The organism is Stenotrophomonas sp. UBA7606 (genome assembly GCF_002477705.1).
Classification (GTDB): Bacteria; Pseudomonadota; Gammaproteobacteria; order Xanthomonadales; family Xanthomonadaceae; genus Stenotrophomonas.
Window position 1 is genome coordinate 11,544 of record NZ_DLJW01000122.1, and the last position, 46,593, is coordinate 58,136.

Sequence of the window (46,593 nt, forward strand, 5' to 3'; positions counted from 1 at the left end):
ACAGGGGCTTTTTGCATTGCTGGTGGAGCACATGACGACAAAGGCGCCGCAAGGCGCCTTTGTTTTGTAGTGCCGAGCCATGCTCGGCAACGGGGCTTTGCCGGTAAGGCCTCTGCCGAGCATGGCTCGGCACTACAGTGCGGTTCAACCCTGCTGGCGGCTCTTCCAACTGGCCAGGAACACCGCGGTTGCCGAAGCCACGTTGAGGCTCTCCACCGCACCGCTGCCCGGGATCGACAGGCGCAGGTCACAGCTTTGTGCGAACCCGCGGTCCATGCCTTCGCTTTCCGCACCCATCACGTAAACCATCCGGTCCGGCAGCGCGGTAGTGAACACGTTGTCACCGCCCTCAACCAGCGTCGCCGCCAATCCGAAGCCGGCATCACGCAGCTGCGCAACGGCCTGCGGCAAGGCCGGCAGGCGCACCAGCGGCACCGACTCGGCGCCGCCTTCGGCAACGCGCGCGGCCGAGCCGGACAGGGCCAGCGTGGACTCCGCCGGCAGCAGGATCGCGCCAACACCGAAATGCGCAGCCGAACGCAGGATCGCACCGAAGTTGTGCGGGTTGCCCACACCGTCCAGCCACAGCGCCAGCACCGGGCCGTCCTGCAGCGAGGCCAGCCAGGTGGCCAGCGGCAACGGTTCCTGCTTCAACACGTCGGCGACCACGCCTTCGTGATGGGTGGTGGCAGCCAGCTTGTTGAGGTCACCATCGCCGACCACGCGGTAACCCACGCGGTTGGCCACGCACCACTTCAGCATCGGCTGCAGGCGCGGGATCATGTCCTCGGCCAGGTACAGCTTGCGCAGCGACTGCGGACGCTTGGCGAACATCGCCTGCACGGCATTGACGCCGTACAGGCGCAGCTCGTCGCCGCCGCGTACCGGGACACCGTCGCCTTCGCGCGTGGCGGCAGGCGCCGCCGGGGTTGCACGCGGCGGTCGCGAGGAGGGACGACGGTTGTTCCAGGGGTTGCTCACAGCGGTTCCTTTGAATTACTTGTTGCCACGCCAGAAGTCGGCGTTCTTGATGCCCAATGCGTCAGGGTCGAAGACCGGGTCCAAACCCAGTTTCTTCTGCCGCTCGTAGTCGCGCAGCGCCAGCATGGCCGGCTTCTGCAGGATCAGGATGGCGATCACGTTCAGCCACGCCATCAGCCCCACGCCGATATCACCCAGCGCCCAGGCCATTTTCGCATTGTGGTAGGCACCAAACACCACCATGCCCATGATGCCCAGGCGCAGCACCAGCATCGCCGCCGGATGGGTGCGGTTGCTGCCGGCCAGGTAGGTCAGGTTGGTTTCGGCCATGTAGTAATAGGCCATGATGGTGGTGAACGCGAAGAAGAACAGCGCCAGTGCCACAAAGCCCGCGCCCCAGCCCGGCAGCACCGACTCCACCGCCGCCTGGGTGAACAGCGCGCCCTCGGACGGCTGTACGCCCGGCACGCCGGTGATGATGGCTTCCAGCTTGGTCACGCCACCTTCGGTGACCGACCGGAACACGTTGTACATGCCGGTGGACAGCAGCAGGAAGGCGGTCGAGGTGCACACCAGCATGGTGTCGAAGTAGATGGCGAAGGCCTGCACATAACCCTGCTTGGCGGGGTGCGAGACCTCGGCGGCGGCCGCGGCGTGCGGGCCAGTGCCCTGGCCGGCCTCGTTGGCGTAGATGCCGCGCTTCACGCCCCAGGCGATGGCCTGGCCGATGATGCCGCCAAACGCGGCATGGGCACCGAAGGCGCTGGAGAAGATGTCGGCGAACATCGTCGGCACCTTGCTGGCATTGAGCATCATCACCACGATCGCCATCAGGATGAAGCCCAGCGCCATGAACGGCACCACGACTTCGGCAAAACTGGCAATGCGCTTGACGCCACCGAAGATGATGATGCCCAGCACCGCAGCCACGCTCAGGCCGATCCACAGTTTCATGCTGGCAGCGCCGCCGACCGATGCGCAGGCATCGGCGCCGGTGCACAGCACGTTGACCGCGCTGTCGGCGATGGCATTGGCCTGCACGCCCGGCAGCAGGAAGCCGGCGGCGATCACGGTGGCGACGGCGAACACCGCCGCATACCACTTCAGGCCCATGGCCTTTTCAATGTAATAGGCCGGGCCACCGCGGTAACGGCCTTCGGCATCCTTGGTCTTGTAGATCTGCGCCAGGGTCGATTCCACATAGGAGGTGGAGGCGCCGAGGAAGCCCATCACCCACATCCAGAAGATCGCACCCGGGCCGCCATAGGCAATGGCCGTAGCCACACCGGCGATGTTGCCGATACCCATGCGGCCGGCCATCGACATGGCCAGGGCCTGGAAGGACGACACGCCGGCTTCGGACTTCTCACCACGTACCGTCAGCCGGCACATCTCGGCAAAACCACGGATCTGCATGAAACGCGTGCGCAGGCTGAACCACAGGCCGGCGCCCAGACACATGAAAATGAGCGCATTGCTCCAGATGATGCCGTTTACGTATTCGACGATGGATTCCACGTAATTCCCCGGAAAGCTGAAAGGTAGCCAAAGCCCGGAATCCCGGGGCTGGCCGATTTTTCCACGATTAGGCCCGGTTGTGCAGGGCCGTCACGCCAAAGGCGGCAAAGTCCTAAGCCGCGCGAAGCAACGCATGTCGTGCAGCTGGCCGTCCTTGAACACCGATTGCCGCTCGGTGCCTTCCTCGCTGAATCCGTTCTTCAACAGCACCCGCGCCGAGCGCGGGTTGCTGGCCATCACCTGCGCGGACAGCCGCGCCAGGCCGAGTTCTTCCATCACCCAGGGGGCATAGGCGGCAACCACCTCGGTCATCAGGCCCTGGCCCCAATGGCGCTGCCCCAGCCAATAGCCCAGCGCCGCCGAATAGCGGCGCTCGTTGCGGCCCTGACTGACGCCGATGCCACCGCAGGCCTGACCGTCGATGACCAGGGCGAACATGCTGCGGTCCAGTTCGATCACTTTGCCGGCCAGGAAGGCCAGCGCATCGGCGCGGGTATAGGGATAGGGAAAGCGCGTGCTCAGCCCCCGCGATACCGCCGCATCGTTGGCGTGGGCCAGCAGCGTGTCCACGTCCCCGGGCTGCCAGGGACGCAACTGGACACGGCCGCCCGCCAGCAACTCACGCATGGCCGCCCACCGACGGAGTTTCCGCCTCAAGCCGGTTCAACTCATTGGCCACGGTTTCCGGTGACTTGGTGTACGGTGCCAACAGCGCATAGAACGCCGGCACCACGAACAGCGACAGGAAGGTGGACACGCTGACGCCGAAGATCACCACGATGCCGATGGTGGCGCGGCTGGCCGAACCGGGACCGCCAGCGACCACCAGCGGGATGGCGCCCACCACGGTGGCGATCGAAGTCATCAGGATCGGCCGCAGGCGCACCATCGACGATTCGACGATGGCCTGGTGCACGCTGCGCCCTTCATCGCGCAGCTGGTTGGCGAACTCGACGATCAGGATGCCGTTCTTCGCCGCCAGGCCCACCAGCATCACGATGCCGATCTGGCTGAACAGGTTGAGCGTGCCACCGCTCAGGTACAGGCCGACAAAGGCGCCGAGCACGCCCAGCGGCACGGTCAGCATGATCACCAGCGGATGGATGAAGCTCTCGAACTGCGCGGCCAGCACCAGATAGACCACCAGCAGCGCCATCGCGAAGGTCAGCAGCACCGCACCACCGGCGCTCTGGTACTCGCGCGACTCGCCTTTCCAGTCGATCTGCGCGTACTCGGGCAGCTCCTCGGCAGCCACCTGCTGCGCCCAGGCGATGGTTTCGCCCAGGGTGTGGCCCGGTGCGACATTGGCGCTGATGGTGATCGAGCGCAGGCGGTTGAAGCGGTTGAGGCTGCCGGCCTCGGCCACTTCACTGAGCGTGACCAGGTTGGACAGCGGCACCAGTTCACCGGAGCGCGCGCGCACCTGGATGGCCGACAGGTCGGCCGGCGAGGCGCGGCCTTCACGGCCGGCCTGCACCAGTACGTCGTACTCCTCGCCGTTGTCGACGAAGGTGGTGACGCGGCGCGAGCCCATCATGGTTTCCAGCGCGCGGCCGATGTCGGTGACCGAGATGCCGAGGTCAGCCGCACGCTGGCGGTCGATGTTGACCCGCATCTGCGGCCGGGTTTCCTTGTAGTCCGAATCAGCGCCCACCAGGCCGGGGTAATCGGCCATGCGTGCCAGCAGGCGGTCACGCCACTGCGCGATCTCGGCGTATTCCGGGCCACCGAGCACGGTCTGGAACGGCTGGCCCATGCTGCGGACCAGGCCGCCACCGACCATGGTGCGCACGCGCACGCCGCTGAGGTCGTTCAACTCCTTCTGCAGCGCGGTGGCCACGTCGCTGGTGGCCTCGCTACGCTCACGCCAGGGCTGCAGGAACACGCTGATGCGGCCGGTATGCATTTCCTCGCTGTTGCCCCAGCCCCCGGGCACACGCGGGTTGGCGCGGACGATCGGCTCCTCCGGGCCAACAAAGGCGGAGACGATCTTCTCCACCTGCTGTAGCTGGCCAACGGTGTAATCGAAACCCGCACCTTCCGGGCCGTCGATCATGATCTGGAACGAGCCGCGGTCCTCGGCCGGTGCCAGTTCCGACGGAATCAGCTTGAACAGGCCCCAGCTCGCGCCCAGCGCGGCCAGCATCACCAGCCCGAACACCCAGCTGCGCTGCACATGCCGGTCCAGCACCCGCCCGTACGCACCCGACAAGTGTTCCAGCTGGCGGTTGATGAAGCCGTGCAGGCGGCTGACCTTCTGCTCGCTGTGCGGCTTGAGCAGCTTGGACGCCATCATTGGCGTCAGCGTCAACGCGACGAAGGCCGACAACGCCACCGCCGCCGCCAGCGCTACCGCAAGCTCGCGGAACAACCGGCCGGTATTGCCTTCCAGGAAACCCACCGGCAGGAACACCGCCACCAGCACCGCGGTGGTCGCAATCACCGCGAACGCCACCTGCGCGGTGCCACGCTTGGCGGCCACCAGCGGCGGCTCGCCCAGATCGATGCGGCGCTGCACGTTCTCGACCACGACGATGGCGTCATCCACCACCAGGCCGATACACAGCACCAGCGCCAGCAGGGTGAACAGGTTGATCGAGAAGCCAAACGCAAACAGCGCGATGAAGGCCGCGACCAGACACACCGGTACCGTCACCGCCGGAATCAGTGCCGCGCGCAGGCTGCCCAGGAACAGCCAGATCACCACCAGCACCAGGATCATCGCTTCGACCAGGGTGGCGTAGACGCGTTCCACCGCCGCCTCGATGAAGGTGGTGTTGTCGAAGGCGACGAAGATCTGCGTGCCCTTGGGCAGGGTCTGGGCAATGCGCTCGGCCTCGGCGCGGGTGTCGCGCGCCACGTCCAGGGCATTGGCGGTGGAGGTCTTGACGATGCCCAGGCCGATGCCCGGCTCGCCGTTGCTGCGGTAATAGGCACGGCGTTCGGACGAGGCCAGTTCCACCTTGGCCACATCGCCCAGGCGCACCACATAACCGTCATTGCCCTTGCCCAGCGGAATGCTGGCAAAGTCGGCCGGGGCCACGTAGCTGCGCTCCACGCGCAGGGTGAAATCACGGTCGGCCGATTCGATGCGGCCGGCCGGCAATTCCACGTTCTCGTTGCGCAGCGCGGTTTCCACCTCGTTGACGGTCAACCCGCGCGCGGCCAGTTGGTCGCGGTCCAGCCATACCCGCATGGCGTAGCGCTGGCGGCCGCCGATGCGTACCTGGGCCACGCCGTCGATGCTGGAAAAACGGTCCACCACATAGCGGTCGGCGTAGTCGCTGAGCTCCAGCGTGTCCATCGACGAGGACGCCATGTTGAACCAGATGATCGGGTCGGCATCGCTCTCGACCTTGGCGATTTCCGGCGGCCGCGCTTCTTCCGGCATGCGGTCGGCAACGCGGCTGACCGCGTCGCGCACGTCATTGGCGGCCGCTTCGATATCGCGGTTGGCGGTGAATTCGATGCTGACCGAGGCGCGGCCGTTGGTGCTGCGCGCATTGATGGTATCGATGCCTTCGATACCGGCCAGGGCGTCTTCCAGCACCTGGGTGACGCGGCTTTCGATCACCGCCGCCGAGGCGCCGGTGTAATCCACCGACACCGAGACGATAGGCGGATCGATGGCCGGCAGCTCGCGCAGGGTCAGGCGGTTGAACGACATGATGCCCAGTACCAGCAGCAACAGGCTCATCACCACGGCCAGTACCGGCCGCTTGATGGAAAGATCGGACAGCTTCATCCGGCGCTCGCCGTCTTGGCCGGGGCCGGCGCTTCCGCTGCCCTCTCGACAGCTGCAGCCTCGGTGGCCTTGGCCGGCTTCTCATCCTGGATGCGGATGCCCGGGCGCAGCTTGCCAGTGCCGTCCACCACGATGCGCTCGCCGGCCTTCAGGCCCTCGACGATCTCCACCACGCCCGCCCGGCGCGTGCCGGTCTTGACGTCGGCGCGCTCCACGCTTTCATCGTCCTTGACCCGGAACACATAGGAGTCGCGGCCCACCTGGACCACGGCGATTTCCGGGATCACCAGCGCATCGCGCTCGGGGCGGTACAGGCGCACGTCCAGCAACATGCCCGGGCGCAGCGCGTGGTCGCCATTGTCGAAATCGGCACGCACGGTGATGGCGCGGCTGCCTGGATCGACGCGAGCATCGATGGTGCTGACCGCACCTTCGAAATTGCGGCCCGGGTAGGCAATGCTGCTGCCGCTGACCTTGTCGCCGATCTGCAGCGAGGACAGCTGCGCTTCCGGCACCTGGAAGTCCACGTGCATGCGCGAGATGTCGTCCAGGGTGGCGATGGCGGTGGTCGGCGTGACCAGCGAGCCGGGGCTGACCTGGCGGATGCCCAGTACGCCAGCGAATGGCGCGCGCACCTGGCGATCGACGATATCGGCGCGCATCTGCTGCACGCGGGCCTCGGCGGCATCGCGGATGGACTGCTGGGTGTCCAGGGTGGAATGGGCCACCAGCTGCTGCGCGGCCAGTTCACGCTGGCGCTTGTAGAGCCGGTCGGCCTCGGAGAAGGTAGCCTGGGCCTGGGCCAGGGCGGCCTGCTGGGCCTGGCCACGCAGGGTCACCAGCGGCGCACCGGCCGCGACCTGCTGGCCGCTTTCGAAATGCACCTTGTCGATGATCTCGCTGACCTTGGCGGTGACGATGATGGATTCGCGGGCCTTGGCGGTGCCATTGGCCTGCAGGGTATCGCTCCACGGCGCGGCTTTGACGACCTGGGTGGTGACCAGCACCGCGCCGGCGGCTTGCCGCGGCGCCTCGGGGTTCTTGCGGTTGCATCCGGCCAACGCCAGCGCCAAGACAGTGCCACCGGCAACGGTGGCGGCAAATCGCCCGAACATACACAGTCCCATCTGATACACGATCAAGCAGTCTAGCGGTGTCAGATGACGGCCGGATGTGCCGTTAGGGGGGGAATGCATCCTTGCGCGACCCACTGTAGTGCCGAGCCATGCTCGGCAAGGGCCTGCACCGGGTTATTCAAGGGCGAAAGCGCCAAAGCGCTTACCCCTCCCAGCCCTCCCCTCCGCCTTCGGCGCAAGGGAGGGGGCGAAAGCTGCAGTTGCGGCCATGTCCGGGGCACTTCTTCGCCCTCCCCTCCGCCTACGGCGCTGCAGTGCCTCCTATCAGCGCAGCGCCTGCAACACCTGCTCCACCATCGCCGGCACGCTGTCGGTGTCCGCGTGCAGGTGCAGCTCCGGTGCCTCAGGGGCCTCATACGGCGAGTCGATACCGGTGAAGTTGGGGATCTGCCCGGCGCGTGCCTTGCGGTACAGGCCCTTCACATCGCGGGCCTCGGCCACTTCCAGTGGCACATCGACGAATACCTCGATGAACTCGCCATCCTCGAAGCGTTCGCGCGCCATCTGCCGCTCGGCGCGGAACGGCGAGATGAAGCTGACCAGCACCACCAGCCCGGCATCGGCCATCAGCCGCGCCACTTCGGCAACGCGGCGGATGTTCTCCACGCGGTCCTCGTCGGTGAAGCCGAGGTCGCGGTTCAGGCCATGGCGGACGTTGTCGCCGTCCAGCAGGAAGGTGTGCACGCCCTGCGCATGCAGACGCTTTTCCACCTGGTTGGCGACGGTGGATTTGCCGGCGCCGGACAGGCCGGTGAACCACAGCACGCGCGGCTGCTGGCCCTTGATCCGCGCCCGTGCGGCCTTGTCTACGTCCAGGTGTTGCCAGTGCACGTTGCCGGCACGGCGCAGGGCGAAGTCCAGGGTACCGGCGGCGACAGTGGCATTGGTCTGCCGGTCGATCAGGATGAAGCCGCCCAATGCGCGGTTCTGCGCATACGGGGCGAAGGCCACCGGCTCGTCCAGCGACAGGTTGCAGTAGCCAACCTCGTTCAACTCCAGCCGCTTGGCAGCCAGCCGCTCCTGGGTGTTCACATCCACCCGGTGCTTGATCTCGCTGATATTGGCAGCCACCGTGCGGCTGCCGATCTGCAGCCAGTACGGACGGCCCGGCAACAACGCCGCATCGTCCATCCACAACACATGGGCGGCGAACTGGTCGGCCACTTCCGGCGGATCACCGGCAGCGGCAATCACGTCGCCGCGGCTGACGTCGATTTCGTCCGCCAGGGTCAGGGTCACCGCCTGCCCGGTCGAGGCGACCGCCAGCGGGCCATCCGGACCCAGCACCTGCTTGACTGTGGAGCGGCGCGCCGACGGCAGCACCACCACCTCGTCGCCCACGCGCACCTGGCCGGCGGCAATGGTGCCGGCAAAGCCACGGAAATCCTGGTTGGGTCGATTGACCCACTGCACCGGCAGGCGCAGGCCGCTGGCGGCGTCGTGCTCGCGCAGCTCGACCGTGTCCAGGTGTTCGATCAGGCTGGGGCCGCTGTACCACGGCGTGGCCGCCGAACGCGTGGACAGGTTCTGCCCTTCCAGCGCCGACAACGGAATGGCCTGCACGTTGGCGATGCCCAGCTGCGCGGCCAGCGCCCGGTACTCGGCCACGATGCGCTCGAACACCGCCTGGTCGTAATCCACCAGATCCATCTTGTTGACCGCCAGCACCACCTGGCCGATGCCCAGCAGGAAGATGATGTAGCTGTGCCGGTGGGTCTGGGTCAGCAGGCCCTTGCGCGCGTCCACCAGCACCACCGCCACGTCGGCAGTGGAAGCGCCGGTGGCCATGTTGCGGGTGTACTGCTCATGGCCAGGGCAGTCGGCGACGATGTACTTGCGGCGGTCGGTATCGAAATAGCGGTAGGCCACGTCGATGGTGATGCCCTGCTCGCGCTCGGCGGCCAGGCCGTCCAGCAGCAGCGCATAGTCGATGCGCTCGCCCTGGGTGCCGTGGCGGCGGCTGTCAGCCTCCAGCGCGGACAGCTGGTCGTCGAACAGGCGCTTGCTTTCGTACAGCAAGCGCCCGATCAGGGTGCTCTTGCCGTCGTCCACGCTGCCGCAGGTGATGAAGCGCAGCAGCGGCTTGTCTTCGTGGGTCTTGAGGTAGGCAGCGATGGAGCAGGGAATCGGGAGTTGGGAATCGGGAATGGCAAGCCCCAGCTCCTCGACCACCACCTGATTGTCTGCTTCCGCCTTTGCAGTACCTATTCCCAATTTTCGACTCCCGATTCCCGGCCCCATCAGAAATACCCCTCCAACTTCTTCTTCTCCATCGATGCGGACTGGTCATGGTCGATCAGCCGCCCCTGCCGCTCGGAGCTGGTGGATACCAGCATCTCGGCGATGATCTTCTCCAGCGTGTCGGCCTCGGATTCGATCGCGCCGGTCAGCGGATAGCAGCCCAGCGTGCGGAAGCGCACCTTGCGCAGTTCTGGCTGCTCGCCCGGCCGCAGCGGCAGACGCTCGTCATCGACCATGATCAGGCTGCCATCGCGCTCCACCACCGGTCGCTCGGCGGCCAGGTACAAGGGCACCACCGGAATCTTCTCGCGGTAGATGTAGAGCCAGATATCCAGCTCGGTCCAGTTGGACAGCGGGAACACGCGCACGCTCTCGCCTTGATGAATGCGCGCGTTGTACAGGTTCCACAACTCGGGCCGCTGGTTCTTGGGGTCCCAGCGGTGGCGGTCGTTGCGGAACGAGAACACGCGCTCCTTGGCCCGCGACTTTTCCTCGTCGCGGCGCGCGCCACCAATGGCCGCATCGAACTTCCACTTGTCCAGCGCCTGCTTCAAGCCCTGGGTCTTCATCACGTCGGTATGCACGCTGGCGCCGTGGCTGACCGGGCCGATATCGCGGGCAATGCCATCGGGGTTGATGTGTACCCGCAGCTCGGTGCCGGTTTCGGCCACGCGGCGGTCACGGAAGGCAATCATCTCGCGGAACTTCCAGCGGGTATCCACGTGCAGCAGCGGGATCGGCGGCACGCCCGGGGCGAATGCCTTCATCAGCAGGTGCAGCAGCACCGAGCTGTCCTTGCCCACCGAGTACAGCAGCACCGGGTTGTCAAAGGCCGCGGCGACTTCACGCAGGATATGGATGCTCTCGGCTTCCAGCCGATCGAGGTGGGACAAAGTGGTTTCAGTCATCAGCACAGTCGCAGAGGCCAGGCCCGATATGGGCCACACAGTACCCGGTAAAGGTCGGGATTGGATGGCAAGTGTGGGCCTGCGCTGGCACAGGGCGAAATAAACCCAAGGCATGAAGCGATAACCGCTTGTCCTTTCCGCTGGCACTGCGCCGTACCTAGGATCAGTCATCCCCAAACCAGACCGGACCGGAAATGACTGCCGCCGCCACCGTGCCCCCCAGCCCCTTGCCTGAAGACCGCAGGGTCCTGCTGACACGTCTGGTGGACGGCCTGGACGGAAACAGCCTGTGGTGGCTTTCCGGTTTCGCCGCCGGGTTGGCGCAGGGAACCCCTCCCCCTTCCCTTGCCGTCATCCCCGGCGGCCAGGCCGGCAACCAGCCGGCCCAGAACCGGCTGACCGTGATCTATGGCAGCCAGACCGGCAACGCCCGCCGCGCCGCCGAACAGCTGGCCGCCGAGGCCGAGGCCGCCGGCCTGCCGGTACGGCTGCTGCGCGCCGACGCCTATGCCACCCGCGAGCTGGCCAATGAGCGCCTGCTCTACATCGTCATCAGCACCCAGGGCGAAGGCGACCCGCCGGACGATGCCATCGGTCTGGTCGAGTTCATTGCCGGCAAGCGTGCGCCCAAGCTGCCGGAGCTGAAGTACGCCGTGCTCGGCCTGGGTGACTCCAGCTATGTGGAGTTCTGCGGCATTGCGCGCAAGCTGGACAGCCGCCTGGCCGAGTTGGGCGCCACCCGCCTACAGACCGTGGGCGAGGCCGACCTGGACATCGACAGCGTGGTCGATCCGTGGCGCGCGCAGGCCCTGCGCGATGCCCGCGCCAACATCAGCGAGACCGCAGCCCCGACCACCAGCAATGTCACCCCGCTGCGACATGGCACCGTCTACAGCGCCCAGCACCCGTTCAACGCCGAGCTGCTGTCGCGGCAGGTGATCAGCGGCCGCGACTTCAAGGGCCCTGCCTACGCGCAGTACGGCACTGCCGCCAAGCATGTGCACCATCTCGAGTTGTCGCTGGAAGGCAGCAACCTGCACTACGAGCCCGGCGATGCGCTGGGCATCGTGCACCGCAATCCGGCCGAGCTGGTCGAGGCGGTACTGGATGTCACCGGCCTGGACGGCAGCCAGTCGGTCGAACATGACGGTCATGGCCGCCCGCTGGGCCAATGGCTGGCCGAGCACCGCGAGCTGACCCGCATCTCGCGTCCGCTGCTGGCCGCCGTGGCCGAGCGCAGCGCGCACCCGGAACTGGCCCGCCTGCTGGACCCGGCACACAAGAGCGAACTGGCGGCAGTATTCGAAGACCACCAGTTGGTCGACGTGCTGCGCCGCTGGCCGGCCGAATGGAGCCCCGAGGCTCTGCTGAGCACCCTGCGCCCGGCCGCGCAGCGCCTGTACTCCATCGCTTCCAGCCGCAAGCGGGTGGGCGAGGAAGTCCACCTCACCGTCGACGAGCTGCGCTACCACGCCCACGGCAGCACCCACCTGGGCGCGGCCAGCGGCTTCCTCGCGGCCCTGGAAGAAGGCGCGCAGCTGCCGGTCTACGTGGAAGCCAACGAGCGCTTCCGCGTGCCGGCCGACAACAGCCGCGACATCATCATGATCGGCCCCGGCACCGGCGTCGCGCCGTTCCGTGGCTTCGTGCAGGAACGTGCCGAGACCGGCGCAGCCGGCCGCAACTGGCTGTTCTTCGGCGCACGCCACTTCAACACCGATTTCCTGTACCAGAGCGAATGGCAGGACGCCCTGCGCCGCAAGGAACTGCAACGCCTGGACCTGGCCTTCTCGCGCGACCAGGCCGACAAGGTCTACGTGCAGCAGCGCCTGCGCACCCGCGGCCGCGATCTGTACGAGTGGCTGCAGAACGGTGCCCACCTGTATGTCTGCGGCGCCATCGCCATGGGCAAGGACGTGCATGCCACGCTGCTGGATGTACTGCGCGAACACGGCGGGCTGGATGAAGACGCTGCCCGCGACTACCTGACTCGACTGCACACGGAGGGGCGCTATGGACGGGATGTGTACTGAGGCTTGAACGCTGGGGCCCTGATCCAGCACCGGCTTGGCGGCACCCGCCGCTCCTTCAACCTCCGACTCCCGATATAGCGAACGCAATGAGCAACCACTCCGTTGAGAACATCAAGGCCGACAGCAACCGCCTGCGTGGCTCCCTGCTGGAAAGCCTGGCCGACCCGGTCACTGGCGCCCTGCGCGAAGACGACCAGACCCTGATCAAGTACCACGGCAGCTACCAGCAGGACGACCGCGACGTGCGCGAGGAGCGCCGCCGACAGAAGCTGGAACCGGCCTACCAGTTCATGATCCGCACCCGCACCCCGGGCGGCGTGATCAGTCCCGAGCAGTGGCTGAAGCTGGACAGCATCGCCACCCGCTACGGCAACCACTCGCTGCGCATCACCACCCGCCAGGCGTTCCAGTTCCATGGCGTGATAAAGCGCGAGCTGAAGGCGACCATGCAGGCGATCAATGCCGCGCTGATCGACACCCTGGCCGCCTGCGGCGACGTCAACCGCAATGTGCTGGTTGCCGCCAACCCGCTGCTGTCCAGCGCGCATGCCACGCTGTACGCCGATGCCGCGCGCACCTCCGAGCACCTGCTGCCCAATACCCGCGCCTACTACGAAATCTGGCTGGACGAGGAGCGCGTGGCCGGCAGCGGTGCCGAGGACGAGCCGATCTACGGCGAGCGTTACCTGCCGCGCAAGTTCAAGATCGGCTTCGCACTGCCGCCGCTCAACGACGTGGACGTGTACGCCAACGACCTGGGCTTCATCGGCGTGCTCGATGCTGCCGGCGAACTGCTGGGCTATGACGTGACCATCGGCGGCGGCATGGGCGCCACCCACGGCGATGCCGAAACCTACCCGCGCATTGCCAACAACGTCGGCTTCATCCCGCGTGACGCGCTGCTGGACGTGGCCACCGCCGTGGTCACCACCCAGCGCGACCTCGGCAACCGCGAGCTGCGCAAGCGCGCCCGCTTCAAGTACACCATCGACGACCATGGCCTGGACACCGTGGTGGCCGAGATCGAACGCCGTGCCGGCATCGGTTTCGCCGCCCCGCGTGCGCAGTCCTTCGCCCACAACGGCGACCGCTACGGCTGGGTGGAAGGCGCCGATGGCCGCTGGCACCTGACCCTGTCCCTGCAGGCCGGCCGCATCGCCGACCTGCCCGGCGCACCGCAGCTGACCGCGCTGCGCGAGATCGCCCGCATCCACCAGGGCGAATTCCGCATGACCGGCAACCAGAACCTGATCATTGCCGGCGTCGCCGCCGACCAGCGCGCGCAGATCGACGCCATCGTCGAAAGCGCCGGGCTGGACCTGGGCAACCGCGCACCGACCGCGCTGGCACGCGCCGCCATGGCCTGCGTGGCGCTGCCAACCTGCGGCTTGGCGATGGCCGAAGCCGAGCGCTACCTGCCCACGTTCAGTGCCAAGCTGCAGCCGCTGCTGGCCCAGCACGGCCTGAGCGACGCCCCCATCCTGCTGCGCATCTCCGGCTGCCCGAATGGCTGCTCGCGGCCCTATCTGGGTGAGATCGCCCTGGTCGGCAAGGCACCGGGCCGTTACAACCTGATGCTGGGTGCCGATCACCGCGGCCAGCGCCTGAACACCCTGTACCGCGAGAACATCGCCGAGCCGGAGATTCTGGCCGCGCTGGAACCCCTGTTTGCCCGCTATGCCGGCGAACGCAACGGCGAAGAAGGCTTCGGTGATTTCCTGCACCGCGCCGGTATCGTCGCCCTGCCGCCCTACCCCACCCACCGCGAAATCCCCGTGGAACTGCACGCATGAGCGCCCTGCCCCAATCCCCCACCACCACGCCGGTTGTCCTGCCGGATGACCTGGGCCCGCTCAATGCCGAACTCGACGCCCTGAATGCGCAGCAGCGCGTGCATTGGGCACTGCAGAACGCGCCCGGCGCGCATGTGCTGTCATCGAGCTTTGGCGCGCAGTCGGCAGTCACCCTGCACCTGCTGAGCAGCCAGCGCCCGGACATTCCGGTGATCCTGGTCGATACCGGCTATCTGTTCCCGGAAACCTACCGCTTTGCCGACGAACTCAGCGAGCGGCTCAAGCTCAACCTCAAGGTCTACCGCCCGCAGGTCAGCCGTGCCTGGATGGAAGCGCGCCACGGCCGCCTGTGGGAACAGGGCGTGGTCGGCATCGAGCAGTACAACAACCTGCGCAAGGTCGAGCCGATGAAGCGCGCCCTGGACGAGCTGCAGGTTGGCACCTGGTTCACCGGCCTGCGCCGCAGCCAGTCGGCCAGCCGCGCCAACACGCCGGTGCTGCAGCGCCGTGGCGAGCGCTACAAGGTCAACCCGATCGCCGATTGGAGCGACCGCGACGTGTGGAAGTACCTGCAGGAACACCAGCTGCCCTACCACCCGCTGTGGGAGCAGGGCTATGTGTCGATCGGTGATTTCCACACCACCCGCCGCTGGGAGCCGGGCATGCGCGAGGAAGACACCCGCTTCTTCGGCCTGAAGCGCGAGTGCGGCCTGCACGAGGAGATCTGAGCCCTCGATTCGCTCTGTAGAGCCGAGCCATGCTCGGCTGGAGCCTGCCTGGGAAAGCCCTTGCCGAGCATGGCTAGGCACTACGCTGTTGCCCCTTCCCTTTCGCGCAGCGAAGGGGAGGGTTGGGGAGGGGTGCTGTCGGCGCGGAACCCTGGCCGCGAGCGATTTTGAACGGACACGTTACGGGTAATGCATCTTGCCGAGCATGGCTCGGCACTACGCTGCTGTCCCCTCCCTTTCGCACAGCGAAGGGGAGGGTTGGGGAGGGATGCTGTCGGCACGGAACCCTGGCCGCGGGCGATCTTGAACGTACACGCTACGGGTAAGGCCTCTGCCGAGCATGGCTCGGCACTACGCTGCTGCCCCCTCCCTTTCGCGCAGCGAAGGGGAGGGTTGGGGAGGGGTGCTGTCGACGCGGATTTCGGGGCGCTGGCCGATCTTGGACGGACACGCTACGGATAAGGCCTCTGCCGAGCATGGCTCGGCACTACGCTGCTGTCCCCTCCCTTTCGCGCAGCGAAGGGGAGGGTTGGGGAGGGGTGCTGTCGACGCGGATTTCGGGGCGCTGGCCGATCTTGGACGGACACGCTACGGGTAAGGCCTCTGCCGAGCATGGCTCGGCACTACGCTGCTGCCCCCTCCCTTTCGCGCAGCGAAGGGGAGGGTTGGGGAGGGGTGCTGTCGACGCGGAATGCTGGCCGCGAGCGATTTTGGACGGACACGCTACGGGTAATGCCCCTACCGAACATGGCTCGGCACTAAGGGTTTTGCTGCGTCCAGAATGCCAGCAGCTCACGCAGTGCCGGTGATGCACCGGACTGGGCAATATCGTCCTGCAGGAACTCGGCCTCACGCTGCCATTGCTGGGTACTCAACTGCTGCAGCACGCTGCCCTCGGTGTGGGTGCAGCCCATATGCCACTGACTGAAGTGCAGGTTATCCACCGGTGCGCTGTACAGTTCGCGCAGATCAACATGCATATGCGAATTGCGGATGCGCTCGTAGGCGCGTGCCACGCCTTCTTCCGGGCCTTCGAAGTACTGGAAGAACTGCTGCCCATCAAACAGCAGCACACCCGTGACGCCTGCCAACTGGTTGTGCGCACGCGCATCAACCAGCAGGTGATCAAGGTCGGTGGTACCCAGGCCGGCCACCGCGGTGCTCACGTAGGCGACTGCGCGCAGACTCATACCGCTCCTTGCTGTTCTATAAAAGGCCCCCAGCATGCCATGCCGCCGCCACCTGTGCGCAGGCAGCGGCAGCAAACGCGACGTCAGTACCGGTAATCCAGCTTCAGCCAGACATTGCGCCCCGGCTCGTTGATCCGTACCGGGTCGGCCGGAAACCCGAAATCGGCACTGCCGGCCAGGTTCAGATGCTCCGCATAGGCGCGGTCGAACACGTTGTCCACACCCACGCTGGCGCGCAGCGCATCATTGACGCGGTAGGCCGCGTTCAGCGACAAGGTGGCGAAGCCTGCGGTGGCTCCCAGGTCACGCGCAACCACATTGCCTTCATCCTCGGCTACCCGGTACTGGTGGGTGGCCGCGCGCAACAGCGCACCCGCCGACCAGCGCTGATGCTCGTAGCTGGCACTGAGGCGGGCTTCCAGCGGCGGAATCTGTGGCAGTGCCCTGCCCTCACTGCGGTTCTCGCCCCAGGCATAGGCCAGGGTGCCACCCAGCTTCCAGGCTGGCGCCAGGCGCCACTCCACCCCCGCCTCGGCACCGGCAATACGCGCATCCACATTGTCGGCCTGGGTGGTGCTGCCCATCATGCCGCCACTGCGATAGCGGAACAGGATGTAGTCCTGCAGCCGCCCCGCGTAGGCCGAGACCCAGACATCCACTTGCTGGCTGCGGAACTGCAGGCCCAGATCCAGCTGCGTGGTCTGCTCCGGCTTCACCGCGGAGAACGCATTGATGCTGCCGGCCGGCCCTGCATTGGCCGAGAACAGCTCCCAGTAATCCGGCATGCGCTCGCTGTGGCCGATACCGGCGTACCAGGTCCAGGCCTGCCCGTGGTCGCGCTCATAACGCAGGAAACCGCTGCCCAGATCCTGCTGCCGGTACTGCCCGGCGGTCGGGTTGGGCATGTTCATCATGCCGGTTGTCGCACGCCGGTCCTTCACCTGCGCACGGTCCAGGCGCAGGCCACTGATCCAGCGCTGTGCGGTTCCTTCGCCCAGGGTCAGCTCAGTGAACACGCCCAGGTTGCTGAAGTCGGCATCGCGCTTCCACGGCGATTGCTGCCAGGTGTTGCGGCCCATGCCATTGCGGCTGCGATGGCGGCTGTCCTGCGCATCCACGCCAGCGACGATGGCCACGTCCTGCCAGCGCCACTCGCTGCTGACGCGGCCGCCGGTGGTACGACGTTCCACGTTCGAGGCCATCGGCATCGGCATGCTGCTGGCCGGGTTGGGCGTGCGCAGCGTGTAGTTGTCCATCAGGTGATCGGCGTTGTTGTAGTACAGATTGGCCTGCAGCTTGTCCCATGCACCGGGCAGGTTGCCGCGTTCAAAACGCAGCCCATAGCTGTCGCGCTTGAAGGCGGCACCGTCCATGCCACGGCCGGCGTAACGGGCGATCGCGTCGCCGGTGCCGGCACTGAGTTCCAGCACGGTATCGGCATCGGGCGTCCAACCAATGGCGGCATCGGCATTCCACTTGCGCCAGCGCGAGGGCACCACATCGCCATTGCCGTCCTTGTAGTCATCGGCTTCCGAGCGGTTGCCGTTGACCCGGACATAGCCGGGCCGGCTGCCGAAGCTGGCGTCCAGCACCTGGTCGTTGCGGTTGTTGGAGCCGGCCAATGCACTGGCGTTGAGCCGCATGCCCGGCGCATCGAAACGCGGGGTGTCGCGCTCGAAACGCACGGTGCCGGCCGAGGCACCCGCGCCCCAGCGCACGCTTTGCGGGCCCTTGATCACCGTCAGGCGATCAAAGGTCTCCGGGGCTATATAGGACAGCGGATTGTCCATCCGCGACGGGCAGGCGCCGATCAGCGTGCCATCGTTGCTGAGGATGTTCAGGCGCGAGCCGCCCATGCCGCGCAGCACCGGGTCGCCATTGGTGCCGCCGTTGCGGATGGCGGCAAAGCCCGGCACGGTCTTGAGGTAGTCGGCGCCATCACTGGCCGGCACCGGTTGCCGGGGCAGCCGCGGGTCGGTCACCCATTGCAGCGGCGATGAAGGCGCAGCTGCGGTCACCACCAGGGTATCCAGGGTTTTGGCATCACCGGATTCGGCGGCAACCGCAAGCGGAGCAAACAGCGCCAGGCAGACGCAGACAGGCAGGCATGCCGGAACACCCGGCATACGGGAAGAGAGGTACATGCAATTCTCCAATACGACACAGCCACGCCCTGCCCTATCGGCAGCGCGCGGCACACAGGAAAGGTGGTGGTTGTGTCAGGAGAGCGGCGGCGGCCCGCGCGCGGGATGGGCAGGCCAGCGCAGGCTGGGCGGCAATGCCGTGCTGCGCGGCACCCACGGCGAAAGCCGGTACAGCAACGGCGGCAGCACCAGCAGCAAGGCCAACCAGGGCAGCAGGCGCGAGGGCATGCTGCAGTAGTCGCAGGCCTCGCCGTGGGCGGCATGCGGATCGGCTGGCGACGTGGGCCTGGCTGCCGGCGCCATCGCTTCGCTGGCAGGATGTTGATGCGCGGCATGCATGCCGTGATGTGCCGCGTGCGGGTCGGCGGGCTGCGTCGCGGCCGGCATCGCCATGCCGACCCTCATCTGCGCATGTCCGGCCTGGTGTGACTGCTGCCAACGGCTGATCACCGGCGCCACCGCCATCAGCACGGCGGCCAACAGTGCAAGCTGCAGCAGGAAGCGGTGGATACGGGTCAGGCGCATGGCCCCGGCATTCTATCGGTGCCGGCCGCATCCATTGTCCGGCGCAGGTGCGACCGTTTGCCGCAGCCTGCAGACGATGAATACGCGCCTCTCAATTCAGCGCGATGTGGTGACGCTGCTTGAGCTGCGCGTAGCACAGCACGCAGACGATGCTCATGTCGTTGAATGCATCAAACACCTCGGTCAAGCCACCTTGCTGCTGGTACATGTCTTCGCACAGATGACACCAGGCCTGCAGGTCGTAGGGGTCGTTGCTGTTCTCGATGACACCCAGGCGCGGCGACGGCAACTGCAGCATATGCCGACAGACCACGGCCGAGACCTGCCGGCCGTGCAGATGGCATTCCACCAGCAGCGGCTCGCTGCCATCGTTGTCCGGGCGTCGCATGCGGGTACGCTCCACAATCACTGCTCGACGAGCATGCACACCCCGGAAGCGCGTGGAAGTAGGGTTTGCACTGCTTTGGCAGTAGCAGAAGCGGATGAGCATCCACTGGCCGTCCCGCCTATGCGTTGCTGCCCTGCAGTTGCGCTGCAAAGGACAAGACTGCCGCTGCCGCCGTCTGCGGACAGGCCTGCAGCAACATATGCGGGCCGGCCAGTTCAACCAGACGGGCATCATCGACCCTGGCCAGGATCTGCCGTGCCGACGCCGCACGGATCAGACGGTCATGCAGGGCGCGTAGATAAAGCACCGGTACAGCGATGCGTGACAGCTGCGACGTCGCATCCACCTGCAGCGTCAGTGCCGCACGATGCCGCAGTACGGCCGGCTCAACCTGCTGCAATGCCGACTTCATCTGCGCAAGCAGAGCGGCGCTGGCCCAGCGGCCAAACAGCAGCCAGCGCAGCAGTGGCATCGGCAGCGTGCTTACCGGCATGCGCTGGCCGATGGCGGCAAACGGTGACAGCAACGGCAACGGTGCCCGTGCGAAGGTGGTGCTCAGTACCAGACCGATCAGGTTCGCAGGGGGATTGGCGGCTATCGATACCGCAATCGGACCGGAGAACGACTCCCCCAAGCAGTACGAAGGGAACATCGGTGGGCAGGGCTGCACGTACCAGTGCCTCCAGCGCCGGGTAATCCAGTTGCTGGTCGTGCGGATAGCGCACTACCGTGATCGCGTGCCAGGCGGTACCAAGCGCCGCGATGAAAGGTGCGTGCAAGCCCGCAGTGCCATCCAGGCCGGGCAGGACAAGCAGAGCCGCCTTCCTGCCCATCGCGGTCAGACGGTGATGGTCTGGGTGAGCGATTCCCAGGTGGGCGGCACCGGCCAGTCGGCGGCCTGGTTGCCGTCCAGCACGCGCCGCAGGTCACGTTTGTCGATCTGCGGTGCCAGCACGTGCACCAGTTCCAGTGCGTAGTCGCGCAGCACCCGGTCGCGCGGCAACACCGCCCAGGCGATGCATTCGGGAATTGATGCCGGTGCCGGCCAGGCACGCAGATCGGTGTCGTAGCTGTTGACTGCCATCTCCGCCAGCAGCCCGACCCCGAGGCCAGTACGTACATAGGTCTTGATCAGGTCCGCGTCCAGTGCGGTCAGTGTCAGGTCCGGCTCCAGATCCAGTGCGGCAAAAGCGCGCCGCAATGACGAACTGGTGCGGGTGGAGGATTCGTAGCTGATCAGCGGCTGGCTTGCCAATGCGGCCATGTCAGGCACATTGCCCGGGCGGTCGAAGGGATGGCCCTTGGGCACCAGCACCAGCCGCCGCCAGCGGTACAACGGCACGGCAATGCCGGTGGTGGGTTCACCGCCCGCGGTACTGATGATGGCGATGTCGGCGTCGCCCTGGCTGAGCAGGTCCAGCGCATCGCTTTCGGCGGCCTGCTGCAGGTGCACACTGACCTGCGGATAGGCCTGCTTGATGCGGGCGACCGCCGGTGGCAGCACGAAGCGCGCCTGCGTGTGGGTGGTGGTCAGCACCAGCTGGCCGTGGCTCTCGCGGCGCTGGTTGGCGGCATAGGTGCGGATGTTGTTGGCCTCGGCCAGTACCGCACGGGCGCGGCTGATCACTTCCTCGCCTGCGGGCGTCACCGACTCCAGGCTGCGTCCCTTGCGCACGAACAACAGAAAGCCCAACTCGTCCTCAAGCTGTTTGAGCTGTTTGGACAACCCCGGCTGGGTGGCATGCACCCGTGTCGCGGCGAGCGTGATGTTCAGCTCGGCATCGGCAATGGCTACGAGGTAACGCAGTTGGGTAAGGGTCATCGCAGTGGGTAAGTGTGAACTTCAGTAAGGGTGTGTGAAGAATGTAGGCCAATTCGTCGTTCGAGCTTATAACCGAAAGTAATTTACCCCGCTGGGCAAGTCATTTCCGACCCCGACGGCCGGGGGTTACGTTCACGGGCCTCCTCATACCGCTGACATTAACGCCTTGGACGCCCCTCTGTTTCCGCTGTTTGCCGACCTCAAGGGACGGGCTGTGCTGGTGGTGGGGGGCGGAGCGGTCGCCGAGCGCAAGACCGAGGCCCTGCTGCACGCCGGTGCCCTGCCCCGCGTAGGCGCACCGCGGCTGAGTGCAGGCCTGCTGGCGCGGCTGGAGGCCGGCCAGCTGCAGTGGCTGCAGGGCGAATTCGATGCGCAATGGCTGGACACCGATATCTGGCTGGTGATCGCCGCCACCGACGACCCTGCCATCAACCGTGACGTGGCCGCCGCCGCCCAGGCCAGGCACCTGTTCGCCAACGTAGTGGACGATGCGCAGCTGTCCGCCTTCCATGTTCCGGCCGTGGTGGAACGCGGGCCGCTGCAGATTGCCATTTCCAGTGGCGGCGGTGCGCCGATGGTGGCCCGCCATGTACGCGGTCGCATTGAATCCCTGTTCGATCAGGCTTGGGGCGACCTGGCTGACCTGGTTACCCGCAAGCGCAGCCTGATCCGCGCGCAGCTGCCTGACCTGGCCGCGCGCCGCCGTTTCTTTGACCGCTTGGTCGAGGGCCCGATGCTGGGCCTGTTGCGTCGCCGCCAGAGCGTGGACGCACAGTGCCAGCTGCTGCAGGACCTGCGCGAGGAAGCCGCCACCCCCATCGGTTCGGTGGTGCTGGTGGGCGCAGGCTCCGGCGACCCCGGCCTGCTGACTCTCAATGCCCTGCGCGCGCTCAACCAGGCCGATGTCATCCTGCACGACCGCCTGGTCAGCGCCGAGGTGCTGCAACTGGCCCGCCGCGATGCCGACTACATCGAGGTCGGCAAGTCCGCGCAGGGCCACAGCACCGCGCAGGACCACATCCATGCGCTGATGCTGGCGCATGCCCGCGCCGGCAAGCGCGTGGTGCGGCTCAAGGGCGGCGATGCCTTCGTGTTTGGTCGCGGCGGCGAGGAACTGCAGTTCCTGCGCACCCACGGCGTGCCCTATGAGGTGGTGCCCGGCATCACCGCCGCGCTGGCTTGCGCCGCCTACGCCGGCATACCGCTGACCCATCGCAACCATGCCCAGCAGCTGCGCCTGGTCACCGCGCACTGCAAGGATTCATTGGACACACTGGATTGGCCGGAACTGGCGCAGCCGCGGCAGACCCTGGTGTTCTACATGGGCGTTGCCGCGCTGGCGCAGATCCGCAAGCGCCTGCTGGGCGCGGGGCTGCCCGCCAACACGCCGTTCGCGCTGATCGAGAACGGCTCACGTGCCAACCAACGTGTGGTCCGAGGGCCGCTGCAGCAATTACCCGATACCGCCGCCCAGCACCAGGTGCAGTCGCCAGCCTTGCTGATCCTGGGCGACGTAGCGGCACTGGCCGACGAACTGCATTGGTTCGGCACGCCGCCGCTGCTCGCAACGCCTCCTGCTTCCTCACTTTCCGCAAAGACGGCTGCGCCCACACTGGCCGACGCCGCCTGACCACCTCCCCGGAGAATTCAATGGCTATCTACAACAGCATCCTGGACACCATCGGCAATACACCGGTGGTCAAGCTCAACCGCCTGGCCCCGGCCGGCGTGGATATCTACGTCAAGGTGGAGTCGTTCAACCCGGCCGGCTCGGTCAAGGACCGCTTGGCCCTGGCCATCATCCTGGACGCGGAGAAGAAGGGCCTGATCAAGCCCGGCGACACCATCGTCGAAGCCACCTCCGGCAATACCGGCGTGGCCCTGGCCATGGTGGCCGCCGCGCGCGGCTACAAGTTCGTCGCCACCATGGTGGAAACCTTCTCGGTGGAGCGTCGCAAGCTGATGCGCGCCTACGGTGCCAAGGTGATCCTGACCCCGGCCGCCGAACGCGGTACCGGCATGGTGCGCAAGGCCAAGGAACTGGCTCAACAGCATGGCTGGTTCCTGGCCAGCCAGTTTGCCAATCCGGCCAACCCGGCCTTCCACCGCCAGACCACCGCCGCCGAAATCCTGCGCGACTTCGCTGGCAAGCGGCTGGATTACTTCGTCAGCGGCTGGGGCACCGGCGGCACCCTCACCGGCGTGGGCGAGGTGCTGAAGCTGGCCCGCCCGGACACCCGCATCATCGCCACCGAACCGGCCGGTGCCGCCCTGCTCGCCGGCAAGGAGTTCAGCCCGCACAAGATCCAGGGCTGGACCCCGGACTTCGTCCCGGAAGTGCTCAACCGCGAGGTCTACGACCAGTTGCTGTCGATCCAGGACGAGCGTGCGATCGAAACCTCGCGCCGGCTGGCCGCCGAGGAAGGCATCTTCGTCGGCATCTCGGCCGGTGCCACCGTCGCCACAGCGCTGGATGTCGCCGCCAAGGCCGAGGCCGGCTCGGTGATCCTGGCGATGCTGCCCGATACCGGCGAGCGCTACTTCTCCACCCCCCTGTTCGCCGACGTCAACGACGGCTCGGACGACGACTGGCTGGCTGGCCTTCCGTAACTGTCGTTACTTAACCCGTCAGCAACGCGAAGGCCGCCCATGCGGCCTTCGTGCTTTTCCGGGTCCGTGAATCGCACCAGATGAGACGTCATGGGCGCAGACTGCCGCTGTGTCCGGCGTGGCGGTAGCCGTCACATCTTTCTCATACATCGCAAGGGAAGATCACGGCCATGAACATTGAAGTCTGGCAGGGCGACATCACCGAACTGGCCGTTGACGTCATCGTCAACGCGGCCAACGAAAGCCTGCTTGGCGGCGGCGGCGTGGACGGCGCAATCCATCGGGCCGCAGGCCCCGGCCTGCTGCGCGAATGCGAGCAGTTGCCCGAACTGCGCACCGGGGTGCGCTGCCCCACCGGCGAGGTGCGCGCCACCGGCGGACACAATTTGCCGGCCAAACATGTATTCCATACCGTTGGCCCGGTGTGGCGCGATGGTCGCCATGATGAAGCAGCGTTGCTGGCCAATTGCTACTGGCAATCGCTGCGCCTGGCTGAGCAGATGGGGTTGGAATCAATTGCATTCCCGGCGATCAGTTGCGGCGTGTATGGCTACCCGCTGCATCAGGCGGCGGTCATAGCCGCCACCGAGACCATGACCTGGCAGAAGAGCCATGCGCGGCCTTCGCGGATCGTGCTGGTGGCTTACAACGCTGCGGCATTCAAGATCTACCAGCAGGCCCTGGCCAGCGCTGCGCCGGCGCAGGAGCATACGGGTTCTGTACTGGCGTCGTTTGCGGGTGGGTTTGCGCCTGCGCATTGAGGTTTGGTTGTTCAACGGCCAAGCAAAAGCAAAAGCTACCCCTCCCCAGCCCTCCCCTTTGCTGCGCGAAAGGGAGGGGGCAAGAGCGGCTGCGCACGATCTATCCGACCTGCATGAACTGCCCCCTCCCTTTGCCGCAGGCAAGGGGAGGGTTGGGGAGGGGTAGCTCTTTGCCGCAAACCAATCACCCGACTTCACCACCCAACCCATAAATCCAGGCATCAAAAAACCCCTGCAGTGAGCGCCCGGCCGCACGCTCCATCGCCTTCTGGAAATCCGCCGTCACCACCGAGCGCCCATCATTGGCCTGTGTGTACTCGCGCAACCCGCGCCAGAACAGCTCCTCGCCCAATTCCATGCGCAAACGGTGCAGCACGTACGCGCCCTTCCTGTAGACCACCGCACGATCATCGGCGCTGGGTTTGTTCCAATCCGGATACACCAACGGCCGATCAGCGCCCTTCTCACGCAGCGCCCGCACCCGCTGCTCCCAGCCCTGCACCATCGCCTGGTAGGCGGCCTCGCCCTGCGCCTGCTGCAACCACGCCGCGGTCATGAAGTTGGCGAAACCTTCGTTGAGCCAGAAGTGCTCCCAGCTGGCACAGGTCACGCGTACGCCCCACCATTGATGCGCGGCTTCGTGGGCGATCAAGCCAGTCTGGGTGGGATCATCCAGCACGCCTTTGCCATAGGCCTCCGACATCACCGACAGACCAGCCATTTCCTGGCCGATTGTGTTGGCGACCAGCGCCTGCCGATAGTCGCCTTCATAGGCCAGGCCTGCGCGTGCAGCGAAGAAGTCGAGCATGTCGTCAGTGGCGGCGAACACCTGCCGCAGCTCGGCCTCGGAACGGTCCTTCGAGTAGAACTGCAAGCGCCCCTGCCGCGCGTGCTGATAAGGCCCTGCAGCAAAGCCATAGACGAACGCCGGCGTTGGTTTGCGCAGCTGCCATCGGTGTTCGATGCGACCATCACCGAGCAGGCGCGATGGCAGTTCATCGCCAACCGCCGTCGCATGCAGGTTGCGAGGAAGGCGTAGTGCCAACTGCAGCGTAGCGCGCTCGTCCGGCGCATCCACCGACGGCATCCATTGGCTGGTGGAGAATATCGTGTAGACCTCGTTGCGTGCGGCGGCGAACTCCAGGCCAAAGCGCGGCTTGCCGCGGTAGTGCACGCGTACGCTGCCTTGCTGGCCCGCGGTCAACGTCGCTGCAAGGCTGATGGTCAGCGTTCCATCGGCCTGCTGGAAGTTGAGGGGCTTGTCATCGTGCGTGACCGAATCGACGACCAGTTCACCACTGTCCAGGACCAGCTGATGCAGTGGGGCCGTGGCGTCGAAGCGCACCAGGGTCTCCCCCTGCAGCTGACCGGTGGCGATATCCAGATCCAGGCTGGTTGCGTAGTGCTGGATATCGAAATCGCGTGGCTCCGCGGCAAACGTGGATGCAGTCATGGTCGACACCAACAGTCCCAGCGCGATTCTGCGGTGCATCGGATCACCTCTGAGGAAAAACCCGATTGTAGGGCGCCGAGCTTGCAGGAGCCGCGTTAGCCACGCAGCTGAAAATGATCAGGCTGCCTGGAATGACTGCAATGCAGCCACCTCGACTGTTGCGTTGGCACCAGCGGTTAACGCCGCACCTGCAAAAGCAAAGCAAAACAAAACGCCGGCTTATGGCCGGCGTTCTGTTCAACTCACGCAGGTTGGCCTATCAGCCTTCCCACTTGCCCTGTGCAGCCAGGCCGTTTTCCTTGGCACGCTCGAACACGGTCTTCTGTGCGGCAGCGTAGTTGCCCTTCATATCCTTGGCCCACAGCTTCAGTGCCGCCTGCTGCATGGCGCGGCCATAGGAGAAGCTCAGCGGCCACGGCAGGTTGCCCAGCTGGTTCATGGCGTTGAGGTGCGCGGTGGACTGCTCGTCGCTCTGGCCCCCGGACAGGAATACCACGCCCGGCAGGATCGCCGGCACGGTCGACTTCAGGCACATCACGGTGGACTCGGCCACTTCCTCGACATCCACCTGCTCGTCGCAGGTCTTGCCCGGAATGACCATCGAGGCCTTCAGGATGGTGCCTTCCAGCACCACGTTCTGCTGGTACAGGGCGTCGAACAGCGAACGCAGGGTGGCTTCGGTGACTTCGTAGCAGGTCTCGATGTCGTGGTCGCCGTCCATGATCACTTCCGGCTCAACCATCGGCACCAGGCCGCATTCCTGGCACAGGGCAGCATAACGGGCCAGCGCGTGGGCGTTGGACTCGATGCAGGTACCCGACGGCATGCTTTCGCCGATGTTGATCACCGCACGCCACTTGGCGAAACGGGCGCCCAGCTTGTAGTACTCCTGCAGACGCTCGCGCAGGCCGTCCAGGCCTTCGGTCACCAGCTCACCGGGGCAGCCGGCCAGCGGGTGCGCACCCTTGTCGACCTTGATGCCCGGGATCATGCCGTTGTCGGCCATGTACTTGGCGAACGGCACGCCGTCCTTGGTCGACTGGCGGATGGTTTCGTCGTACAGGATGGCGCCGGAGATGTGCTCGTTGAGCTTCGGCGTGGTCAGCAGCAGTTCGCGGTAGGCACGACGGTTTTCTTCCGTGTTCTCGATGCCGACGCTTGCGAAGCGCTTGGCAATCGTGCCGGTGGATTCGTCAATGGCGATGATGCCCTTGCCCGGGGCAACCATGGCCTGGGCGGTTTCAGCCAGCAGTTCGATGCTCATGAGGTTCCTGTGACAGCGTGCGGGAAAACCCGGATTATAGCCCGGCACGCTCACCGGCTGGCTGCCCGCAAGGTCTGGAATCGGTTTCAGGCTGTCAGGTCAGGACAAAACCTGTCCGGTCCGATCAGTTGCTGACCGGAGCGGTGGCGTGTTGCTGACGTCGCTTACAGGTCGCCCAAGCCGCTGGCGCGACCGTCATTGCCCACTTCCAGCAGACGCAAGGTGTTGGTGGCGCCATGGGTTTCCATGTGCTCGCCGCTGGTGAACACCACCCGATCACCCGCTTCCAGCAGGTTGGCCTCGACCAGCAGACGGATGCTGCCGCGCGCCGCTTCACGCGGGGTGAAGCCACGGCTGTCGAAGTTGATCGGGAACACGTCGCGCATCAGCGCCATCTGCCGGCGTGCGCCGTCATGGCGGGTAACCGCATAGATCGGCGCCTTGGCGCGGAAACGCGACAGGTAACGCGCGGTGCCACCGGATTCGGTCATCGCCACGATGGCGCGCACGCCGACGTGCTGCGACAGGAACATGGTGGCCATGGCGATGGCCTGGTCGGCGCGCTCCAGGTTGCGCGGCGAGGCATTGAAGTCGGTCTCGGTCTGGAACTGGCGCTCTGCACCCAGGCAGATGCGGGCCATCGCCTCGACCGCCTTGACCGGGTAGGCACCGGCCGCGGTTTCGGCCGACAGCATCACCGCATCGGTGCCGTCGATGACCGAGTTGGCCACGTCCAGCACTTCGGCGCGGGTCGGAATCGGGCTTTCGACCATCGACTGCAGCATCTGCGTGGCGGTGATGACCACCTTGTTCTGCGCCAGCGAGGCCTTGATGATCTTTTTCTGCAGGCCCGGCAGCTCGGCGTCGCCGATTTCCACCCCCAGGTCACCGCGCGCCACCATCACCACATCACTGGCGTCGACGATCTCTTCCAGGTTCTCGATGGCTTCGGTGCGCTCGATCTTGGACACCAGCGCCGCGTCGCAGCCGTGCTGCTGGGCGATGGCACGTGCATCGTTCATGTCCTGCGCGTTGCGGCAGAACGAGACGGCAATGAAGTCCACGCCGATCTTGGCGACGATACCGATCAGTTCCTTGTCACGCTCGGTCAGCGCGCCCAGCGACAGGCCACCGCCCTGCTTGTTCAAGCCCTTGCGGTCGGACAGCACGCCGTCGTTGAGCACGGTGTTGATGATGCGCTCACCCTGCACCTCAACCACCTGCAGCTGCATCAGGCCGTCGTCGAGCAACAGCACGTCACCCGGGCCCACGTCCTGCGGCAGGCCGAGGTAGCTCACGCCCACCTGGCTGGCATCGCCGGCCGGTGCATCGGTACTGGCGATCAGATCAAAACGATTACCGGCCTTGAGCGTGACCTTGCCTTCGGCAAAGCGCTCGATGCGGATCTTCGGGCCCGGCAGGTCGGCCAGGATGCCCACTTCCACACCCACGCGCTGGGCCGCGGCACGCACATCGGCAGCACGCTTGGCCTGGCCGGACGGATCGCCGTGGGAGAAGTTCAGTCGCACCACGTTGACGCCCGCGCGGAACAGATCATCCAGCACGCCGGGTGCATCGGTTGCCGGCCCGAGGGTGGCGAGGATCTTGGTGCGGCGCTGACGTTCAATCATGGTACTTGCTCTCCCTAATAGACCGCCGAAAGTAGCACATCCGTTGCATGACAACGATGTCGCATACGATTTCATAAGACACTTTCTGCACTGTCCCAAAGACAGGCCAGACAGGCCGTCTGGACATACCGTACGGCATGACAACGCGGGACCTATCACTGGCTTGCATAGGTCAATAAGCGCTGGGCATAGCTCAGCACGTGAAGGTTGCTGTTGCGTGTTGGCCCGAGGGCAAGTCGTGCTGCTTTGCAGCAGAAAAGATTGGCAGCAGAGACATGCCGAGGACATCGGATGACAAGCGGGCGCGCGACTGCTGCGAAAGGGGCTTCCCCCTGAAACCTCCCAGATCGTCATTCCCGCGCAGGCGGGAATCGCTCTTGGCTCTTGGCTCTTGGCTCTTGGCTCTCGCCACACACAACAACATCCAAAGCAAAGTCAAAAGCCAAGAGCGATTCCCGCCTGCGCGGGAATGAGGATCAATTTTTTCTGTGCAGTGAAAGCATGGAGGCTCCGGTTACCAAAGCCTCAAAACACCCGCCCCAACAATCAACCGCGCAATACCGCTGCCAACTCATCGGGCGTAGCCACCACCGCTCCAGCCCCGGCAGCCTGCAATTCCTCGCGACCACCAAAGCCCCACAGCACACCCACATTGCGCATGCCGTGGTGACGCGCACCTTCGATATCCATGCGCCGGTCGCCGATCATCCAGCACGCTGCCGGCTGCAGTTGCAGGCGCTGCAGGGCCTCGGCGATCAGTTCCGGTTTGTGGCTGCGCGAGCCGTCCGGAGTGGCGCCGATGATGTCCTCGAAACAGCTGCCGAACGGCAGGTGCTCGACGATGCGGCGGGCATGCGGCTCATTCTTGGCGGTGACCACCGCCAGCCGATGGCCGGCCGCATGCAGGCCCTGCACGACCTCGCCGATACCGGCGTAGATCGCATGCTCCTGCCAGCCCAGCACGTCAAAGCGCTCGCGGTACAGCTCAACGGCCCGCTCCACCCGCTCGGCGTCGCCGAATACCGGGCTGAAGCTGGTACGCAGCGCCGGGCCGATCCACTTGCGCAGTTCGGCGTCGCCCGGCACCGGCTGGTCCATCTTCTCCAGCGCATAGGCCACGCAGCGGGTGATGCCGACGGCCGAGTCAATCAGCGTGCCGTCGAGATCGAAGAAGAACACATCGCGGCTCACGCGCCGCGGGCCTCCAGCGCTGCCACCGCCGGCAAGGTCTTGCCCTCCAGGAACTCCAGGAACGCGCCACCACCGGTGGAGATATAGCTCACTTCCTTGGCGATGCCATACTTGTCCACGGCTGCCAGGGTGTCACCACCGCCGGCAATCGAAAATGCCTTGGAGCCGGCGATGGCACGGGCCAGCGCTTCAGTACCCTTGCCGAAGGCGTCGAACTCGAACACGCCGACCGGGCCGTTCCAGACCACGGTGCCGGCCTTGGCGATCAGCTCGGCGTACTGTGCGGCGGTCTGCGGGCCGATATCCAGGATCATGTCGTCGGCACCCACGGCGTCCACGGCCTTGATCGTGGCCGGGGCGTCAGCTGCAAATGCCGGCGCCACCACCACGTCGGTCGGCAGCGGGATTTCGGCGCCGCGGGCCTTGGCATCGGCATCGATCTTGCGCGCGGTGTCGAGCAGATCGTTCTCGACCAGCGACTTGCCCACGCCATGGCCTTCGGCCGCGATGAAGGTGTTGGCGATGCCGCCACCGACGATCAACTGGTCCACCTTGCCGACCAGGCTGGACAGCAGCTCCAGCTTGGTCGAGACCTTGGAGCCGGCCACGATCGCCAGCAACGGGCGCGCCGGCTTGGCCAGCGCCTTGTCCAGCGCGTCCAGCTCGGCCATCAGCAGCGGACCGCCGGCCGCGACCGGGGCGAAACGGATCACGCCATGGGTCGAGGCCTGGGCACGGTGGGCGGTACCAAAGGCATCCATCACGAACACATCGCACAGCGCGGCGTACTTCTGCGACAGCGCCTCATCGTCCTTGCCCTCGCCCACGTTCATGCGGCAGTTTTCCAGCAGCACGATCTGGCCCGGGGCCACGTCCACGCCGTCCACCCAGTCCTTGACCAGCGGCACGTCCACGCCCAGCAGCTCGGACAGGCGCTTGGCCACCGGCGCCAGCGAATCGGCTTCGCTCCACACGCCTTCCTTGGGACGGCCCAGGTGCGAGGTCACCAGTACAGCGGCGCCCTTCTCCAGTGCCAGCTTCAGGGTCGGCAGCGAGGCGGTGATGCGCTGCTCGGAGGTGATCCGGCCGTTCTCGTCGATCGGCACGTTCAGATCCTGACGGATCAGTACGCGCTTGCCGGAAAGGTCGAGGTCGGTCATGCGAACGATGGACATGGCAGGATCAGCTCCGCAGAGTGTGGGGAAACCGCAATTCTCGCCCGCCCTGCCTGCAGGGGCAAACCCAAGGTGCACCGGATGTCGCCACGCCTGCCGCAACCCGAGCTGTCCAGCCCCCGCCTGCGCCTGCGCGAGGTGCATGCCAACGACGCGCCGGCACTGTTCGCCATCCACAGCCACCCCCAGGTGATGCGCTACTGGAGCTATCCGGCCTGGACCGAACTGGCACAGGCCGAACAGAAGATCGCCGACATCCAGCGTCAGCGCCGCGAACTGGACATCCTGATCTATGCCATTGCCGATGCCGACAGCGACCGGCTGATCGGCAGCAGCGCGGTGTTCCATATCGACCCGGAACAGGCCCGCGCCGAAATCGGCTACAGCCTGCATCCGGACTGGCAGGGCCGGGGCCTGGCCAGCGAAGCGCTCAGGCTGATCCTGGACTATCTGTTCAAGCAACATGGACTGCGCCGGATCGAGGCCGACATCGACCCACGCAACCTGCCTTCCTGCCGCCTGCTGGAAAGGCTGGGCTTCGTCCGCGAAGGCCTGTTCCGGCAACGCTGGGACGTAAACGACGAGATCTGCGACAGCGCCATGTACGGGCTGCTACGCCAGGATTTCAATCCGTAGGGCCGAGCCATGCTCGGCAGCGGCCTTGGCAATGCAGCACCCTACATCGCAAAGCCTGTCCAGCAACCCGCCACACACCACTGCGTTCAGATCGCTGCGCTTCTGATCCGATGTATGCGAGCGCACTTCAAGCCGCGCCACACCTTCGGCAACGCGCCACCGCCGGCAGCTGGCCGCCTATCCCTGTTGCGGGAGCCACCTCCTCCCGCAACCGGATCAGCACCGCGCCCAGCCGGAAAGCGACCTCATGTGCCGCTCTTGTCGCGGCTGCTGCGCATCAGGCTCAACGCAAAGCCGGTGACCGCCAAGGCGCCGAGCACCAACACCACCCACAGCACGATGTTCTTCCAATCCCGTGGCTCGGGTGCAGGCTGGTAGGCCGCGTCACCGGCACGCTGCGCCATCGCCCCCAGGCTGGCGGCCGCCGGCTGCCACTGCGCGCCATTGCGCGCGCGCAACGCTGCCAGCATCGGGTCCAGCGCCGCCTGCGCCTTGCCCTCGTCGGCGCTGCCTGCGACCAGCAGATACGGTGCCCTGCCCTGCGCCAGGAACACGATGCTGCCCGGCCGGTAGCCCAGGCGCAGCACCGGCGCTGCCGCCGGTATCGCACCCGGCTCGGCCTGCAGCCGCCACTGGCGGTCGTCGACGATGCCGGAGGTTTCCAGCGGCGGCGAGCGCTGCTGCTTGCCGGCTTCGCTCAGGTTCCAGGCATTCCATCCGCTGGTCAGCACCTGCCATGCCGGCTCACCATCGTCGGCACGCACCCGGTCCTGGTCGCGGCTGGACACGGTCCAGCTCACCGCGCTGTTGGGCGGCATCACCACGTCCAGCCGCTGCACCGGGAAGCGCCCGTGCAGACGGTACAGATAACCGTCCTTGCCATTGCCACCGGCAGCAGCCTGCAACTGCTGCCACTGCCAATCACTGATCTCCACCGCGTCGGCAAACTCACCGCGCAGGCCCAGCAGCTGCGGCGCTCCGCTGCGCTGCAGCGGCACCAGCCGCAGGTAGCGCAGGCCGGATTCGACCTTGATGCTGTTGCTGCGCAGCTCATTGCCCTGATTGCGCAGCTGCACCAGCCGCACCTGTGGATCGAGCACCTGCCACCCGCGCAGGTCATCACTGCCTTCCAGGCGATAGCCCAGGTCCAGCGTTGCCGCCGTATCACTCCAGTCAACCAGCAGCCGCCGCAGCTTGCCGGCCTCCGCGCCCAGATCGATCAGCCAGATCGGATCAGGCGCACCCGCGTCCGCACGCAGCGCCACCGAATTGCGGATCGAAACGACCTTGCCGCCGGCATCGCGCTGCACCACCACGCTCAGATCGTCATCCCCGGCGGCGCTGCCGGCCGGCAGCGCAAACCATTGCAGCGGCGCGGTGCGTACCGCGCCGCCAAGCGGCGTGGTCGCGGCATACACGGTACTGGCCACCGGCGTGCCGTCCGCATCAATCACCCGCACATCGCGCAGGTCACGCCAATGCGCGGCCTGGTAGACGGCAGCATCCAAGGGCACGCGATAGGCACCGGCATCGGCCTGCTGCAGCTGCAGCGGCCATTGCTGGGCGAAATCGGTGCTGGCCTGCGCACTCAGCGGCAGCAGGGCCAGCACAAGCAGACGTTTGATCATGCCGTTGTTTCCTCGTTGTTGTCGGCCAGCGCGCGGCGCGGCGGTGCCGGCGCCAGCCAGCCCACCAGCGTGCACAGCAAGCCATAGGCGATGAAGGCACCGATGCCGAGCAGGTCACCCAGGTTGCCGCGGTCCACCAGCAGCAACTTTGCCAGCACCACGCTCATCAGGATGGCACCGGCCAGCCACAGGCCCCACTGCCCGCGACGCGAACCACTGATCCAACCGATCACGCCCAGCAGGCTCCAGACCACGGTCAAGCTGGTCTGCGCCAGCTTGCTGCCGAGCAGGCTCTCGTTCCACGGCACGTCACCCCAGTGATGCACGGCGCGCAAGGTCATCACCGTGACCAGCACCAGCGCCGCCAATGCCGTGCCCACCAACTGTGCCGGCAGCACCCCTACGCCACGGTTCTGCCGCAGACGCATCGCGAGCAGGGCCAGCACCGCGATTTCGGCCAGCTCCAGCGGGTTGAACACCACGATCCACGGCAACGGCGCGGCCGAACCGGCGCTGGACAGCGAAGTCAGCCACCACAGCCCAAGCGCCGCAAAAACAGCCAACTGTAAGGCCGTGCGGTAGCGATCAAATGCCGCACCCAGCGGCTGCGACAGCCATGCCCAGCGGTACATCGACAACACCGCCAGCAACAGCCAGGGCAGCGCCAGCAGCATGCCCACCCAGCCTTCGGCCAAGGCGAAGCGAGCGCCCACATGCCAGGCCAGCAAGGACACCACCGTCGGCCACAGCAACCACCAGGCCAGCTGCGCCAGGCCAGCAACCCTGCCGCTGCCGGCGCGCAGGCAGATCAGGCTGCGCACGCCCAGCGCCGCAAACACCGCCCAGGCCCATGCGCCATGACCGGCGAACGGTTGCCCGTACTCGGATACCTGCAGGAAAGCCAGCGGGAAGGCCAGGACAAAACCGCCCAGCGTGGTCAGCGACAACGCCAGCGCCGGTGCCCGCCGCTGCACCTCGGCGGCCACCCACGCAGTCACCCCCAGCAGCAGCAACAGCGCATGCAGGCGGCTGCCCACCTCGACAAAATCAGCAACCTCGGTGATCACATTGCCCAGCCACCAGGCCAGGGCCCACACATAGGCAAGCGTCGCCAGCTGCAGTTTGCCCGCAGCGCGGTACCACCATGCGCAGGCAAAGCCGGCAACGGCGATCAGCAAGGCCCCCATGAACGTGGCATTGGCAATGGCCGTCGCCGGCAGCGCGCTTGTATTGGATACGCCGATGAGCAGCGCAGCGGCGGCCGCCAACTGCAGGCCGATGCCGGTCCAGCGCGCCAGGCGCCGTTGCTGGGTCAGGCCCAGCCAGACCAGCCCGGCACCTTCCAGCGCAAACACCGACGCCGTCGCCTTGGCCGACAAGGCCAGCGGCACCGCCAGCGTCGCAAAGCCCACCGCCAGGATGGCATAGCCACGGGCCAGCACATCCAACCGGGGCTTGTGGATCAGCGCGCGTGCCAGCACGGCGTACAGCGCGGCCACGCCCAAGGCGCACAGCGCCAGCGGCATGCGCTCACCCTGCAACAAGCCGGCCTGCAGCGAGAAGGCGATCAGCGGCGTGCCAAACAACAGGCAGCCATCGATGCGGGCACTGCCGGCACTGGCCGCCTTGCGTGCATACAGCAGCGGCAACAGCAGATAGAACACGAAGAACAGCAACAGGAACGGCTCGGTGCTGTTGAACTTGCCCGGTGTGTAATCCAGCACACCCCAGATCGTGCCGATGCCCCAGGTGAAGACAAACCCGAGCAGGTTGAGGATGCGCCACGGCCGCACCCAGGCAATGGCGAAAATGCCGGCATTGAGCAGCGCGTAATACGCAAACAGCGCGACATGGTTGCCACTGCCGTCCGATAGCCAGATCGGCGCCATGAAGCCGGCCAATACACCGAGGATGGCCAATGTGCGGCTTTCCTGCAGCACGGCCATTACCGACAAGCCGGCAATCAGCACCACGCTCAAGGCAAAGGCCGGCGCGCTGCCGATCATGCCGTAGTTCTTGCAGGCGGCGAACACCACCAGCAGCAGGATGCCGATCATGCCGCCCTGCATGGCCAAGGCAAAACTGCGGTGGCTCTCGCGTTTGCGCCACGCGAACACCAGCCCGGCCAGCGCCGCGGCGCTGATGCCGGCCAGACGCAGGCTGGGCGGCACCACGAACCAGCCCTGGTCGCTTGCGTACTTGAGCAGGGCAGCCACACCGGCCAGCAACACCAGCATGCCGACCTTGACCGGCACATTGCCGCTGGTCAGCCATTGCTTGGCGCGGGCGATGCCGCGCTCGATGAAATTGGGCTTGGGCGGCGGCGGTGCCACCCAAGGCCGGGTTGCTGGCCGTGGCGCCTCGAGCACGGGCTCGACAATCGGCGGTGCAACCGGCGCGGCAACCCGCTCGGGCAACGGTGGTAACGGCGGCACCACGGGCAGCGCGGGCTGCACGGGGCGCACTGGCTCCGGCGCTGCTGCCTGCGGCTCGGCATCGGTCCGTCCCGCTGCTGCCGCAGCCGGTGGCGCCGCCGCCGCAGCCCTCCCGCCCGTCTGTTCAGCCAGACACGCCTCCAGCGTGGCCACGCGCCGTTTCAACGACGCCAGCGACACCCAAGTGATCACCAGCAGCACCGGCACCGCAAGCACGGCCAGTACCGCAACCAATCCCAACATCACCAGCGTGTCGTCCATACGTCGTCCTTGTCCCCCGCAGGGTGCCGCCACACCTTAGCCGGGCTGCCTGCAAACGCAAAGCTGGCGGTGCCGGTTCAGGCTGGCGATTCATCCTCATCGTGATTACGCGCATCAAAGGCCGCCCGCGCCGCGTCCATCGGCTGCTGCTGTTGCAAGCCCCACTGCAACAAGGCGTCTACCGGTGCCAGCATCGATTGGCCCAGCTCGGTCAACGCATAGTCCACCTGCGGCGGTACGGTCGGGTAGACCTGCCGACTGACCAGCCCATCACGCTCCAGACCACGCAGGGTGCGCGCCAGCATGCGCGGCGACACACCATGAAGATCGCGCCGCAGCTGGTTGAAGCGGCGCGCCTGTGCACGCAGGGCCAGCACCGCCAGCAGGCTCCATTTCTCGCCTACGCGGTCCAGCACCGCACGCATCTGCTGGCATTGTGCAGCCCCTTCACCTGCAATCAGCCCGGTATCACCGGTGTGAGTTGCTGCCATCGACGTGCCTCCTTGTGGCCTGGAACCGCGCACCCATCAATAGAGCATGTCCACGCAGCCCGGCGCCAGCCCGGCGCGTCCCCCAAGCCCCAAAGGAGTTCCCGATGTCCGCTCTGATCCTTCGCAACGAACCGCTGGGCCGCCCGTGGCCGGGCACCGATCCGTTCCTGTTCTGCGCCCATCATCTGGACCAGTACCCGCAGGCCACCGCCGAACAGGGCGTGGACATGCGCCAGCTGGGCGGCCGCGAACTTGGTCATGATTTCAGCGGCAAGGACGGCTTCAGCATGTACCACGGGGTCACCGTGCCGGGCTTCCCCGCCCACCCACACCGCGGCTTTGAAACCATCACCATCGTGCCGCAGGGGCTGGTGGACCACGCCGACTCGCTGGGTGCCACCGCGCGCTACGGCGATGGCGACGTGCAGTGGCTTACTGCCGGCGGCGGCACCCAGCATTCGGAAATGTTCCCGCTGCGTTCGCGTGAGCAGGGCAATCCGCTGGACCTGTATCAGATATGGCTGAACCTGCCGCCGCAGAGCAAGATGGCTGATCCCGAATTCGTGATGCTGTGGGGCGAGAACATCCCCAGCTACCGCATCGACGGTGCCGAGGTGAAAGTAATCGCCGGGCGCTATGTCCCGCAGGAACCCGGCCACGCCGAGCTGCTGCCGCTGGCACCTGGGCGCAGTTCCTGGGCGGCCAATCCGCAGGCCGATGTCGCGGTCTGGCAGATCACCCTGCAGCCGGGTGCTGCGGTGACCTTGCCACCCGCGAGCGGGCAAGGCACACGACGCACGCTGTACTTCCACGACGGCAAGCAACTGCAGTTGGATGGTGATGAGATCACTGGGCCACGCTTGCTGGAAGTGGCTGCCGGCAGTGCCTTGCCGCTGCGCAACAGCGGCGATGACGTGGTGCAGATCCTGTTGTTGCAGGGCGTGCCGATCGGCGCGCCGGTGGTGGCCTATGGCCCGTTCGTGATGAACACCGCCGAGGAGATCGAGCAGGCGCGGCGGGATTACGGGCGTACCCAGTTTGGTGGCTGGCCGTGGTCCAGCCATGGGCCGGTGCATCCGGCCGGACAGGGGCGGTTTGCCAAGCACCCGGGCAAGGATGGGATTGAGTTGCCGCCGGTGAAGTAAGGCCGAGCAGCGATTGCTGCGGTCTGCAATTCCATGTAGCCCGGGTAAGCGCAGCGCAGCCGGGGCATTCCGTGCAGATCCTTGCCGCAGGCTTTGCAAGCCTCTCGCATCCCGGGTGCGCTGCGCTTACCCGGGCTACGGAGCATTGAGCCAGAGCCCCCCTCCCCCTTCGCCTTCGGCGAAAGGGAGGGCATTGAATGCAGAACGGGCGCCTTTCGGCGCCCGTTCTGTTTGCGACTATTGCGAGGATCAGGCGGCGACGACGCGCACCATTTCCAGGCACTTGTTGGAATAGCCCCACTCGTTGTCGTACCAGCTGACCAGCTTGACGAAGGTGCCGTCCAGGGCGATGCCGGCTTCGGCATCGAACACGGAGGTGTGGGTCTCGCCACGGAAGTCGGTGGCAACCACCTTGTCTTCGGTGTAACCGAGGATGCCCTTCAGCGCGCCTTCGCTCTGTGCCTTCACTTCGGCGCAGATTTCAGCGTAGGTGGCTTCCTTCTCCAGCTCGACGGTCAGGTCGACCACCGACACGTCCGAGGTCGGCACGCGGAAGCTCATGCCGGTCAGCTTCTTGTTCAATTCCGGGATCACCACGCCAACGGCCTTGGCGGCGCCGGTGGAGGACGGAATGATGTTTTCCAGGATGCCACGGCCGCCGCGCCAGTCCTTGTTGGACGGGCCGTCAACGGTCTTCTGGGTCGCGGTGGCAGCGTGCACGGTGGTCATCAGGCCGCGCTTGATGCCCCACTTGTCATTGATGACCTTGGCCAGCGGGGCCAGGCAGTTGGTGGTGCACGAGGCGTTGGAGACGATGTTCTGGCCAGCATAGGTCTTGTGGTTCACGCCGAACACGAACATCGGGGTGTCGTCCTTGGACGGGGCCGACAGGATCACCTTCTTGGCGCCGGCGTCGATGTGCTTCTGCGCGGTTTCCTTGGTCAGGAACAGGCCGGTGGACTCGATAACCACGTCCACGCCCACTTCGTCCCACTTCAGGTTGGCCGGATCGCGTTCCTGGGTGAGGCGGATCTTCTTGCCGTTGACCAGCAGGTCGCTGCCCGACACTTCCACGTCGGCCTTGAAACGGCCATGCACGGAGTCGTACTTGAGCATGTAGGCCAGGTAATCCGGTTCCAGCAGATCATTGATGGCCACGATCTCGATGTCGTTGCCGAAGTTCAACACTGCCGAACGCAGCACATTGCGCCCGATGCGACCGAAACCGTTGATGCCGACCTTGATTGCCATGTTCACAAGCTCCTGCAGCCGCAAAGCCGTTGCGGCGGGGGGTGGAAGGGGGCGTCATTCTAACAGGAGCGATGCCGCCCCCGGGGCCGCGCAGGCCAGCTTTCGGGCCCGGCGCGGTCGTCGCCAGCCCCCCCAGCCGCCACGCCAGCTGAGCGGCGGCTGAGTGCAAACGCGTGTTTGATCAGGATCAAGGCGGCCCTGGCGGCGGCCGGGAACACTGGCGCCACCTCCACAAGCAATGGAATTCCACATGCGCAAGACCTCCGCCCTGCTGCTCTCCGGCCTCGCTGCCGCCATGTCCCTGGCCGCCGCCCCGGCGATGGCCCAGTCCAAGGGTGACTGGACCCTGGGCGTCGGCGTACACGCCGTTGACCCCAAGTCCGATGCCGGCGATCTCAACGGCGCTGCGCTGGGCCTGGGCGCCCTGTCCACCAAGGTCGACAGCGACGTCAAGCCGACCGTGACCTTTGAATACTTCGTCGCCGACAACGTCGGTATCGAAGTGCTGGCTGCCCTGCCGTTCAAGCACGAGGTCAGCATCGACGGCGTTGGCAAGGTGGGCGAAACCAAGCAGCTGCCGCCGGTGGTCTCGCTGCAGTACCACTTTGCCAACAGCAGCAAGGTCACCCCGTTCGTCGGCCTGGGCGTGAACTACACCAAGTTCTTCAGCACCGACAGCAAGGGCGCGCTGGCGGGCACCAAGCTGAAGCTGGAAGACTCCTGGGGCCTGGCCGCCCACGCCGGCCTGGACTTCGCCGTCAGCGACAAGGGTGCGCTGCGCGTGGACCTGCGCTGGGCCGACATCGACACCAAGGTCAAAGTCAACGGCAACAACCTGGGCACCGCCAAGATCGATCCGCTGGTCTACGGCGTTGCCTACGTTTTCAAGTTCTAAACACCCCACCGGGTGACCCCACGTTCCGCAGCATGCTTGCCCCGGCCTTGTGCCGGGGCTTTTTTTGGCGCGCCAGCCAACGCGGGTGATGGCGCCTGCTCGGGCTGGCGCGGGACCCTGGTCCGGCGTCTTGCATCCAGCGCTTTCCATGGCCAGGGGCACTGGACAGTGCGGTGACAGGCAACCGGCTGCCGCTCCGTCGGAGGAGAACGAAATCTGAATCCAAGCCGGCCGCATTCCGCCAAGCGGACACGCCGCCGCCTCGCTAACATAGCGGCAATGAAGAACACCGCTTTCCTTTCCGTCGGCTTTACGCTGGCATTGTCACTGCTTGCCGGTGACGCCCTGGCCTGGGGGGCACAAGGCCACCGTCTGGTTGCCCGCGTGGCAGAAACCCGTCTGGATCCGCAGGCCCGGGCCGAAATTGACCAACTGTTGGCGCAGGAGGCTGGCGCCACCCTGGCCAGCATCGCGCCCTGGGCTGATCAGCTGCGCAAGGAGGACCCTGACCTGGGCCGCCGTTCTGCCAGCTGGCACTACATCAACATGGCCGAGGACGGCTGCATCTACCAGCAGCCCCGGCATTGCCCCGACGGCAACTGCGTGGTGGAGGCACTGAAGGAGCAGTCGGCGATCCTGGCCGATCATAGCCGCAGCGGTGCCGAGCGCCTGCAGGCACTGAAGTTCGTGGTGCACCTGGTCGGCGACCTGCACCAGCCGCTGCACGCCGGTTACGGCAACGACCGTGGCGGCAACAACTACCAGCTGCAGTACAACGGCCGCGGCACCAACCTGCACTCGGTCTGGGACAGCGGCATGTTCTACCCGCTGCAGCTCAATGACGACCAGTTCCTGCAACGCCTGCAGGCACTGCCGGCGCCAACCGGCCTACACGCTCCGGACCTGCAGCAGGACGCGGCACGCTGGGCCGAACAGACCTGCCGCATTGCCACCCGCAAGGGCCTGTACCCGTCCGGCCACAAGATCGGCGAGCGCTACACCGCCACCTGGCTGCCCGTCGCCGAAGCGCAGCTGCGCCTGGGCGGTGAACAGCTGGCAATGTTGCTCAACCAGCTGCTGGACAATCCTTGAGCCGCAGGCGCGCGGCTGACGACGCGCGCCCCAACGCTCAGCGCAGCCCGCCCTGGCGGCGAACCTGCGCCCTGCCCTCCACCACTTCAAAGGTAAAGGCATAGGACAGGGTCACCGGCACCGCTTCCACGCGCGTCGCCCCGGTACAATCGTCATCGCTGGCCGGCGTGACGCCGGCAGCAAAGTGACACAGCGCCGCAGGCTGGAACACCCAGCCCGCAGTCGCCGCCAACGCGGCCTGCAGCAACGCGGCGTTGGCCTGCACCCCACCACTGCCACACTGCGAGTGCGCCAGCAGCGGCTCGGTCCGCTGGACCTGCCCCTGCCCATCGACGATCACCCGCACGCACACCGTGGTGGGTGGCAACGACCGCCGCACGAACTCCTCCGGCAGTACCGGCTCCGCCGCCTGTACAGCCATAGGCATGCGGAAGCGCTCGCTCGCCGCCAGCTGATACGCCTGTACCTGTCCGCCCGTCGCGGTACCACCCTCCGGCTGCAGCAGCTGCCGGTGTTGGTTGACGTCATAGCTGGCGGCCGGTGACTGCGGCGGCGGCCGTGTTGCGCAGCCGGTCACCAGCAGCAGCGCGACAAGCAACGCAGCACGGCGCATGCTCAACTCCCGCTGCTCTCGCTGTACGTGGTTTCTTCATCCATGGCGAACTGCACCGGCACCTGCAAGGATGCCGCCACTGCCTGGCCATTCCGGCGTGCGGGAACAAACGTCCACTTCCATGCCGACTCCACCGCCGCCGCATCAAACACGCCCTGCGGCTGGGACTGGGTCACCTTGACGTCGGTAGGCCGGCCATCAGCGCCCACCTCGATGCGCAGCATCACCTTGCCTTCGATGCGGTTGTCCACCGCGGTTGCCGGGTAACGCGGCGGCGGCATGCGGTCCACCTGTGGTTCACCATCGGCCGCAGCCGGCTCGACCATGATGCGGGTGGCAGCATGGGCTACAGCAACTTGGGGTGCCGAGCGCAACTGCAGCTTCCAGGTCGAACGCCCATCCGCAGTGGAGACTTCGATGCCCGCCATTTTGTCGGGTGCCACCAACAAGGTCGGCGACGACACCAGTGCGCCATCGGCCTTCAGCGTGCCCTGCAGCTTCAACAGACCATCGGCCATGGGCTCGAGGCTGAACTCCGCCGCCCATTGCACACCGGCATCGGAGCTGGCGCTGAAGGAGAAGGGCTTGCCGCTGGGCTGGCGCAACTCGAAACGCTGGGTAGTGCCATCGAGCGTGGCCTCGATGAAGGTGGCATAGACCTGCGCACCGGTCTGTCCGGCAGGTGCCGCCGAGGCCGGCTGCGCCGCCCACGCCGCGTAGCCGACGCCAAGGCTCAGCCCTGCCGCCAACAACAAACTTGCCGCCCACTGCTGCCTGCCGGGTACGGGTCGCTTCAACATGGCAATTCGCTCCTTCAATGGATGATGGTTCTGCCAGTGGCACCCCACCGGCAATGCAGACTGCGCCAGCCCGGTCTTGAGCATGGCGTCGCCATAGCTGCGACGGGCACCGGCCATCCGCGCGATGACGCGCTCGTCGCAGGACAACTCCTGGTCCTCACGGCAGCGGCGTTGTGCCAGCAGCAGCAGCGGGTTGAACCAGTAAATGCACTGCAGCAAGGCCAACATGGCGTTGATGGCGATATCACCACGCTGCAGGTGGATGCGCTCATGCAGCAGCACCAGTTGCTGCTCCAGCGGTGAGTAGCGCTGTTCGAAACCCGCTGGCAGCACGATCATCGGGCGCAGCAGGCCCATCGCCGCAGGCAGCCCGGCACTGCTGCTTGCCTGCCACAGGCCATCGCTGCGTTGTTGCAGCACACCCAGCGCCTTGCGGAAGCGCCGCTGTTGGCTGGACAAGCGCAGCGCCATCAAAAACACGCCGGAAAACCACCCGCACAGCACCCACTGCGGCCAGGTGGTAGCGAGGTTGGCGCCAACCGCGACCGGCGCCACTGCTAGCATTGGCGTCCCCACAGCCAGCATCGGCACCGCCACCAGCTGCGGTCCCGGCAACAGCACCGCCAGCAATGCCGATGGCACCATCAGCCACAGCAGATAGGCTGCGCTTGCGCCCAGCCGGGCACGCACCGGCCCACGCAGCAACAGCACCAGCACGATCGCCACGCTGCTGGCAGCACTGGTTTCCAGCAGCACCGTAAGCAGTTCAGTGCTGGTCATCGTCAAGTTCCTCCAGCAGTTTGCGCAGCTCGGCCACGTCGTCCCGGCTAAGCCGCTGGTGCTGGCTGAAATGCGCCACCAACGGCGCGACCCGGCCATCGAACAGACGCTCGATCAGGCTGCTGCTCTCCTCCAGCAGCCAGGCATCGCGCTGGACCAGCGGTGTATACAGGAACCGCCTACCCTCCTTGGTGGCAGTGATCGCCGCCTTGTTGAGAAGTCGGTTGAGCAGGGTTTTGACGGTTGCCTCGGCCCATTCATTGCCGCCCGGCAAACGCGCCATCACTTCATCGGCGGACAGCGGGTGCGCACTCCACAGCACCTCCATCACCACCGCTTCGGCCTCGCTGATCCGGATCATCGTTTACGCCTGTAAATTTTTACCGATTACACGAGTAAACGAATCCCCTGTCAAGGCCTCTTCAGGTGATTCAGCAAGCCCATGCTGTAATGCCGGGACCCTCGCAGACAGCGGACACCATGCCCCACTACGTGACCGACCTTGACGCAGCCGTGGATTGGCTGCTGGGCAATACCCAGGGACCGCTGCGCATCGGCGCACCGCTGGCATTGGGCAAACCCCATCGCCTGCTCAATGCCTTGTATGCGCGCATCGAACAGGATCCAAGCCGGCCGCTGCAGCTCTACACCGCGCTGTCGCTCAATCCACCGCGGGCCAAAGGCGACGGCCTGGAAGCACGATTCATGCGGCCCTTCGTCGAGCGCCACTTCGGCGCGGATTACCCGCGCCTGGCCTATGCCGATGCGATTGCCCGCGATGCGCTGCCGGCACATGTACAGGTAGAAGAGTTCTACATGCAGTCCGGTGCATTGCTGCGCTCATCGCAGGCGCAGCGCAGTTACACCAGCCTCAACTACACCCATGCCGCCGATGCGGTGGCGCAACGCGCACCGCATGCCATCGTGCAGAAGGTGGCCTGTCGCGATGGCAACCCGCGGCTGTCCCTGTCCTGCAACAACGACATCACCCAGGACACCCTGGACGCCATTGCCGCGCGCGGCCTGCCCAAGCCGCTGCTGATTGCCGAGATCGACCCGCAGCTGCCCTGGCTGGGTGGCAGCGCGACGGTCGACGTCGACTTCTTCGACCTGGTCATCAGCCCGCCCGGCCCCTACCCACAACTGTTCGGCCTGCCCCGGCAGCCTGTAAGCGATGCCGACCATGCGATCGGTCTGTACGCCAGCACCCTGGTACGCGATGGCGGCACCCTGCAGATCGGCATTGGCACGCTGGCCGATGCACTCAGCCACGCATTGGTGCTGCGGCATACCGATAACGCACGCTACCGGCAGATCCTGCACGCGCTGGACCCGCAGCTTGCCGAAAGCCCGCTGGTGCGCGAAATCGGCGGACTGGAACCGTTCGAGATCGGGCTGTACGGCTGCAGCGAAATGCTCAACGAGGGTTTCCGCAAGCTGGTGCAGACCGGCGTCATCTGGCGCAAGGTTCATGACGATCCGGGATTGATGCAGCGCCTTGCCGACGGCACCGCCAGCAAAGGTGACCATGGCCGCCTGGCGCGCGAGGGCGAGTACCTGCACGGTGCCTTCTACCTTGGCTCACCCGAGTTCTATGACTGGCTGCGCAACCTGCCCGAGGCCGAATGCAGCGCCATCGGCATGCGCCGCATCAGCGAGATCAACCAGCTCCATGGCGGCAATGAAGCGCTGGAACGCCTGCAGCGGCGCGATGCGCGCTTCTTCAACTCCTGCATGATCGCCAGCGCGCTGGGGGCGGCCGCGTCCGATGCACTGGAAGACGGCCGCGTGGTGTCCGGTGTGGGTGGCCAGTACAACTTCGTGGCGATGGCCCATGCCCTGCCCGATGCGCGCAGCGTGCTGATGTTCCGCGCACTACGCGAGGAAGCTGGCAAAGCGCAATCCAATGTGCGCTGGAACTACGGCAACACCACCATCCCGCGCCACCTGCGCGATGTGTTCGTCAACGAATACGGCATCGCCGACCTGCGCGGCCTGACCGACGAGCATTGCGTGATTGCGATGACTGGCATCACCGATGCGGCATTCCAACCCGCCTTGCTGGATCAAGCCAAGGCCGCGAAGAAGCTTGCCGCGAACTTCGCCCTTCCAGCGCACTGGCAACAGAACCGCGCCGAGGTGTTGCGCGCCAAGCTTGCCCCGTTCCGTGCCGATGGCAGCCTGCCGGATTATCCGTTGGGCAGTGACTTCGATGCGGTTGAACAGGATCTGCTGCGGGCGTTGGGCTGGTTGAAGTCGGCGACTGCGACGCCGATGGGCAAGCTGCGCACCGTGGTGGCAGCACTGCGCCAACCGGCGGCCGACAGGGATGCGCTGTATCTGCAACGGATGGGGTTGCAGCAACCGGCAAGCCTCGGGGAGCGGCTCAATGCAGGCCTGTTGCGTCTTGCCCTGGCGCGGACCGTGCGCGGTGGATGACCGCGGGCACGATTGCGCCCGTCCTTTCGCGTAGCCAAGTGCGCGCGGTCAGATTTCGCCGGTAAAGCCCCTGCCGGGCATGGCTCGGCACTGACTGTGCCTTCCGCCCTCCCTTTCGCGTAGCGAAGGGGAGTATCTGGGAAGGGATGGCTTTTGCGGGTAAAACCCCTGCCGAGCATGGCTGGGCACTACAGTTGGGGCGAAACCAAAACAAAGGCCGGGTTTCCCCGGCCTTTGTCCAATCTCGCGATGTAGGGCTATCAGCCCGCGACCTGCGCCTTGGCTGCTGCCACAACCGCTTCGGTGGTGATGCCGAAGTGCTTGTACAGCTTGTCGGCCGGGGCCGATGCGCCGAAAGTGTCCAGACCGATGACCGCACCGTCCAGGCCCACGTACTGGCGCCAGAAACCGGTGACGCCGGCTTCGACGGCAACACGCTTGCGCACGGCGTTCGGCAGCACCGACTCGCGGTAAGCGGCGTCCTGGCGATCGAACACGTCGGTGCACGGCATCGACACCACGCGGGTCTTGATGCCGGCAGCATCCAACTCGGCCTTGGCGGCCACGGCCAGACCTACTTCCGAACCGGTGCCGATCAGGATCACGTCCGGGGTACCGGCGGCGTCAGCCAGCACGTAACCACCGCGTTCGATCTGCTGCACCTGCTCGGCCGTACGCGGCTGCGGGGCCAGGTTCTGGCGGCTGAAGATCAGGCAGCTCGGGCCATCCTTGCGGACGATGGCGGCCTTCCAGCTGACCGCCGATTCGGCCGCATCGCAGGGACGCCACACATCGTTGTTGGGGATGTAGCGCAGCGAGGACACGTGCTCCACCGGCTGGTGGGTCGGGCCGTCTTCGCCCAGGCCAATCGAGTCGTGGGTGAACACGTG

37 protein-coding genes are annotated in these 46,593 nt (G+C 66.1%); 11 read left to right on the top strand and 26 right to left on the bottom strand.

Features of this window, described 5'->3' with window-relative positions:
- Positions 1 to 144: 144 nt before the first annotated feature.
- The 7 genes from B2527_RS15785 to cysD all read right to left on the bottom strand — a co-directional run bounded on the left by B2527_RS15785 (position 145) and on the right by cysD (position 10,529).
- Positions 145 to 981 carry a TrmH family RNA methyltransferase gene (locus B2527_RS15785; RefSeq protein ID WP_293715726.1) on the bottom strand — a complete coding sequence of 279 codons (837 nt, stop codon included), beginning with the start codon at positions 979 to 981 and terminating at the stop codon, positions 145 to 147.
- A gap of 15 nt (positions 982 to 996) precedes the next feature.
- Positions 997 to 2,442 carry an alanine/glycine:cation symporter family protein gene (locus B2527_RS15790; RefSeq protein ID WP_414717113.1) on the bottom strand — a complete coding sequence of 482 codons (1,446 nt, stop codon included), beginning with the start codon at positions 2,440 to 2,442 and terminating at the stop codon, positions 997 to 999.
- Positions 2,443 to 2,589: 147 nt separating this feature from the next.
- The gene (locus B2527_RS15795; protein ID WP_293715732.1) at positions 2,590 to 3,126 is read right to left on the bottom strand and encodes a GNAT family N-acetyltransferase; all 537 of its coding nucleotides are present in this window, start codon (positions 3,124 to 3,126) and stop codon (positions 2,590 to 2,592) included.
- The gene (locus B2527_RS15800; RefSeq protein WP_293715735.1) at positions 3,119 to 6,244 is read right to left on the bottom strand and encodes an efflux RND transporter permease subunit; all 3,126 of its coding nucleotides are present in this window, start codon (positions 6,242 to 6,244) and stop codon (positions 3,119 to 3,121) included. The genes B2527_RS15795 and B2527_RS15800 overlap by 8 nt, the downstream gene beginning before the upstream one ends.
- Entirely contained in the window at positions 6,241 to 7,359 is a 1,119-nt protein-coding gene (locus B2527_RS15805) for an efflux RND transporter periplasmic adaptor subunit (protein ID WP_293715830.1), read from the bottom strand. The genes B2527_RS15800 and B2527_RS15805 overlap by 4 nt, the downstream gene beginning before the upstream one ends.
- Positions 7,360 to 7,644: 285 nt before the next feature.
- A complete protein-coding gene (cysN, locus tag B2527_RS15810; RefSeq protein WP_414717112.1) occupies positions 7,645 to 9,621 on the bottom strand; it encodes a sulfate adenylyltransferase subunit CysN in 1,977 nt (658 codons plus the stop codon).
- Entirely contained in the window at positions 9,621 to 10,529 is a 909-nt protein-coding gene (cysD, locus tag B2527_RS15815) for a sulfate adenylyltransferase subunit CysD (protein ID WP_293715738.1), read from the bottom strand. The genes cysN and cysD overlap by 1 nt, the downstream gene beginning before the upstream one ends.
- Positions 10,530 to 10,723: 194 nt before the next feature.
- Here cysD and B2527_RS15820 point away from each other — a divergent pair, with 194 nt between their 5' ends.
- The 3 genes from B2527_RS15820 (at position 10,724) to B2527_RS15830 (ending at position 15,083) form a co-directional block, all read left to right on the top strand.
- Complete coding sequence (locus B2527_RS15820) at positions 10,724 to 12,562, top strand: assimilatory sulfite reductase (NADPH) flavoprotein subunit (RefSeq protein ID WP_293715741.1); 1,839 nt, start codon at positions 10,724 to 10,726, stop codon at positions 12,560 to 12,562.
- An 86-nt stretch (positions 12,563 to 12,648) separates the two neighbouring features.
- Entirely contained in the window at positions 12,649 to 14,355 is a 1,707-nt protein-coding gene (gene cysI / locus B2527_RS15825; protein ID WP_293715743.1) for an assimilatory sulfite reductase (NADPH) hemoprotein subunit, read from the top strand.
- Positions 14,352 to 15,083, top strand: a complete 732-nt coding sequence (locus B2527_RS15830) for a phosphoadenylyl-sulfate reductase (RefSeq protein ID WP_293715746.1) — start codon at positions 14,352 to 14,354, stop codon at positions 15,081 to 15,083. Before cysI ends, B2527_RS15830 begins: the two co-directional genes overlap by 4 nt.
- A 758-nt stretch (positions 15,084 to 15,841) precedes the next feature.
- Here the strand turns inward: B2527_RS15830 and B2527_RS15835 are convergent.
- From B2527_RS15835 to B2527_RS15860, 6 genes are all read right to left on the bottom strand, one after another.
- On the bottom strand, positions 15,842 to 16,273 hold the full coding sequence (locus B2527_RS15835) for a BLUF domain-containing protein (protein ID WP_293715749.1): 432 nt from the start codon (positions 16,271 to 16,273) through the stop codon (positions 15,842 to 15,844).
- Between the two features lie 83 nt (positions 16,274 to 16,356).
- Entirely contained in the window at positions 16,357 to 18,417 is a 2,061-nt protein-coding gene (locus B2527_RS15840; RefSeq protein ID WP_293715752.1) for a TonB-dependent copper receptor, read from the bottom strand.
- 75 nt (positions 18,418 to 18,492) lie between these two features.
- Positions 18,493 to 18,942, bottom strand: coding sequence for a DUF2946 family protein (locus tag B2527_RS15845; protein ID WP_293715755.1), 450 nt, complete (start codon positions 18,940 to 18,942; stop codon positions 18,493 to 18,495).
- Positions 18,943 to 19,033: 91 nt separating this feature from the next.
- Positions 19,034 to 19,330, bottom strand: coding sequence for a hypothetical protein (locus B2527_RS15850; protein WP_293715758.1), 297 nt, complete (start codon positions 19,328 to 19,330; stop codon positions 19,034 to 19,036).
- 118 nt (positions 19,331 to 19,448) lie between these two features.
- Positions 19,449 to 19,982, bottom strand: coding sequence for an alpha/beta fold hydrolase (locus B2527_RS15855; protein WP_293715760.1), 534 nt, complete (start codon positions 19,980 to 19,982; stop codon positions 19,449 to 19,451).
- A 186-nt stretch (positions 19,983 to 20,168) separates the two neighbouring features.
- On the bottom strand, positions 20,169 to 21,152 hold the full coding sequence (locus B2527_RS15860; protein WP_293715763.1) for a LysR family transcriptional regulator: 984 nt from the start codon (positions 21,150 to 21,152) through the stop codon (positions 20,169 to 20,171).
- A 166-nt stretch (positions 21,153 to 21,318) separates the two neighbouring features.
- Here B2527_RS15860 and cysG point away from each other — a divergent pair, with 166 nt between their 5' ends.
- The 3 genes from cysG to B2527_RS15875 all read left to right on the top strand — a co-directional run bounded on the left by cysG (position 21,319) and on the right by B2527_RS15875 (position 24,523).
- Positions 21,319 to 22,782: a siroheme synthase CysG gene (gene cysG / locus B2527_RS15865; RefSeq protein ID WP_293715766.1), complete on the top strand. Its 1,464-nt coding sequence runs from the start codon at positions 21,319 to 21,321 to the stop codon at positions 22,780 to 22,782.
- A 20-nt stretch (positions 22,783 to 22,802) separates the two neighbouring features.
- Entirely contained in the window at positions 22,803 to 23,762 is a 960-nt protein-coding gene (cysK, locus tag B2527_RS15870; RefSeq protein ID WP_293715769.1) for a cysteine synthase A, read from the top strand.
- 170 nt (positions 23,763 to 23,932) lie between these two features.
- Entirely contained in the window at positions 23,933 to 24,523 is a 591-nt protein-coding gene (locus B2527_RS15875) for an O-acetyl-ADP-ribose deacetylase (protein WP_293715771.1), read from the top strand.
- Between the two features lie 184 nt (positions 24,524 to 24,707).
- Here B2527_RS15875 and B2527_RS15880 read toward each other — a convergent pair whose 3' ends face one another.
- The 5 genes from B2527_RS15880 to B2527_RS15900 all read right to left on the bottom strand — a co-directional run bounded on the left by B2527_RS15880 (position 24,708) and on the right by B2527_RS15900 (position 31,237).
- Positions 24,708 to 25,976: a M1 family metallopeptidase gene (locus B2527_RS15880; RefSeq protein WP_293715774.1), complete on the bottom strand. Its 1,269-nt coding sequence runs from the start codon at positions 25,974 to 25,976 to the stop codon at positions 24,708 to 24,710.
- A 259-nt stretch (positions 25,977 to 26,235) separates the two neighbouring features.
- On the bottom strand, positions 26,236 to 27,240 hold the full coding sequence (locus B2527_RS15885) for a class I fructose-bisphosphate aldolase (protein WP_293715777.1): 1,005 nt from the start codon (positions 27,238 to 27,240) through the stop codon (positions 26,236 to 26,238).
- A gap of 164 nt (positions 27,241 to 27,404) precedes the next feature.
- Complete coding sequence (gene pyk / locus B2527_RS15890; protein ID WP_293715780.1) at positions 27,405 to 28,871, bottom strand: pyruvate kinase; 1,467 nt, start codon at positions 28,869 to 28,871, stop codon at positions 27,405 to 27,407.
- Between the two features lie 546 nt (positions 28,872 to 29,417).
- On the bottom strand, positions 29,418 to 30,062 hold the full coding sequence (locus B2527_RS15895) for an HAD-IA family hydrolase (protein ID WP_293715782.1): 645 nt from the start codon (positions 30,060 to 30,062) through the stop codon (positions 29,418 to 29,420).
- Complete coding sequence (locus B2527_RS15900) at positions 30,059 to 31,237, bottom strand: phosphoglycerate kinase (RefSeq protein ID WP_293715785.1); 1,179 nt, start codon at positions 31,235 to 31,237, stop codon at positions 30,059 to 30,061. The genes B2527_RS15895 and B2527_RS15900 overlap by 4 nt, the downstream gene beginning before the upstream one ends.
- Before the next feature lie 81 nt (positions 31,238 to 31,318).
- On the opposite strand from B2527_RS15900, the gene B2527_RS15905 reads away from it, so the two are divergent.
- Positions 31,319 to 31,873, top strand: coding sequence for a GNAT family N-acetyltransferase (locus tag B2527_RS15905; protein WP_293715788.1), 555 nt, complete (start codon positions 31,319 to 31,321; stop codon positions 31,871 to 31,873).
- A 245-nt stretch (positions 31,874 to 32,118) separates the two neighbouring features.
- Here the strand turns inward: B2527_RS15905 and B2527_RS15910 are convergent, their stop codons facing one another.
- The 3 genes from B2527_RS15910 to B2527_RS15920 form a co-directional block, all read right to left on the bottom strand.
- Positions 32,119 to 33,501 carry a DUF3999 domain-containing protein gene (locus B2527_RS15910; RefSeq protein ID WP_293715791.1) on the bottom strand — a complete coding sequence of 461 codons (1,383 nt, stop codon included), beginning with the start codon at positions 33,499 to 33,501 and terminating at the stop codon, positions 32,119 to 32,121.
- The gene (locus tag B2527_RS15915; RefSeq protein WP_293715794.1) at positions 33,498 to 36,197 is read right to left on the bottom strand and encodes a DUF2339 domain-containing protein; all 2,700 of its coding nucleotides are present in this window, start codon (positions 36,195 to 36,197) and stop codon (positions 33,498 to 33,500) included. Before B2527_RS15915 ends, B2527_RS15910 begins: the two co-directional genes overlap by 4 nt.
- A 77-nt stretch (positions 36,198 to 36,274) precedes the next feature.
- Positions 36,275 to 36,688: a winged helix-turn-helix transcriptional regulator gene (locus B2527_RS15920; protein WP_293715797.1), complete on the bottom strand. Its 414-nt coding sequence runs from the start codon at positions 36,686 to 36,688 to the stop codon at positions 36,275 to 36,277.
- Between the two features lie 104 nt (positions 36,689 to 36,792).
- On the opposite strand from B2527_RS15920, the gene B2527_RS15925 reads away from it, so the two are divergent.
- Complete coding sequence (locus tag B2527_RS15925) at positions 36,793 to 37,833, top strand: pirin family protein (RefSeq protein WP_293715800.1); 1,041 nt, start codon at positions 36,793 to 36,795, stop codon at positions 37,831 to 37,833.
- 249 nt (positions 37,834 to 38,082) lie between these two features.
- Here B2527_RS15925 and gap read toward each other — a convergent pair whose 3' ends face one another.
- Positions 38,083 to 39,084, bottom strand: a complete 1,002-nt coding sequence (gap, locus tag B2527_RS15930) for a type I glyceraldehyde-3-phosphate dehydrogenase (RefSeq protein WP_293715803.1) — start codon at positions 39,082 to 39,084, stop codon at positions 38,083 to 38,085.
- Between the two features lie 250 nt (positions 39,085 to 39,334).
- Between gap and B2527_RS15935 the strand changes: the two genes are divergently transcribed.
- Entirely contained in the window at positions 39,335 to 39,979 is a 645-nt protein-coding gene (locus B2527_RS15935; RefSeq protein WP_293715805.1) for an OmpW/AlkL family protein, read from the top strand.
- A gap of 279 nt (positions 39,980 to 40,258) precedes the next feature.
- Positions 40,259 to 41,071: a S1/P1 nuclease gene (locus B2527_RS15940; RefSeq protein WP_293715808.1), complete on the top strand. Its 813-nt coding sequence runs from the start codon at positions 40,259 to 40,261 to the stop codon at positions 41,069 to 41,071.
- Positions 41,072 to 41,108: 37 nt separating this feature from the next.
- Here the strand turns inward: B2527_RS15940 and B2527_RS15945 are convergent, their stop codons facing one another.
- From B2527_RS15945 to B2527_RS15955, 3 genes are read right to left on the bottom strand one after another with little or no spacing between them, the layout of a single operon-like run.
- The gene (locus B2527_RS15945) at positions 41,109 to 41,684 is read right to left on the bottom strand and encodes a hypothetical protein (protein ID WP_293715811.1); all 576 of its coding nucleotides are present in this window, start codon (positions 41,682 to 41,684) and stop codon (positions 41,109 to 41,111) included.
- Between the two features lie 2 nt (positions 41,685 to 41,686).
- Positions 41,687 to 43,264, bottom strand: a complete 1,578-nt coding sequence (locus B2527_RS15950; protein WP_293715815.1) for a TonB family protein — start codon at positions 43,262 to 43,264, stop codon at positions 41,687 to 41,689.
- The gene (locus B2527_RS15955; protein ID WP_293715818.1) at positions 43,251 to 43,625 is read right to left on the bottom strand and encodes a BlaI/MecI/CopY family transcriptional regulator; all 375 of its coding nucleotides are present in this window, start codon (positions 43,623 to 43,625) and stop codon (positions 43,251 to 43,253) included. Before B2527_RS15955 ends, B2527_RS15950 begins: the two co-directional genes overlap by 14 nt.
- A 119-nt stretch (positions 43,626 to 43,744) precedes the next feature.
- On the opposite strand from B2527_RS15955, the gene B2527_RS15960 reads away from it, so the two are divergent.
- Complete coding sequence (locus B2527_RS15960; RefSeq protein WP_293715822.1) at positions 43,745 to 45,703, top strand: acetyl-CoA hydrolase/transferase C-terminal domain-containing protein; 1,959 nt, start codon at positions 43,745 to 43,747, stop codon at positions 45,701 to 45,703.
- 260 nt (positions 45,704 to 45,963) lie between these two features.
- On the opposite strand, the gene B2527_RS15965 is transcribed toward B2527_RS15960, so the two are convergent.
- Positions 45,964 to 46,593, bottom strand: a 630-nt coding sequence (locus B2527_RS15965; protein ID WP_293715825.1) for a transketolase-like TK C-terminal-containing protein, incomplete at its 5' end; no start/stop codon positions are given.

Excerpts from the sequence above, each read along its gene's own strand:
- B2527_RS15840 (WP_293715752.1), bottom strand. The coding sequence starts at position 18,417 with ATGTACCTCTCTTCCCGTATGCCGGGTGTTCCGGCATGCCTGCCTGTC.
- B2527_RS15945 (WP_293715811.1), bottom strand. The coding sequence starts at position 41,684 with ATGCGCCGTGCTGCGTTGCTTGTCGCGCTGCTGCTGGTGACCGGCTGC.
- gap (WP_293715803.1), bottom strand. The coding sequence starts at position 39,084 with ATGGCAATCAAGGTCGGCATCAACGGTTTCGGTCGCATCGGGCGCAAT.
- B2527_RS15955 (WP_293715818.1), bottom strand. The coding sequence starts at position 43,625 with ATGATCCGGATCAGCGAGGCCGAAGCGGTGGTGATGGAGGTGCTGTGG.
- B2527_RS15805 (WP_293715830.1), bottom strand. The coding sequence starts at position 7,359 with ATGTTCGGGCGATTTGCCGCCACCGTTGCCGGTGGCACTGTCTTGGCG.
- B2527_RS15790 (WP_414717113.1), bottom strand. The coding sequence starts at position 2,442 with ATGTGTCTGGGCGCCGGCCTGTGGTTCAGCCTGCGCACGCGTTTCATG.
- B2527_RS15820 (WP_293715741.1), top strand. The coding sequence starts at position 10,724 with ATGACTGCCGCCGCCACCGTGCCCCCCAGCCCCTTGCCTGAAGACCGC.
- B2527_RS15905 (WP_293715788.1), top strand. The coding sequence starts at position 31,319 with ATGTCGCCACGCCTGCCGCAACCCGAGCTGTCCAGCCCCCGCCTGCGC.
- B2527_RS15915 (WP_293715794.1), bottom strand. The coding sequence starts at position 36,197 with ATGGACGACACGCTGGTGATGTTGGGATTGGTTGCGGTACTGGCCGTG.
- B2527_RS15880 (WP_293715774.1), bottom strand. The coding sequence starts at position 25,976 with ATGACTGCATCCACGTTTGCCGCGGAGCCACGCGATTTCGATATCCAG.
- B2527_RS15940 (WP_293715808.1), top strand. The coding sequence starts at position 40,259 with ATGAAGAACACCGCTTTCCTTTCCGTCGGCTTTACGCTGGCATTGTCA.
- cysK (WP_293715769.1), top strand. The coding sequence starts at position 22,803 with ATGGCTATCTACAACAGCATCCTGGACACCATCGGCAATACACCGGTG.
- B2527_RS15960 (WP_293715822.1), top strand. The coding sequence starts at position 43,745 with ATGCCCCACTACGTGACCGACCTTGACGCAGCCGTGGATTGGCTGCTG.
- B2527_RS15800 (WP_293715735.1), bottom strand. The coding sequence starts at position 6,244 with ATGAAGCTGTCCGATCTTTCCATCAAGCGGCCGGTACTGGCCGTGGTG.
- B2527_RS15935 (WP_293715805.1), top strand. The coding sequence starts at position 39,335 with ATGCGCAAGACCTCCGCCCTGCTGCTCTCCGGCCTCGCTGCCGCCATG.
- B2527_RS15830 (WP_293715746.1), top strand. The coding sequence starts at position 14,352 with ATGAGCGCCCTGCCCCAATCCCCCACCACCACGCCGGTTGTCCTGCCG.
- B2527_RS15835 (WP_293715749.1), bottom strand. The coding sequence starts at position 16,273 with ATGAGTCTGCGCGCAGTCGCCTACGTGAGCACCGCGGTGGCCGGCCTG.
- B2527_RS15850 (WP_293715758.1), bottom strand. The coding sequence starts at position 19,330 with ATGCGACGCCCGGACAACGATGGCAGCGAGCCGCTGCTGGTGGAATGC.
- B2527_RS15860 (WP_293715763.1), bottom strand. The coding sequence starts at position 21,152 with ATGACCCTTACCCAACTGCGTTACCTCGTAGCCATTGCCGATGCCGAG.
- B2527_RS15885 (WP_293715777.1), bottom strand. The coding sequence starts at position 27,240 with ATGAGCATCGAACTGCTGGCTGAAACCGCCCAGGCCATGGTTGCCCCG.
- B2527_RS15795 (WP_293715732.1), bottom strand. The coding sequence starts at position 3,126 with ATGCGTGAGTTGCTGGCGGGCGGCCGTGTCCAGTTGCGTCCCTGGCAG.
- B2527_RS15925 (WP_293715800.1), top strand. The coding sequence starts at position 36,793 with ATGTCCGCTCTGATCCTTCGCAACGAACCGCTGGGCCGCCCGTGGCCG.
- B2527_RS15920 (WP_293715797.1), bottom strand. The coding sequence starts at position 36,688 with ATGGCAGCAACTCACACCGGTGATACCGGGCTGATTGCAGGTGAAGGG.
- pyk (WP_293715780.1), bottom strand. The coding sequence starts at position 28,871 with ATGATTGAACGTCAGCGCCGCACCAAGATCCTCGCCACCCTCGGGCCG.
- cysD (WP_293715738.1), bottom strand. The coding sequence starts at position 10,529 with ATGACTGAAACCACTTTGTCCCACCTCGATCGGCTGGAAGCCGAGAGC.
- cysI (WP_293715743.1), top strand. The coding sequence starts at position 12,649 with ATGAGCAACCACTCCGTTGAGAACATCAAGGCCGACAGCAACCGCCTG.
- B2527_RS15950 (WP_293715815.1), bottom strand. The coding sequence starts at position 43,264 with ATGACCAGCACTGAACTGCTTACGGTGCTGCTGGAAACCAGTGCTGCC.
- B2527_RS15855 (WP_293715760.1), bottom strand. The coding sequence starts at position 19,982 with ATGTTCCCTTCGTACTGCTTGGGGGAGTCGTTCTCCGGTCCGATTGCG.
- cysN (WP_414717112.1), bottom strand. The coding sequence starts at position 9,621 with ATGGGGCCGGGAATCGGGAGTCGAAAATTGGGAATAGGTACTGCAAAG.
- B2527_RS15875 (WP_293715771.1), top strand. The coding sequence starts at position 23,933 with ATGAACATTGAAGTCTGGCAGGGCGACATCACCGAACTGGCCGTTGAC.
- B2527_RS15845 (WP_293715755.1), bottom strand. The coding sequence starts at position 18,942 with ATGCGCCTGACCCGTATCCACCGCTTCCTGCTGCAGCTTGCACTGTTG.
- B2527_RS15910 (WP_293715791.1), bottom strand. The coding sequence starts at position 33,501 with ATGATCAAACGTCTGCTTGTGCTGGCCCTGCTGCCGCTGAGTGCGCAG.
- B2527_RS15900 (WP_293715785.1), bottom strand. The coding sequence starts at position 31,237 with ATGTCCATCGTTCGCATGACCGACCTCGACCTTTCCGGCAAGCGCGTA.